36 protein-coding genes, 1 pseudogene and 1 riboswitch (1 of these 38 running past the window's edge) are annotated in these 40,526 nt (G+C 51.0%); of the genes and pseudogenes, 16 read left to right on the forward strand and 21 right to left on the reverse strand.

What is annotated here, in order from left to right:
• Positions 1–522: the 5' portion of a pirin family protein gene (locus ACO0LL_RS22475; RefSeq protein ID WP_422953048.1), read on the reverse strand. 180 nt of this gene lie to the left of the window's left edge; the window shows 522 of its 702 coding nt (coding positions 1–522); its start codon is at positions 520–522; the stop codon falls past the left edge of the window.
• Positions 523–641: 119 nt separating this feature from the next.
• Between ACO0LL_RS22475 and ACO0LL_RS22480 the strand changes: the two genes are divergently transcribed.
• Together ACO0LL_RS22480 and gluQRS are read left to right on the forward strand one after the other, a co-directional pair.
• Positions 642–1,559: a LysR family transcriptional regulator gene (locus ACO0LL_RS22480; RefSeq protein ID WP_422953049.1), complete on the forward strand. Its 918-nt coding sequence runs from the start codon at positions 642–644 to the stop codon at positions 1,557–1,559.
• Positions 1,560–1,568: 9 nt separating this feature from the next.
• Positions 1,569–2,471: a tRNA glutamyl-Q(34) synthetase GluQRS gene (gluQRS, locus tag ACO0LL_RS22485; RefSeq protein ID WP_422953050.1), complete on the forward strand. Its 903-nt coding sequence runs from the start codon at positions 1,569–1,571 to the stop codon at positions 2,469–2,471.
• 108 nt (positions 2,472–2,579) lie between these two features.
• Here gluQRS and ACO0LL_RS22490 read toward each other — a convergent pair whose 3' ends face one another.
• Together ACO0LL_RS22490 and ACO0LL_RS22495 are read right to left on the reverse strand one after the other, a co-directional pair.
• The gene (locus ACO0LL_RS22490) at positions 2,580–3,068 is read right to left on the reverse strand and encodes a hypothetical protein (protein WP_422953051.1); all 489 of its coding nucleotides are present in this window, start codon (positions 3,066–3,068) and stop codon (positions 2,580–2,582) included.
• A 182-nt stretch (positions 3,069–3,250) separates the two neighbouring features.
• Positions 3,251–3,919 (reverse strand): hypothetical protein, encoded by a 669-nt coding sequence (locus ACO0LL_RS22495; protein ID WP_422953052.1) that lies wholly within the window; start codon positions 3,917–3,919, stop codon positions 3,251–3,253.
• Positions 3,920–4,237: 318 nt separating this feature from the next.
• A riboswitch (cyclic di-GMP riboswitch) is annotated at positions 4,238–4,324 on the forward strand.
• Positions 4,325–4,547: 223 nt separating this feature from the next.
• On the opposite strand from ACO0LL_RS22495, the gene ACO0LL_RS22500 reads away from it, so the two are divergent.
• The gene (locus ACO0LL_RS22500) at positions 4,548–6,800 is read left to right on the forward strand and encodes a putative Ig domain-containing protein (RefSeq protein WP_422953053.1); all 2,253 of its coding nucleotides are present in this window, start codon (positions 4,548–4,550) and stop codon (positions 6,798–6,800) included.
• Positions 6,801–6,865: 65 nt separating this feature from the next.
• Here ACO0LL_RS22500 and ACO0LL_RS22505 read toward each other — a convergent pair whose 3' ends face one another.
• From ACO0LL_RS22505 to ACO0LL_RS22520, 4 genes are all read right to left on the reverse strand, one after another.
• Positions 6,866–8,287 (reverse strand): multicopper oxidase family protein, encoded by a 1,422-nt coding sequence (locus tag ACO0LL_RS22505; RefSeq protein ID WP_422953054.1) that lies wholly within the window; start codon positions 8,285–8,287, stop codon positions 6,866–6,868.
• Positions 8,288–8,579: 292 nt separating this feature from the next.
• Positions 8,580–9,989, reverse strand: coding sequence for a TolC family protein (locus ACO0LL_RS22510; RefSeq protein WP_422953055.1), 1,410 nt, complete (start codon positions 9,987–9,989; stop codon positions 8,580–8,582).
• 201 nt (positions 9,990–10,190) lie between these two features.
• Complete coding sequence (locus tag ACO0LL_RS22515; protein WP_422953056.1) at positions 10,191–10,565, reverse strand: hypothetical protein; 375 nt, start codon at positions 10,563–10,565, stop codon at positions 10,191–10,193.
• Positions 10,566–10,620: 55 nt separating this feature from the next.
• Positions 10,621–11,226, reverse strand: a complete 606-nt coding sequence (locus tag ACO0LL_RS22520) for a LysE/ArgO family amino acid transporter (protein ID WP_422953057.1) — start codon at positions 11,224–11,226, stop codon at positions 10,621–10,623.
• 192 nt (positions 11,227–11,418) lie between these two features.
• Between ACO0LL_RS22520 and ACO0LL_RS22525 the strand changes: the two genes are divergently transcribed.
• Positions 11,419–12,324 carry a LysR family transcriptional regulator ArgP gene (locus ACO0LL_RS22525; protein WP_422953058.1) on the forward strand — a complete coding sequence of 302 codons (906 nt, stop codon included), beginning with the start codon at positions 11,419–11,421 and terminating at the stop codon, positions 12,322–12,324.
• A gap of 68 nt (positions 12,325–12,392) precedes the next feature.
• Here the strand turns inward: ACO0LL_RS22525 and coaD are convergent, their stop codons facing one another.
• The 6 genes from coaD to ACO0LL_RS22555 all read right to left on the reverse strand — a co-directional run bounded on the left by coaD (position 12,393) and on the right by ACO0LL_RS22555 (position 18,608).
• On the reverse strand, positions 12,393–13,532 hold the full coding sequence (coaD, locus tag ACO0LL_RS22530; protein ID WP_422953059.1) for a pantetheine-phosphate adenylyltransferase: 1,140 nt from the start codon (positions 13,530–13,532) through the stop codon (positions 12,393–12,395).
• Positions 13,529–14,170 (reverse strand): dephospho-CoA kinase, encoded by a 642-nt coding sequence (coaE, locus tag ACO0LL_RS22535; RefSeq protein ID WP_422953060.1) that lies wholly within the window; start codon positions 14,168–14,170, stop codon positions 13,529–13,531. Before coaE ends, coaD begins: the two co-directional genes overlap by 4 nt.
• A gap of 135 nt (positions 14,171–14,305) precedes the next feature.
• Positions 14,306–15,715, reverse strand: a complete 1,410-nt coding sequence (locus ACO0LL_RS22540; protein ID WP_422953061.1) for a heavy metal sensor histidine kinase — start codon at positions 15,713–15,715, stop codon at positions 14,306–14,308.
• Positions 15,712–16,383 carry a heavy metal response regulator transcription factor gene (locus ACO0LL_RS22545; RefSeq protein ID WP_422953062.1) on the reverse strand — a complete coding sequence of 224 codons (672 nt, stop codon included), beginning with the start codon at positions 16,381–16,383 and terminating at the stop codon, positions 15,712–15,714. The genes ACO0LL_RS22540 and ACO0LL_RS22545 overlap by 4 nt, the downstream gene beginning before the upstream one ends.
• A 267-nt stretch (positions 16,384–16,650) precedes the next feature.
• Positions 16,651–18,048, reverse strand: coding sequence for a YncE family protein (locus tag ACO0LL_RS22550; protein WP_422953063.1), 1,398 nt, complete (start codon positions 18,046–18,048; stop codon positions 16,651–16,653).
• A gap of 89 nt (positions 18,049–18,137) precedes the next feature.
• Positions 18,138–18,608 (reverse strand): DUF305 domain-containing protein, encoded by a 471-nt coding sequence (locus ACO0LL_RS22555; protein ID WP_422953064.1) that lies wholly within the window; start codon positions 18,606–18,608, stop codon positions 18,138–18,140.
• A 318-nt stretch (positions 18,609–18,926) separates the two neighbouring features.
• On the opposite strand from ACO0LL_RS22555, the gene ACO0LL_RS22560 reads away from it, so the two are divergent.
• Complete coding sequence (locus tag ACO0LL_RS22560) at positions 18,927–21,341, forward strand: phosphocholine-specific phospholipase C (RefSeq protein WP_422953065.1); 2,415 nt, start codon at positions 18,927–18,929, stop codon at positions 21,339–21,341.
• A gap of 61 nt (positions 21,342–21,402) precedes the next feature.
• Here ACO0LL_RS22560 and ACO0LL_RS22565 read toward each other — a convergent pair whose 3' ends face one another.
• Positions 21,403–22,428, reverse strand: a complete 1,026-nt coding sequence (locus ACO0LL_RS22565) for an FkbM family methyltransferase (RefSeq protein WP_422953066.1) — start codon at positions 22,426–22,428, stop codon at positions 21,403–21,405.
• A gap of 445 nt (positions 22,429–22,873) precedes the next feature.
• On the opposite strand from ACO0LL_RS22565, the gene groES reads away from it, so the two are divergent.
• The 4 genes from groES to ACO0LL_RS22585 all read left to right on the forward strand — a co-directional run bounded on the left by groES (position 22,874) and on the right by ACO0LL_RS22585 (position 27,929).
• Positions 22,874–23,164: a co-chaperone GroES gene (gene groES, locus ACO0LL_RS22570; RefSeq protein WP_110257032.1), complete on the forward strand. Its 291-nt coding sequence runs from the start codon at positions 22,874–22,876 to the stop codon at positions 23,162–23,164.
• Between the two features lie 41 nt (positions 23,165–23,205).
• Entirely contained in the window at positions 23,206–24,858 is a 1,653-nt protein-coding gene (gene groL / locus ACO0LL_RS22575; RefSeq protein WP_186947447.1) for a chaperonin GroEL, read from the forward strand.
• A 358-nt stretch (positions 24,859–25,216) separates the two neighbouring features.
• Positions 25,217–27,199, forward strand: a complete 1,983-nt coding sequence (locus ACO0LL_RS22580; RefSeq protein ID WP_422953067.1) for an OPT family oligopeptide transporter — start codon at positions 25,217–25,219, stop codon at positions 27,197–27,199.
• Positions 27,200–27,479: 280 nt separating this feature from the next.
• On the forward strand, positions 27,480–27,929 hold the full coding sequence (locus ACO0LL_RS22585; RefSeq protein WP_422953068.1) for a nuclear transport factor 2 family protein: 450 nt from the start codon (positions 27,480–27,482) through the stop codon (positions 27,927–27,929).
• Between the two features lie 124 nt (positions 27,930–28,053).
• On the opposite strand, the gene ACO0LL_RS22590 is transcribed toward ACO0LL_RS22585, so the two are convergent.
• Positions 28,054–28,944: a LysR substrate-binding domain-containing protein gene (locus tag ACO0LL_RS22590; RefSeq protein WP_422953069.1), complete on the reverse strand. Its 891-nt coding sequence runs from the start codon at positions 28,942–28,944 to the stop codon at positions 28,054–28,056.
• Between the two features lie 110 nt (positions 28,945–29,054).
• On the opposite strand from ACO0LL_RS22590, the gene ACO0LL_RS22595 reads away from it, so the two are divergent.
• The 6 genes from ACO0LL_RS22595 to ACO0LL_RS22620 all read left to right on the forward strand — a co-directional run bounded on the left by ACO0LL_RS22595 (position 29,055) and on the right by ACO0LL_RS22620 (position 34,740).
• Positions 29,055–29,753: an NADPH-dependent F420 reductase gene (locus ACO0LL_RS22595; RefSeq protein ID WP_422953070.1), complete on the forward strand. Its 699-nt coding sequence runs from the start codon at positions 29,055–29,057 to the stop codon at positions 29,751–29,753.
• A 131-nt stretch (positions 29,754–29,884) separates the two neighbouring features.
• Entirely contained in the window at positions 29,885–30,520 is a 636-nt protein-coding gene (locus ACO0LL_RS22600; protein ID WP_422953071.1) for a hypothetical protein, read from the forward strand.
• Between the two features lie 617 nt (positions 30,521–31,137).
• Positions 31,138–32,061: an NADP-dependent oxidoreductase gene (locus ACO0LL_RS22605; protein WP_422953072.1), complete on the forward strand. Its 924-nt coding sequence runs from the start codon at positions 31,138–31,140 to the stop codon at positions 32,059–32,061.
• Positions 32,062–32,125: 64 nt separating this feature from the next.
• Complete coding sequence (locus tag ACO0LL_RS22610) at positions 32,126–32,614, forward strand: ester cyclase (protein ID WP_422953073.1); 489 nt, start codon at positions 32,126–32,128, stop codon at positions 32,612–32,614.
• A 17-nt stretch (positions 32,615–32,631) separates the two neighbouring features.
• Complete coding sequence (locus ACO0LL_RS22615; protein ID WP_422953074.1) at positions 32,632–33,609, forward strand: MBL fold metallo-hydrolase; 978 nt, start codon at positions 32,632–32,634, stop codon at positions 33,607–33,609.
• A gap of 216 nt (positions 33,610–33,825) precedes the next feature.
• A complete protein-coding gene (locus tag ACO0LL_RS22620; protein ID WP_422953075.1) occupies positions 33,826–34,740 on the forward strand; it encodes a LysR family transcriptional regulator in 915 nt (304 codons plus the stop codon).
• An 86-nt stretch (positions 34,741–34,826) separates the two neighbouring features.
• Here the strand turns inward: ACO0LL_RS22620 and ACO0LL_RS22625 are convergent, their stop codons facing one another.
• Entirely contained in the window at positions 34,827–35,468 is a 642-nt protein-coding gene (locus ACO0LL_RS22625; protein WP_422953076.1) for a tRNA-uridine aminocarboxypropyltransferase, read from the reverse strand.
• A gap of 113 nt (positions 35,469–35,581) precedes the next feature.
• Here ACO0LL_RS22625 and ACO0LL_RS22630 point away from each other — a divergent pair, with 113 nt between their 5' ends.
• Positions 35,582–36,913, forward strand: coding sequence for a hypothetical protein (locus ACO0LL_RS22630; RefSeq protein WP_422953077.1), 1,332 nt, complete (start codon positions 35,582–35,584; stop codon positions 36,911–36,913).
• A 50-nt stretch (positions 36,914–36,963) separates the two neighbouring features.
• On the opposite strand, the gene ACO0LL_RS22635 is transcribed toward ACO0LL_RS22630, so the two are convergent.
• The 5 genes and pseudogenes from ACO0LL_RS22635 to ACO0LL_RS22655 form a co-directional block, all read right to left on the reverse strand.
• The gene (locus ACO0LL_RS22635; protein WP_422953078.1) at positions 36,964–38,442 is read right to left on the reverse strand and encodes a radical SAM protein; all 1,479 of its coding nucleotides are present in this window, start codon (positions 38,440–38,442) and stop codon (positions 36,964–36,966) included.
• A gap of 1 nt (position 38,443) precedes the next feature.
• Entirely contained in the window at positions 38,444–39,370 is a 927-nt protein-coding gene (locus ACO0LL_RS22640; RefSeq protein ID WP_422953079.1) for a tetratricopeptide repeat protein, read from the reverse strand.
• Positions 39,354–40,127 (reverse strand): prolipoprotein diacylglyceryl transferase family protein, encoded by a 774-nt coding sequence (locus ACO0LL_RS22645; protein WP_422953080.1) that lies wholly within the window; start codon positions 40,125–40,127, stop codon positions 39,354–39,356. Before ACO0LL_RS22645 ends, ACO0LL_RS22640 begins: the two co-directional genes overlap by 17 nt.
• A gap of 57 nt (positions 40,128–40,184) precedes the next feature.
• The gene (locus ACO0LL_RS22650; protein WP_162042198.1) at positions 40,185–40,385 is read right to left on the reverse strand and encodes a hypothetical protein; all 201 of its coding nucleotides are present in this window, start codon (positions 40,383–40,385) and stop codon (positions 40,185–40,187) included.
• 22 nt (positions 40,386–40,407) lie between these two features.
• Positions 40,408–40,526: pseudogene (locus ACO0LL_RS22655) on the reverse strand (IS701 family transposase); the annotation flags it as partial.

Consider the following 40,526-nt stretch of genomic DNA (forward strand, 5'->3'; position numbering starts at 1 on the left):
TTGTTCTGCATCGAACAAGCCAATTTGCAGACGTGCGTTCTGGCGAATTTTGATGGAACCATCGGCACCATCACCAGAAACTACCAGACGCAAGCGGCCCTGTTTTTCTTCACGGCTGAATTCTTTTTCGCCGTAAAGAGGTTCGCCACCCAACTGGTCTGGCTGTATCCAGATTTGCAGCAAACGTGTGTGCTCGTTATTGGCCGGGTTGAATTCCGAATGGCGCACACCAGTACCTGCACTCATATACTGCACATTGCCTGGACGTATCGTACTGCCATTGCCCATGCTGTCTTTGTGCGCAATCGCACCTTCGAGGACATAAGTAATAATTTCCATGTTCTGGTGAGGATGCGTACCAAAACCCATGGCAGGAGCGATCCAGTCGTCATTAATCACACGCAATGGTCCAAAACCCATGTGCTCTGGATCATAATATTCTGCAAATGAAAAACTGTGATGTGATTTCAGCCAGCCGTGCTCGGCGTGGCCGCGATCTTGTGATGGTCTGAGCGTAATCATATAAGTCCCTTTCAAATTTCCTGAAGAATGTGTTCAGGCGATGTACACACTATATACATGCAAATTCTTTGACATAAGGGTAGAATTTCATACAACTCATTCAAATTATTTGAACAAGCATGAACCTGACCCTTGAAGCCCTGCAAATCCTCGACGCCATAGACCGCAAGGGCAGCTTTGCGGCAGCTGCGGCGGCCCTGGATAAAGTGCCCTCAGCCATCACCTACAGCATACGCAAGCTGGAAGAAGACCTGGATGTACTGCTCTATGACAGGCGTGGCCACAGGGCCAAGCTGACCATCGCGGGAGAGGAATTATTGCTGCAAGGCAGGCATTTGCTGAATGCCGCTCAGGAGCTGGAAAATCGCGTGAAACGTGCCGCCAGCGGCTGGGAGGCTGAGCTACGCATTGTCATTGATGGCATCATACAATTCGACGATATCATTCCCTTGATCAAGGAATTTGAACAACAGGCTTGTGGCACGCGCATTCGTATCAGCCAGGAGATATTGTCCGGCGTCTGGGAAACCATGGTGTCTGGCCGTGCTGACCTGGCCATAGGTGCCGCCTATTACGGGCCGGACGCCATACGCATGCAGGGTGAATTCCAGACCCGCTTGCTGGGCAGTGTGGAATGGGTGTTTGCAGTAGCACCGCAACACCCGCTGGCACAGGCTGCAGAACCGCTGACACCGGCGATTTTGCAGGCGCACAGGGCGATCGCCATCGGTGATACTGGCCTGACCCTGCCATCGATGACGGCTGGCTTGTTGAGCGGCCAGGACACCATGACCGTGCCCACCATGCATGCCAAGCTGGCAGCACAACTGGCAGGCCTGGGTTGCGGCCATTTGCCGCGCCGCCTTGCATTGCCCCATTTGCGCAGTGGTGCGCTGATAGAAAAGAAAACCAGCGCCCACCGCCCGCCAGAAGATAACCGCCTGGTCTGGCGCAATGCCAACAAGGGCAAGGCCTTGCTGTGGTTTTTACAGAAGTTGCAAGACCCTGTCGTGCAACGCATGTTGATAGGTAATTGAAGAACATCCATGCCAACAAAACAGATGATGCAAAAATACATAGGACGTTTCGCCCCTTCACCGACTGGCCCCTTGCATATGGGTTCGCTGGTCGCTGCCATGGCCAGCTATCTTGATGCAAAAGCCCATGATGGGCTATGGCTGCTGCGTATGGAAGACCTGGACTTTGACCGGAATGTCAAAGGCGCAGACCAGTACATTATTAACTCGCTGCAACGCTGCGGTATGCTCTGGGATGGCGACATCACCTGGCAAAGCCAGCGCCAGCATCTGTATGAAGCTGCCTTGCAAAAACTGGGCAATAATCTTTACCCCTGCGCATGCTCACGCAAGGAAATCGCTGATTCGCGCCTGCGCCTGGGTGACACAGCCAGTCAGATTTACCCGGGCACTTGCCGTCATGGTCTGGCAGATGGCAAGACAGCGCGTGCCTGGCGCTTGCGCGTACCAGATCAAATCTATCGCTTTGAAGACCGCATGGCTGGCATGCAGCAGCAAAACCTGGCGACCGAGGTGGGGGATTTTGTATTGAAACGTGCCGATGGTTTCTGGGCTTATCAACTAGCGGTGGTAGTCGATGATGCCGCGCAAGGCATCACGCATGCGGTGCGTGGCGCAGATTTGATAGATTCCACTGCACGGCAAATCTATCTGCAAGAATTACTGGACTTGCCCACACCGTATTATTTGCATGTGCCTGTCGTCACTAATGCAGATGGCGAAAAATTGTCCAAGCAAACCGGTGCGCTGGCTTTTGACCGTGGTGACAATGATGTGCTGCATGAAGCGCTGATACCGGCAGCACAATTTCTTGGACTGAACATGCCCTCATCAATCACTGACATTCCCACTTTCTGGTCAATGGCAATTCACATCTGGAAAGAAAAATTGCTCAGTATGGATAGAAGATAGACACAAGGGCTGCACTGCAGCCCTTGTTAATACCTATGACCTTTGATGTAAGCCAAAAATCGCCGGCCTTATTCACCGTTGAAATCTGGCAAGCAATTAATAGCCAAATTAATGTTCAGGATGTTCCCTGCCGCGCTCGTGTCCATGGCGCTCATGTTCATCGTAGCGCCTGTCGCGTCTGTCATCGCGCCAATACTCATCACGGCGATAGGCATCATGCCTGTAATTATGGTCACGATAATAACCATCACGGTAACGTGGCACTACCTGTGTGTTGTACCAGTTTTCCTGTACAAAATAGACCGGACGGCCGCAGGCATTATAGCTGTAGCAATAACGTCCCCAGTTGTTCCTGTGCACAGTTGGCACCACCAGATACACCGGAGGTTCAACAACGCGTACTCTTTCAATGATACGAGGTTCACGGTATATCACCTGTGGCTGGGGAAAGTTACCTACATCTACCTGACCATAAAATCCTGGCTGCCCAAATTGCACGGAAACACCGACATTCTGTGCCTGGGACTGCGCTGTCATGAACAAGGCTGCACAAGCAGCACCTGCCATCAATACTTTTTTGCATGTCATGGTTTTCATTGCGTACTCCTTTTTAATCACAGAAATACATCCTGCGCATATGCCTATAACGTCTGGCCTGCGCATCTGTTGACTTCTGTAGAAAATATTTTGCTTGAGCATGGGCAACAGGTCTGTGCGTTATCCAACACACAGACCTGTCATGACAAATGAAAACTTCTCAAAAAATATCGTAGTGCAACTTATTTTATAGGAAAATCGGCACCCCATTGCTGCGCTTTTTGATCAAGAATGGCGCGACGCTCTGCCGATATTTTCGTCGTTAGTTGGGCGAGTGTTGTACGGTGCGATGCACAGGCATACTTGGCATCGCGCTTGCCAAATTGACGCTTGAGCACGCATTCGAGCTGATTGGCACCAGCCACATCTTCATAAGCTGTTTCCAGTGATTCTGGTAAGACGTCCAGATATCGCAAGACCAGCTGCGCCGACATGCCGCGATAAGCCGGATCGCTCGCGCCAGCCTGATGTGTGTATTTGACGGCGTCTTTCAATGCGGCAAAGGCATCTGCATTTTTCTTGATGTTCGGGATACTGGGATTGGATGTTGTTTCACTCGTGCCATCTGCACTGCTCATGGTCATTGACCATCCTGATTTTTCAGTGATTTTTTCTTCCAGGCATGCGAGGCGGTTATTTGCCTCTGCCGCAACATAGGTTTGCGCCTCTACATTGCCCTCTGCAGCGAGTTTGCGGTTCTTAGCCAACCACTCCTTGAAATCTGCACGCAAAGGTTTTGCGGTAATCAAGTCGCAATCGTCCAGGCTGATTTTTGCAGCCTGCGAGTTTGCGCAAGTGAGTGCCAGACCAAGCAGAAAAATAGTGCGGGAAATTGTTGAAGAATGTTTCATGTGCATTTTGTTATGTTCAATTCAAATAAAAAAGGATACGAATCCTGGCCCGCGATGCTGCCATGACGGATTTAATAGTGGAAATGATTTTACAAATTAACACTTTTGTTGTATTCAAAAGCCAGCAAAACAACTATTTTCATTTTCCATTATCAAAGCGAAATCGAAGTTTGTTTTAGCTGCATGATTTCAACAATCCTTGACATTTTTCCGCTTTCATTTGGGCGGAAATATTCATATCCTGAATTCGTCATTTAGACGTTTGAAATAGATGTTTCAAATAAATGTTTCAAATAGATGATTCAAATTAGTTTCCAAAAAACTTGAGGGCAAACCCGTTGAAAGATGGGGACGCAAAGCCACCGGCCTACAGCGCATATGCGCCATGGCAGCGGGGTTACCGGTGATGTTGTCGTTGCAGTTGTTAACTGCCGCGCATGACTACCGAATCACCGCCCTCTGCTGATATCGGAGTGCACACGTGATTAATTCAAAAAGAACAGTTTCCAACTCATTTAGCTCATTCAGTTCAATCAGTTCACTTAGCTGCCTGAGTATTTTAATAAGCGCAAGCATACTTACAGCTTGCGGCGGTGACAGCCCCCAGGTCAGCAATGCTGTTGTCGCATTGCCACCCGCAGAAGTTGCTACAGGCACGACTACACTGGAAATCTCAGTACCAGTTCTGCCACCTGATGTGGCGGCGCTGAATACCCAACCAACATTTCATCTGGCCCCGGTATTGCTGGATGCACCTGCCGATATTGATGCGATTGATGGCAGCAGATCAGCCCGCATGCCTGCAGCGATGCAAGCCATACCACGCGAATGGCAAGGTGTACGTGGCCGTGGTTTAACAGTGTCGGCGATACGCGCTCTGCCCCGTCCACAATTCACACCGGCTCCTATCGCGACGGGCCAGGGTGATGTGTTGCCATCTGCTGGTACAGGGGTAGTATCTACTTTTACACCAGCACAAATACGCACCGCCTATGGCATGCCAACACTGCCAGCCAGCCTGAGCAGCCTCACTGCAGCGCAGGCTGCACAACTCGGCGCAGGCCAGACTATCTACATCGTCAATGCAAAACATGATCCCAATATCATGGCTGAACTGAATGCCTTCAATCAGAAATTTGGGCTGCCTGCATGTACCGTAAAAAGCATTGCCGCCAACGCAAGCTTGCCTTTGGCTGCGGCATCAAGCGCGGCAGGATGTGAATTCTCTGTCGTGTTCAGCACCAGTGCAGGTGGCATGAGCAGCACCACACCAGCTTATGATTCTGGCTGGGCAACCGAGATCGCACTTGATGTGCAATGGGCACATGCGACTGCACCACTGGCACGCATCATCCTTATTGAAGCGTCCGATTCTTCGATGAGTAATATGGTCGGTGGTATACGGCTGGCCAATGCCATGGGGCCGGGCGTGGTGTCCATGAGTTTTGGCTCATCCGAAGGCAGCTGGACTGCAGGTGTAGAAAGCACATTCACGACAGCAAAAATGACTTATCTTGCCGCATCCGGTGACAATGGCCCCGCTGTTGAATGGCCAGCAGTGTCACCGAATGTAGTAGCAGTGGGCGGCACCAGCCTGACTTATTCTGGTAGTAGCAGGACAGAAGTAGCCTGGGCAAATACCGGTGGTGGTGTCAGTGCTTATACGGCCACACCTGCCTATCAAAATACGACAGTACCAGGCATGGGCGCACCTGCCCGCAGGACAGTGGCTGATGTGTCCATGAATTCTGATCCAAACACTGGCCAGTATGTCGCCGTCATGACACCAGGCAGCAGCACAGTCAACTGGGTCAGTGCTGGTGGTACCAGCCTGGCGACACCGCAGTGGGCAGGCATCATCGCGGTCGCCAATGCGACTCTGGTGCAGGCTGGCAAAACAGTACTGGGTGCACCCCACGCCGTGCTGTATAACAAAATCTCCAGCGTACCAGGCAGTTATGCCAGTGTATTTGCTGACGTTGCCAAGGGCAGCAATGGCAGTTGTGCCGCTTGCACAGCCAAGACCGGGCATGATCAGTTGACTGGTTTGGGTACACCGAATGTCAGCAACTTGCTGAGCACACTCAGCGGCACTGTCATCACACCAGCACCAACGGTGGCATCTGCCAGTATCAGTGGCCAGACCGGCACGGCATTGAGCTTTACAGTGTCAGCAAGTTCCAGCAATCCCCTGACTTACAGTCTGAGTGGTAATCCATCGGGCATGACGATCAGCAGCGCTGGCAACGTCACCTGGGCCACACCTGTTGTGGGCACTTATACCGTGACCGTGAATGCGCTGGATGCAGCAACGGGCCAGAGTGGCAAGGGTACATATACTGTGACGATTACAGCGCCTGTGCCGCCTGCGGTGACTGCCAGCACCATCAATGGCGTGGCAGGCAGTGCCTTGTCGTTCAATGTAAACGCGACTTCAGCCAATGCACTGACTTACAGCCTGAGTGGCGCACCGTCCGGCATGAGTATCAGCCAGACAGGTGTCGTCAGCTGGACCAGCCCGCTGGTAGGCAAATATGTGGTCACTGTCATCGTCAAAGACAGCAAGACAGGATTAAGCAATCAGGCGGTATTCAACATCAGCATCGTCGCATCTGGCCTGAGCATCAATGCACCAGCCATGACGGGTGTGGCTGGCAAGGCTTTGACGGGCACCATCAGCATCTCGGCGCCTGGCGCAACGTCGCTATCTATCTCTATCAGTGGCGCGCCACTGGGTTTGAACTTTGCGATGAGCGGCATGAATATCACAACCAGTTGGAGCAGCCCCGTGACCGGCAACTACACCTTGAAAATCACCGCAACTGATAACACTGGCAGGAGTGCAACTGTGAATATGCCTGTGACCATTACGGCGAAATAAGAAAGTAAATGTAAGGTAAGATTGGGGAAATCAAGTTTACTGATTTCCCCATTTTTTTATGAAACTTAATGCCCGCTATGACCTTGCGGCTTGCGCACCTGTACTTCAAGCTCCGGCATGGCACGTGAGCCATGCTTCATGCCAGCATGCGTATCAACAGGCTGAGCCGGCTGGCGCGGTGCATCTGCCACCGGTCCGGCATATTCAAAAGCGACAGTTCCCTTGGGATGCCGGAACCAGCCAGGGTCTTTATAATCCCCCGGCTTCTGGTCTTTGCGCACCTTGACTACGCTGAACATGCCGCCCATTTCCAGCCCGCCAAACGGCCCCTCGCCTGTCATCATGGGCAGAGTATTGTCAGGCAAGGGCATTTCCATAGTGCCCATGTCGGCCATGCCCTTGTCCCCCATGGTCATGTAAGCGGGAATGAGTTTGTTGATTTTGTCTGCCACGTCCTTGTGATCAACACCTATCATCGACGGCACATTATGGCCCATGGCATTCATGGTGTGATGGCTCTTGTGGCAGTGGAAGGACCAGTCGCCTTCTTCGTCGGCGACAAACTCCACCTGGCGCATCTGGCCGACGGCAATATCCGTCGTTACCTCGGGCCAGCGTGCAGTTCTTGGTACCGGGCCGCCATCTGTGCCTGTCACGGTGAATTCATGGCCATGGATATGGATGGGGTGGTTGGTCATCGTCAGATTACCTACGCGTATCCTGACTCTGTCATTCTTGCGCACGTTCAGGGTATCAATGCCGGGGAAGACGCGGCTATTCCATGTCCACAAATTAAAGTCTGTCATGGTCATGATATTAGGTTTGAATGCACCTGGCTCTATGTCATAAGCACTGAGCAGAAATATAAAATCCCTGTCGACTTCATCAATCTGCGGATGCTTATTTTTTGGATGGGTAACCCATGAGCCCATCATGCCCATCGCCATCTGCGTCATTTCATCAGCATGTGGGTGATACATGAAGGTACCCGGGCGACGTGCGACAAATTCATAGACAAAGGTCTTGCCCGGCTGTATTGACGGCTGGGTCAGGCCGGATACGCCGTCCATGCCATTTGGCAGGCGCTGGCCATGCCAGTGTATGCTCGTATGTTCAGGCAAACGGTTGGTGACAAAGATGCGTACCCTGTCTCCCTCCACCACCTCTATCGTCGGGCCCGGACTTTGGCCGTTATAACCCCATAGATGCGCTTTCATGCCGGGTGCCATTTCGCGCACGACTGGCTCTGCCACGAGATGGAACTCCTTGACACCATTATTCATGCGCCATGGTAGCGTCCAGCCATTCAGGGTCACGACCGGATTGTATGGGCGACCGTTCTTGGGCTGCAGTGGCGGCATGGTATCCGGGCTAATTTGTGTGACTGCTTCTGGCAAGGCTGCCAATACCACCTTGCTGACGGTGCTTGCTGCGAGTGCCCCGCCGGCGATGCTCGCCAATTTAAAAAAATCTCTTCTTGTACTCATGTTATTTCCTTCGCAGATATAGAACTCATTTCATAAATAGGATGAGTGCGAACAAGACGATTTGGGATGCAGTGCAAGGCGTGACGCGTAGCTAAGGCTGGTGCCTTAGCAAGCGGCACAACGCAGCAATGCGCCCAAATCGTCAGTTCCCGAAGGGTTTGCCTCATAACGCGTGCTGGACTGCGTTGGACTCGTTGTCAATAGGCAAAGCTATTGACTGCCTCGTCCGCCTTGCCAGCCCACGTTATGAGACAAACGCATCTCAACCTATTTATGAATTGAGTTCTAGAGATCAATGCGCTGCTTCTGCCGTGGCAGTTGATTTAACGGGATTCAGATTACTTGCTGACGGGCGCCCCAGCAACTCAGCCTGCAAGGCTGCATCTGCCAGCCAGAATTGTTGTTCTGCATTGATGGCGGCCAACACACTATTGATTTGTTCGCGGCTGTCGGCCAGCAATTCAAATACGCTGATGAACATGCCGTTGTAGCGCAACTGGTTTTCTGCCGAGATGCGTTTGCGCAAAGGCAGTATCTCGTCGCGGTATTGCCGGGCGATATCGTACATGTTGCGATAGGCTGAGTAGCTGACACGCAAGTGTGAACCAGCATTGTTCACCGTCGCCTGCAGGCGATAACTGGCGGCCAGGGTATTCGCATTCATGGCCGTTCTCTGCGCATCACCCCAGTCAAATAGGGGCAACCTCAGGCTGACCTCAACACCACGTTTGATCTCACCATGTCCCGCTGCATCAAAATTGGTGTCGCGCCTGATACCCAGTTCGATATCGGTAAAGCTGCTAACCAGACTCAGACCCTGGCGTGCTGTGGCGGCATCAAGCTCCTGTTTTGCCAGTTGTATGTCAAGACGGTTTTTGCTCGCTTGGGGACCCAGGCTTTCTGCGGCCAACGGTGCTGCTGGCAAATCCGGCAGACGCTCAGGTAAATTCAGTGTTTTTTCCTGTTCATCATTCAGACCCAGCAAGCGCACCAATTCTTCACGGGTGGCGAGACTGGCATGCCGGGCAAAACTGAGCTGTGCCACCGCGTCAGCCTTGAAAGCCAGTTGGCGCGAAGCCTGCAAGTTATTGAAATTGCCCGCCTTGTGCATGCGCTCTGCCAGTATGGCGCTGGCATCGGCCGCTTCACCGACTTGTCTGGCATATTCCAGGCTCTGTTGTGCTGCGACTGCCTTGACCCAGGCAACACGCACCAGGCTGACGCTGTCTATGACATCCAGGCTCAACTGCGTCTGGCCCTGTGCCAGGCTATGCTGTGCCATGGTCTGCCTTTGCGGCAGGCTCAGTAAGTCCAGCAGGCCAAAACTCAGCAAACGGCCCAGTTCCAGTTCACCTGACTGGCGGTTGCGTTCAAACGTAAAAAGCGGATTGGTGATGCGGGCGCTTTGCGCTGCGCTTGCGCCTGCAGCCTGATGCTGCGCCAGCATGGCTTGCAAGGCTGGACTATTGAGCAAGGCCAGTTGTACAGCAGCGTCTTGCGACAAAGGTTGTGCCAACAAGCTTGCTGCCTGCTCCTGCATGTTTTTTTGTTGCTCAGGCTTGCTCGCCAGCGCCAGTTTGCCCTGGGTGTAAGCCGGATATTGCTGATTAAGTTTTTGCGTGCTCTGATCGATATCAAAACTGGCGCAGCCAGTCATCACCAGCAATGCCGGTAACAGATATCGGTAATGTATGTGCGACATGAAGTCCTCGCGGTAAAAAATGTGTTTCCGTCAAATGGGGGAAGTATTCGTAACTTGGGCTACCCACGCATGTTGGGCTGAGCTTGTAGGTTGGGCTACGGTTTACCAGCCCAACACTCGGCCTCAACAAACGTTAACCTTATTCAAACGCCCAGTGTTGGGCTGATAAGGCGCAGCCCAACCTACGAACAAACTAATTATTCAGACGAAAACAGCCTTAGGAGGACGTTCCAGCATACGCGCTGGCACAGATGCCGGTAACAGGACCGCCAATACCTGAGCATCATCATGCGCAGGTATAAATGCAGAAATTGAAGATGCAGGCATCAGGGCGATGCCCATACAACAGGGTGAAGAAGACTTGCAATGATCGCCGACCGTGCCTTTCACAGCTTCGGAGGGAGCGCCGCCAGCCTTGACAACTGGCTGGCAATGTTCATTGCCACTGGCAACAGCAATACCAGACTGGACAGGCATATCCATAGCGCAGCCTAGCTTACTGGCGACAGCAAAGCCCTGCAAGGGCAGCAGTACCAGTAACAGGCAAGCAATCAATAAACGCCAGGATTTTTTCATGCGCAGAAGTTATCACAATTCGGGCTTTTCAACAAACGTCCAGCTCAAAACCAGATCAACCCAGCATTAAATTAATCGCCAGCATCAGCATCACGATGCCGACCAGGCTATCCAGCACCCGCCATGCCACGGGTTTGGCAAACCAGGGAGCGAGCAGGCGCGCACCAAAGCCCAAAGCCGCAAACCAGATCGTCGCATTCAAGACGGCACCCACGGCAAACCAGTACTTGCCATTGCCTGGCTGCTGGCCACCTATGGCACCCAGCAACACCACCGTATCGAGATAGGTGTGGGGATTGAGCAAGGTCGCACCCAGCACTGCCAGTGTGGCCTTGCCAGCCGTCAGGCTCAGCTCCCCGGCTTCAGCGACCAGGCTTTGTTGGCTAGCTGCCGCCCGCAGAGAGCGCACGCCATACCAGATCAAAAACGCCGCCCCGCCCCAACGGGCTATCGTCAGCAAAACTGGCTGGCTATTGATCATGCCACCTATGCCCGCCACTCCGGCCAGTATCAGCAGCATTTCACACGCGATGCAGATCATCACCGTCAAAGCCACATGTTGTTTGCGCAAACCCATGCGCAAGACATGGGCATTCTGCGAACCGATAGCCATGATCAAACCTGCACTCATGCCCATGCCCTTGAGTATAAAAGCCAACATCATCTGTCTCCCGTTTGTCGATACAGGGAGTTTGGGCAAAAAAAGGTTTAATATGAAGTAAATTTAAAATATTTCCGATTTCATTAAATTTTCTTAACTTAATTAATTCTTTGAATTCTTTGTGGCTTTATGTCTCCGTGTTTAGTGGTTCTTCCTCAAAACCCCCAGACTTATGAATCTATCTAAAGAAACATGCAAACAAGATTAGACAGCCGCCAATGCGAAGCCTTCCTCAGTGTCATTGACCATGGCAGCCTGGAACAGGCTGCGCAGGCCCTGAACCTGACCAGCTCGGCCATTTCCCAGCGCATCAAGGCACTGGAAATGGAGCTGGGCAATACCCTGCTGGTGCGCAGCCGCCCCTGCCGCGCCACGGCAGCCGGACAAAAGCTGGTACAGCACTTGCGCCGGGTGGCAGAACTTGAACAGGATTTGCAAAGCGAATTTGCCGGCCAGCAAAGTGCAGCCATCAGCATTGCCCTGGGCGTCAATGCCGATAGTCTCGATAGCTGGTTACTGCCTGCCCTTGCAGGATTTTTGATCGCTGAAAATATCTTGCTTGAAGTGTTGATCGATGATCAGGATCACACCCATGACTTACTGGAAAGCGGCATGGTGCTCGGCTGTCTCTCTGCTGAACAAAATGCGATGCGGGGTTGCCAGGCGGTGTCGCTGGGGTTCATGCGTTACCATCCGGTTGCCAGCAAAGAATATTGCCAGCGCTGGTTCCCGCAAGGGATGACGCGAGAAGCAGCCAGACTGGCTCCGGTACTAACCTTCAATCGCAAGGACAAATTGCAAGCACAGATTTTGCTCGAACATTTTGGGCTACAGGAACATGCCTACCCCACACACTATGTACCAGCAACGACACCGTATAACCAGTCGATTTTACTGGGACTGGGCTGGGGTGTGATTCCTGATGTCATGCTGGAAAATCTGGATCAGGACAAGTTGATCAGGCTTATGCCGCATCATCCTGTGGATGTGGCCCTGTACTGGCACCACTGGAAAGTGCAGACGCCGCGACTGGCGCGCCTGACCAATACGCTGGTGAAACAAGCCAGGGCAAGCCTCACTCAATTGAGTAAGACTTAGTGGAGGAAGCCTGCCTTATATTTCTGACCACATGCCTGACTTGTCAGCTTTACTGCTGCTCATTTCAACTACTGCAATTGCGTTTTTTCCCGCTGCAGATTAAGCAAGGCCTGACTGGTATACAACTCGGCAAACCAGGCATCGGCAAATAATTTACCTGCCGCTGCCTGTACTTCAAAATGGCTCAATACACGCCCCCTGCCAGCCTGGTAAGTCGCATCATCAACTTCACTGTATTCCAGCCGCACGGCCGCGGCATAAACATCATAGGTATCTGCTGCCTGCCCCAGTATCGCCAGGTCGACACCCAGCATGGCGTCTTTCAAAGGATGATTGACGTTGGCGCTCTGGAAGTGATCTGTCACTCGTATCAGGTCAGCCACCGCTTGCGCATCTTGTGCATTTTTTGTATGCAGACCCGCGTCCAACCACAACCTGGCACTTTGCTCTTCATTCGACAAATCGGTGTGTTTGTCGCCATAGACAGCATCATGAAACCAGAAGGCTTTTTTCAATATTGCTACGTCGGTCTTGCTGGCACCCGTATTACTCGCCCAAGCCGATATCTCACTCAGGCCATGCACCAGGTGATCAAGATTATGATAAGTCCGGCGTGCTGCGCCATAGGCATCATCACCGGTCAGATAATCAAACCAGTGGTCCAGTTTGCTTGCCTCAACACCAGCACCCTCCCAAAGTTTTTGCCAGTCAGTGCGCAACCAGCTTTTGATCCAGGCGATATAAGCGGGCATAGGCATGAATTTTTTTACCGTCCAGTGCCAACCCACTGGCCCCTGCAAGGCCCGCACGAAACTGGAACTGACCGAGCCAAGATCACGCGGTGGCATGACAAAAAGAGTCTTGGCACCATCAAGCACATCGACATTGGTTTGCTGTATCAGGTTTTCATAATCAAAGTCTGAAGTATTGCGTATGCCGCGCACCAGATACTCTATGCCGTGGCGCTTGGCGGCACGGGCCGTGTAATCACCCTTGACGATAACCACACTGACATTATGCCAGCCGCATTCAGCCACGCTGCGCTCGATAATGTCCTTGCGTTCGATCGCATCAAACTGCGGCTTCTTTACCGGGTTTTCAGAAATAAAAACCACCACTTCATCTGCCAAAGCGCGAGCCTCTTGTATCACCCATAAATGACCATTGGTGATCGGGTCCAGAGTGCCAGAGAATGCGATTTTTTTCATTGTGTGCTCCAGTGCGACATAAAAGTAAGGTGTTGCTGCAAGACTGCCTGTTCCAGCTCCATGATGCTGCCCTGATTGATGATCTCGGCATCGGCGTATTCCCGGTACTGATCCAATGTGGCCTGCATATTGAAAACCTGCCTGATATCAGTTTCAGTCCAGTCAGGGTTACGCTGACGCACGCGTCGCAGCCGAATTTGGACGTCAGCATGCACCAGCAAAGCGCTATCGTACATGAAGCCGCCAGGTTCATCAGGCAAGAGCGCGGTTTCCCAGATCACATACGGTGCAGTTTGCTGCACAGTCCATTGCCGTATTGCTGCCAGCACATGAGGTTTCAACAGGTACAGCAAGCGACGGTTGGCATGTGCATCATGCGTCAGCATCGTGCGCAAGCTGCCACGCCGCAAACAGCCATCTTCTGTCAACAGTTGCGGCAACTCCTGTGCAATTTGCTTCATTACAGGATGTTGCGGGTCTTGATGTATTGCTCTGGCAAGCAGATCAGTATCAATAACAGGCACGCCCAGTTGCTGGAAACTCCGGGCTGCACATGACTTGCCGCTGCCCATGGGCCCGGTCAGCAAGACCATGCGAACGGGTAAATGTTTGGCAGAAATGTCAGTCGGAGCTTGCATGTGAGCTGCTTTCAATATTTGGTTAATCAACCAATATTTGAAGCTTAATCCAGCAAAGCCCAAAATACAAGAAATTTTGGTTGTTCGACCAAAATTAAATATTAAAAAAATTCAATGCTGGATGAACCGCCTGTTTTATCCCGGGAAAAACAAATCCAAAGCAATAGCCTGTTCATTCTTGTTATAACTGACAATGACATGTCCGCCATGCAAATCGACGATAGCCTTGACGATGGACAAGCCCAGGCCATTTGATTCCGTATGGCTGTTGCGGGCGCTGTCGCCGCGGTAGAAGCGGTCAAACATTTTGTCCAGTTGCGGCTGCGCAATGGCAGCACATTGATTGACGATGCTGATCCTTGCCCCTTCGCTGCTGGCGATGGCTTTCACCTGTATCACCGTCCCGGCTTGCCCATGGCGTATGGCGTTAATGAACAGATTACTGAGTGCCCTCTGCAACATCAGGGGATTGGCATGGATAATGCCATCAATGCCACCAACATCAACAGCAAAATGCATGTCGCGCTCTTGTGCCAGGATGTCGAAATAATCAATCAGCTTACCCATCTCTGCTGCCATTGATAGCGGCTCTTTTTCGAGCACAAAACCTGCATGATCGATATGAGCGAGAAACAGGATGTTTTCGATGATGCGCGCCAGCCGGGCATATTCTTCGAGATTGGATTCAAGCAGGCTTTCATACTCCTCCAGCTCCCTGGCCTGCGCGAGTGCCACCTGGGTCTGTCCCATCAGAATATTGACGGGTGTGCGCAATTCATGCGCCAGGTCTGATGAGAATTGTGAAAGTTGCCGGAAGCCTGCTTCCAGTCTGTCCAGCATGTTATTGCAGGCGAGGGCCAGCTTGCGCAAGTCTGGCGGCATGTCTGTTGCTGACAGGCGTAAGGACAGGTTTTTAGGACTGATCTGCGCGGCCTGACGGCTCATGGTCGCGACAGGCAAGAGGCCGCGTCGCAAGATCAGGTAACTCAACACGCTGGTCAGTAACACCGTCAATGCAACTGCGGCAATCACACGCAGGAGGTAAGTTGATAGCACAGCAGATTCTTGCGTCATCACATAGGCGGCGATGATTTCTACCTTGTCTTTATGATTGCCAACTTCTGCGAGGGCTGCGACCCAGCGTACCCGTACACCATCATCGCGCTTACCGTCTTGCAAGGCCCCCAGCGTTAATGGCACGCCGAGATCGACCGGCTTCATCGCTGGCGGTGACATAGCCCCGGGATTGACGTTGATGAAAGGCGCATCACCAAGCCTGCGAAAAATACGCACATCCTGTTCATTGCCGAGCATGCTTTCAAACAAAGTGGGGTGTGCCTCCATCTGCTGGATATTGTAGAGATCACGGAACAGGGTGCGGAAGTGCTCTACCCTGCCTATCAGGGTATAGTCGGCACGCTGCTCCAGAGCCTGCCTGGCCGAGGTATATAAATACATGCCCAGACTGCTCATGATGACAAAAACCAGCACAGAAAACAGTGTGGTCGCGCGCCGGGTCAGGCTCCATGTATGCCAGAAATTCATGGATTTTCCGCAAACATATAACCCACGCCACGCACGGTATGGATGAGTTTTTTCTCAAACGGCGCATCCAGCTTGGCACGCAGGCGTTTGACGGCAACATCAACGACATTGGTATCACTGTCAAAATTCATGTCCCATACCTGGGATGCGATGATAGTGCGCGACAATGCCTCGCCCTGGTGCTTGATCAGCAGATGCAGCAACATGAACTCTTTACTGGTCAGTACGATGGGTAAATTTTGACGGGTAACTTTATGACGCACGGTATCAAGCTGCAGGTCGGCGACCTGATAGATGTCGGCATCACGCCTGACTCCACGGCGCAACAAAGTGCGGATGCGCAGCACCAGCTCAGTAAATGAAAAAGGTTTGACCAGGTAATCATCTGCGCCTAGTTGTAGGCCGCGTATCCGGTCATCGACATGGTCGCGCGCAGTCAGGAAAATCACAGGCATGTCCTGCTTGCTGCGCAGCGATTGCATCACTGTCCAGCCATCCAGGCCGGGCATCATGACATCGAGGATGAGCAGTTCATAGCTTTGCTCCATGGCGAGATGCAGGCCATCAATGCCATTCCTGGCAAGATCAACGGCATAACCTGATTCGCGCAAACCCTTCTTCAGGTAGTCGCCGGTTTTCTGATCATCTTCTATGACTAGTATGGTCATCCGTGTTCCATATTGATTTGACCTGGGTTACCAATTTTAGCATCAGTCCAGCAGGTGCCACGCTGAGTAAAGCTTGCGGCTTATCAGGCATGGATACCCGCCTGCGCGGGTATGACGACGAAAGATTTTGCATATTTCGCAGTTCCTGACAAGCAAAATCACGGCAATTTTAATGCGCAACAAAGAAGCTTAAACTCGTCATACCCGCGCAGGCGGGTATCCAGGAGGCATGCCGTATTCCCATTGAAAACAGCGGCACATCAAGCATCAAGGCATACTCACCAGGGCTGCCTGCCCTGCATTCAAAGTGCTATTACCTTCCATGATAATCAGTCGCTGCGCCGGAATACCTGCATCAGTCTTCACCGCCTCCCTGACTGGGCCTATCATGGTCGAATTGGTCGCCCCTTTGACATCGGTTTTCAAGCGCCCGAGCACTGTACCCTGCCCTTCCAGATAAACCGTATACACTGTTTCTGGCTTGAGCTTGAACAAGGCCACTTCCAGCGCATCCACTATACCCAGATTACGCAACACGACAAAGCCCCTGCCCTCACTACTCACGGGTTTTAAACCTATGTTCACCGGTTCATTATTGCTGCGCGGGACCAGATTCGCGGCACCATTGGTACCATCGGCACTCTCTACCACGTTAGACACATACACCAGCGCCTGCGGGGCCTGGCCACCAGCCATGTGGGCAATGACTTTATTGCTGGCGGTATCGATGACATCAACGCCATCACCGTTCTCCAGCCCGACATAGATGCGGCTGTGATCGTCCGACGCCCAGATACCATGTGGCAGGGCTCCGGTTGCAATGCTGGCCAGCAGTCTGGGCTCTTTGTCTGTCGTGAATACCTTGACGACATTCTCACCGCCTATGGTTACATAGGCCAGGGTCTTGCCATTAATGTTGGCAAAAGCCAGGTGATTGGAAATAAAGCCGGTATCAAACACGCCGGTCACTTCCAGCGTTTTTGTGTCGATGCGGGTGACCTTGCCGACGTCTTTGTGTGTCATCCACACTTCACTAAGGTCTGGCGTAAATTGCAAAAATGGTGAGAACGGGCTGACCACCTTAATACGCTTGATGACTTCATGCGTAGCCACATCAATCACATCGACCATGGGCGTGAAGCTCGATACCACAAACGCCAGCTTGCCAGCAGGATGGAATTGCACCATGCCTGGGCCCAGGTCAGTCTGTATGCGCCGCGTCTCCTTGAAAGTGACCGGGTCTATGACTGAAATATAGTCTTCACCACGCACGACCACCCAGACTTCTTTGCCATCCGCCGTAAAAAAACCTTCATGCGGCGAACGGCCCACATAAGTCGTACCCTTGACCTTGTTGGTGGCCGTATCAATAAATACTACCGAGTTGGAACCATTGGATATCGCCAGCAAGGTTTTATGGTCTGGCGAAAACCCCATGCCATGCACATTGATCTGCCCCTTGTACAAGGGCGACAAAACATCAGGACGCGGATTACCGAGCCTGATTTGCCCGACCAGGGTATTGCTGGCGGGGTTGAATACCGAGATGGTATTGCTGTTCTGGTCTGCCGTGTACACCCGGTCACGCGTCGAAGGCAGGGCCCAGGCTGTATGTGCAATGAAAGTACTTGCCGCAATCAATGCGAACGCTGATTTGTTTTTCATGATGATTTTTTTAAATGAGAGGAATAACCCAGGTTTTAAACTCTGGCGGGGTGACGACTGAGTCACAACTGAATAAGAACTGAGTGACACTATTTGCCAGCAGCCTGAGGATGCTGCTGCAACCAGAGTTGCATGAGTTTGATTTCGTTTTGCTGCTCAGCGATGATGCCCAGCGCCAGGTTCCTGACGGCCGGGTCCTTGGTATACAGTAAAACCGCCTTGGCCATATCCACGGCACCCTGATGATGGGGAATCATCATGCTCATGAAGTCATGCTCACTCTGACCATTCATGGGCGCACACTTCATGCCTTCATCCATAAGCTGCATGGCATCATCCATCAGCGCAGCAAAGGGCTTCGCTGTGGTTGCCATGAAAGCTGGCTTGCTACCCTCAGTTTTATCACTGGCGCAATCAACCACCGCAGCACCATGGTGATGCTCATGTGCCATAGCAGGCTTGAGGAGCAAGGCCAGGTTGATCAACACAGCAGCGCATACAAACATGAGCGGGCGACCTGCTCCCCGGCTGAAACTGAAACTAAAACTATCAACGACCATCTTGTTACTCCCAGAAATTTTCATCTTCCATAAAACACAGGCTGCAGATGCATGTGTGACGATGGACAGTATGGAAGCACTATCAGGACAACGAGATGACGCAAACATGACAATTTTGTCAGAATGCAGCGAGCGCAAAACCAGGCTGATCAGCCTGCATGGCATTTCCTGGCGTCCCCGACCATAGGCTCAAAAAACCCCCATCCTGGCTCCAGGCATTTCTTTCAATTTCGTCATGTCACTGACATATTTGAAATATATTATCGCCGCCAATGTAATGCTGAGCCCCGCTTCATTTCACAAAAAAAAGGAGACGCCATGATTTCTGACAGCCGGAGACGGTTTTTGCAATTTTCTGCTGCGACAGCAGGTTCCGGCCTGTTACCCGGTCTGATACAGGAAGCACTCGCCGTACCGGCGAACAATCTCACTGGCACGCTGGCCGATGTTGGCCATGTCATCATCTTCATGCAGGAAAACCGCTCTTTCGATCATTACTTTGGAACCCTGGCCGGGGTACGCGGCTTTGATGATCCACGCGCCATCAGCCTGCCGAACGGCGCACCAGTATGGCAACAGCCCAACCCGGCGGGCGGCAGTGTGCTGCCTTTTCATTTCGATGTCAGGAACACCAGCGCACTGTCGGTTGGCACCAATCATTCGTGGAAAGGTTCGCAGCAAACCTGGCAGGCCTGGGATGCCTGGGTCAGGCAAAAGACGGTGCAAACCATGGGCTATTTCGACCGTGGTGACCTGCCGTTTTATTATGCGCTGGCCGATGCATTCACGATTTGTGATGCCTATCATTGCTCGGTGTTTGGTGCCACTGACCCCAACCGCTTGTATTCGCTCAGCGGTACCAACCAGGGCTGGCTGGGCAGCATGGGCAATCTGTACAACATTGATGCCAGGGGTTATTACAATGCAGAACCTGCCAATGACGACATCTCCAGCGCAACGACAGCCATCGCCCCCACATGGCAGACCTATGCAGAAGTGCTGGAAGCGAATCAGGTCAGCTGGAAGGTCTATCAGGAATGGGATAACTACGGCGACAACTACCTTGCCTATTTCAAAAATTTTCGTGTCAATGCTGACGGCAGCCGCTTGAACAGCAATTCGCCCCTGTATCAAAAAGCCCGTATATTGGCGCCAGGTGCCAGCGTGGGTGGTAGCAAAGGCGATGGTCTGGTCAGCGCCTTTGCCGATGATGTACGCAACCGCCGCTTGCCCCAGGTGTCATGGATATGTGCGCCCAATGACTATACCGAGCATGCACCCAACTCTCCAAATGCCGGTGAAAATCTGACGGCAAGACTATTGGCTGCCCTGGTGGCAGAACCCGAAGTCTGGGCCAAAACTGTTTTCTTGCTGATGTATGATGAAAACGATGGTTTCTTTGACCATGTCCCGCCAGATATTCCTCCGGTAACGACTGCCATGGGACGATCAACCCTGGCAGATAACGGCTATTATGAAAAGTCCGGCAATGAACCAGTAGGCCTGGGGCCGCGCGTACCCATGCTGGTGATTTCGCCATGGAGCAAAGGCGGCAAAGTCTGCTCTCAGTTATTTGATCACACCTCAAAGTTACGCTTTCTTGAAGAGTGGCTGGTCAATGGTCTGGGTAAAAACCGGGCTGCAGTCAGTTGTAACCAGATATCGCCATGGCGGCGCACTGTCTGCGGTGACCTGACGTCGGCATTTGACTTCAAGTCGCCTGACCAGAACTGGCCTGCCACCGTCCCTAAAACTGCCGCCTATGTGCCGGTTAATGGCAAGCCTTATCCGGTACCTCCAGTCAACCAGATCCAGCCGCAGCAAGAGTCTTATCAGGCGCTGCAGGGCCCACGCCCAGCCTGTCGCCTGTCGTATGAGCTGGCAGTACAAACCCGCCAGAATGCCAGCAAACAGCTTGAAGTCAGCTTCACCAACACTGGTACTACGGGCGCCGCCTTCATCGTGTACTCCAGAGCCCGCACAGATGGTCCATGGTATTACACAGTCGAAGCTGGCAAGCAGATACAGAAAGAAGTCTGGAACTGGAGCGGTGACAGTTATCACCTCGCAGTCTATGGGCCCAATGGCTTCATGCGCGAATGCCGGGGCAGCAGCACCGCCACAAACAGGCCTGAAGTGCAGACTATGCATGACACTGTCAACGGCAAGCTCGTGCTGACCCTGTCCAATACAGACAGTAGCCAGACTTGCACGCTGATCATCAGCGACAATGCCTATGGCAGCTTGTCAAGCATGCACACCCTGGTAGCCGGACAAAGTTTGCGGCTCGACTATAGCCTGAGCAACAGTTTTGGCTGGTATGACTTCAGTGTGAGTAGCAGCAACGACGCTCAATTCCTGCACAGGCTGGCTGGCCATATCGAAGCAACGGCAAATAATAATTTTAACAGCCGTTGCGACCCCCGCATAGGCGGGAAACGCAGCACAGCCCGCCTCAGCAGCAGCACACCACAGATAGCAAGAGGCAGCAACATCACGGTCACCTACGAGGTACCACAGGCACAGCTCAGCACAAAAAACTGGATAGGTGTATACGCCGCCGGTGTGGTACCAGGCACGGCCAATTCATTGGCCTGGCAATATGCCAGCAGCATGCAGGGCAATCTCACGCTCAATACAGCTAACCTGACCACCGGCAACTACATGCTTTGGTATTTATATAATGATGCTTATACAGCCCTGACCGCACCGCTGGCATTAACGATAGTGTAATGCCGGGGATGCCTGTCATTGAAATGTTGAGAATGGCAGGGATGGGATGCCTGCTTGCAAACTATCTTGGGGTTGCAAAAATATCGATGTGATCCACACCTGAGCTGACGAATGCATCCATGACTTTGTCGTGATCAGCACCGCAATGCTGGAGTGAACCATCCAAAGCAATCACGCTGATGTCATAAGCCAGAGTATCAAGGAACTTCAGATATTCGCGCCCATCGACACCACTGATAGCCGGCATTGCAGTAGGTGAAAACTCACTGATGATCAAAGGTTTGCAACGCTCCAGCAGATTACGCGCACCGAATAAAGCATTGTATTCGGCGCCTTCAATATCAATCTTGATGAAATCGACACCACCATCAAGACCTCTGTAGTCGTCCAGCTTCATGGCGGCGACAGTCCGGCTAGCCCGCAACAATGTCATGTCATCACTCAAGGTCGAAGTAGTGCCGTTGCTGTATGAAGTATTCAACGATAACAAGCCACAAGATCTGCCTGCAGCAAATTGCAACACAGAAATTTGCGCGTATGAATTCAATTTCTTGCTTGCCTCCAGTAATTTGCAATTCTCGGCATTGGGCTCGACTGCAAACACTTTGCCAGAATCACCAACAAGACTTGCCGCCAATAAAGAAAAGTATCCAATATTTGCGCCTATATCAAGAACCCGCATTCCAGGCTTGACGTATTGCTTAAAAATGCTTGTTACATGCGGCTCGTACGAAGCGTTTGCCATATGTACACCAACGGCATGATCGTCCAGGTCCACATAAATCCTGAATCCTTCGATCTGTCGTTCAGCAATATTTTGGGCCTGTGAAACCAATAAATTCCTGTTCTGAAACTCCACGGACTGAACATATGACTTGACAACTTTATCTAGATCCACGCCACTCATGCCGGAATGTCCCCGGCATTCTTCGGGATTTGGATTTCTCCCCAGAATCAGGCGAAAGCAATAATAAATATCGGCAAGTGAAGCGACTTTGGGAAAATGGTTGTCCTGATAATAATTTTCCAATACCAGCACATCCTGCGTCAAAGTCTTTTGACCAAATAATTTTTTTAAAAAATTCATTGAAATACTTCTCAAAATCGAGCCTGCGCTCAATCTAATCATCAGGCAAAACCCGAATCAGGTTAATTAAACAATAATGCAAAGATGGAGCAATACATTATTAAAAATGAAATTACTTAACAGAACGACATAATCCATTCTTTAGATAACAGACAACTTACTCGACATTCCACAAAGTGCCGACTAAACAACTGAGATTCTTCTAAACAACTGAAATTCTTCTAAACAGAGTGAAGACATCCCGCTAATTGTTTGATTTTAAATATGTTTTTTAGTTCAATTTATCAAACTGCAACATTATTATTTTTTCAGGCCAAACTTTAGCCCTTGAAAAGCCATCCCCCCGCCCATATACTTAGCACTCGTTGAGAGAGAGTGCTAACGAGTCCCTCTCCAGCTAATTGAATTCCAATAGTAATTACTCGCAAAATTTAAAGGAGCTTGTATGAACCTTCGTCCCCTGCACGATCGCCTGATCGTGAAACGCCTGGATCAAGAAACAAAGACTGCATCCGGTATCGTTCTGCCTGACGCTGCTGCTGAAAAGCCAGATCAAGGTGAAGTACTGGCAGTTGGTCCTGGCAAATTGCTGGACAACGGTACAGTTCGCGCCCTGGACGTTAAAGTTGGCGACCGCGTTTTGTTCGGTAAATATTCTGGTCAGGCTGTCAAAGTTGACGGCAACGAAGTTCTGGTGATGCGTGAAGAAGATATCTTCGCGGTCGTACAGAAGTAATCGACATCCACGATATCAATTAAAGAATTCGGAGAATTAATATGGCAGCTAAACAAGTAATTTTTGGCGATGACGCACGTGCGAAGATCGTCAATGGCGTCAACATCCTGGCGAACGCAGTTAAAGTAACTCTGGGCCCTAAAGGCCGTAACGTCGTTCTGGAACGCTCTTTTGGCGCGCCTACAGTCACCAAAGACGGTGTTTCTGTAGCTAAAGAAATCGAACTGAAAGACAAGCTGGAAAACATGGGTGCACAACTGGTGAAAGAAGTGGCTTCCCGCACTTCTGACAACGCTGGTGACGGTACAACCACAGCGACAGTTCTGGCACAGGCCATCGTTCGCGAAGGTTTCAAATATGTAGCAGCTGGCTTCAACCCAACTGACTTGAAACGCGGTATCGACAAAGCGGTGACAGCCATCGTTGCTGAAATCAAAACTCTGTCCAAGCCTACAACAACCAACAAAGAAATCGCTCAAGTTGGTTCCATCTCTGCTAACTCCGATGCCAACATCGGCGATATCATTGCAAAAGCAATGGACAAAGTCGGCAAAGAAGGCGTGATCACTGTTGAAGACGGCAAATCCCTGGATAACGAACTCGACATCGTTGAAGGTATGCAGTTTGACCGTGGCTACCTGTCACCATACTTCATCAACAATCCAGAAAAACAATCCGTTATCCTGGAAAACCCGTTCATCCTGTTGTTCGACAAAAAAATCTCGAACATCCGTGATCTGCTGCCAGTATTGGAACAAGTTGCAAAATCCGGCCGCCCACTGTTGATCATCGCTGAAGATGTTGATGGCGAAGCGCTGGCAACTCTGGTTGTGAACAACATCCGTGGCATCCTGAAAACTGCAGCTGTTAAAGCTCCAGGCTTCGGTGACCGTCGCAAAGCCATGCTGGAAGACATCGCTATCCTGACCGGTGGTCAAGTGATTGCTGAAGAAGTTGGCCTGACACTGGAAAAAGCAACTCTGGCTGATCTGGGTCAAGCCAAACGCATCGAAATCGGTAAAGAAAACACGACAGTAATCGATGGCGCTGGCCAGGCTGTCGGTATCGAAGCACGCGTTAAACAAATCCGCGCGCAAATCGAAGAAGCAACTTCTGACTACGACCGTGAAAAACTGCAAGAACGCGTTGCCAAACTGGCAGGCGGCGTTGCTGTGATCAAGGTTGGTGCTGCAACTGAAGTTGAAATGAAAGAGAAAAAAGCACGCGTTGAAGATGCTCTGCATGCAACTCGCGCTGCCGTAGAAGAAGGCGTTGTTCCTGGCGGTGGCGTTGCCCTGCTGCGCGCACGTCAAGCTGCTGGCGACATCAAAGGCGACAATCCAGATCAAGAAGCAGGTATCAAACTGGTTCTGAAAGCAATCGAAGCACCTCTGCGTGAAATCGTTGCTAACGCCGGTGGCGAACCTAGCGTTGTTGTGAACGCCATCATCAATGGCAAAGGCAACTACGGTTTCAATGCTGCCAATGACACATACGGCGACATGATAGAAATGGGTATCCTGGATCCAGCTAAAGTAACTCGCTCTGCATTGCAAAATGCAGCGTCTGTTGCTGGCCTGATCCTGACTACTGACGCTCTGGTTGCTGAATTGTCTGAAGACAAAGCAGGCGGCATGGGTGGTGGTGATATGGGTGGCATGGGCGGTATGGGTGGTATGGGCGGCATGATGTAATAGCTGCTAGCTGCTCTCAATAATCTCACCGAGAGCCGCATTGCTCAAAACCCCGCAACGCAAGTTGCGGGGTTTTTTTATTGTTTATACAATTTACAATCCTGTGTGGAACAAATGCGCAATTCATGTGTGAATCTCCACTTTTTATGCCCGTTTTGTTATGAATCATCGCAAATAACACAAGACAACGAATTTTTGCACGGTCTGCTTGACAGAAAACATCTGCCGCTTGGATACTGCCGCACCTGAAAGAAAATTTTCATATTTCCGGCTCTGTGTTTCATATTTGCAATGATCTTGCGTATGCATCAACAAGCCGGGCATCATCATCAAGCAAGACAACCGCTTTGGAGAAAATATGGCGCTGCAACAATTAAGCGATGAGCAAATACGAACCTGGACCCGTGCCCAAAAGGACGAGTGGTGGTTCACCAATATTTACCGTGGCGATATGGCGCAGTTGACCATACGTTCGGCATTTACCGGTTTTTTGCTTGGCGGCATATTGTCTGCAACCGCTTTATATATCGGTGCCAAAACTGGTATCACGATAGGCGTGGGCCTGACATCCGTCATCCTGGCATTTGCGATTTTCAAGATACTTGCCAACCTGGGTATCGCCAAGGATTTCACCATCCTTGAAAACAACTGCACCCAATCCATCGCCACCGCGGCTGGCTACATGACCATGCCACTCAACACCGTGCTGTCAGCGTATATGCTGATCAGCGGCACCGTGGTCACCTGGTGGCACCTGGTAGTGTGGATGAGCGTTTGCTCCATATTGGGTGTGCTGGTTGCCTTCCCGATGAAGCGCCGCTTCATCAATGAAGACCAACTGCCCTTCCCAGAAGGCCGTGCCTGCGGCGTGGTGCTGGATGCGGTATATACCGGCGAAGCCGCCAGCGGCATGTACAAGGCGCGCCTGATGGCGTTTACCGCCATGTGGACAGCCATCTATCAGATGATCACCAGCGATGGCTGGATGAAACTGATCCAGTTCAAAATCCTGCGTATGGATAAATGGACCAGCATGACAGAAGCCTGGCATTTCCAGGAACGTGTCGATCATTACTATTACACCGCTGCCGTCAAATACGATCTGCTGATCCCGAAGATCCTCGGCACAGATTTCCGTGCACTGGGCCTGCGTTTCACCCTCGATGCTGCCATGCTGGGTGTCGGCGGCCTGATGGGCATACGCGTTGCCAGCAGTGTTTTGGTGGGTGCCATCATCAACTTCGTTTTCCTGGCGCCGTGGATGATACAACGCGGTGACATCATCGAACGCATCGCCCCTAGCGGCAAGGTCGTGCCTATTTCGCGCACTGAAATCGTCAATCAGTGGGGTCTGTGGTGGGCAGTATCCATGATGGTGGTGGCGTCCTTCATCAGCCTGGCGGCCAAGCCAGAACTGTTCACCAGCATCTTCAAGAAGGCAGACAAGACTAAAGTTGCCGACAAGGGCAGCAATATCCTCGATCATATCGAAGTGCCGCTGATCATTTCCTACATCGGCATCCCTATCTTCAGCATATTGGCTGCATGGACCACACATGCCTTCTTTGGCGTGCCATGGATCATGTCCATCATCACCCTGCCGCTGGTATTTATCCTGACCATCATCTGCGCCAATGCCATGGCGCTGACATCCTGGACACCGACCAGCACCCTGTCAAAAATCACCCAGTTCAGCATGGGTGCGATTGACAGCGCCAATCCGGCCAACAATCTGATCCCTGCCGGCATGACTGCCGAAGTGGCATCGAATGCATCCAACCTGCTGTCAGACATCAAACCTGGCTACATGCTGGGCGCAAAACCAAGGCAGCAGGCGATAGGCCATATCATCGGCATTTTCTCTGGCGCGCTGGCTTGCGTACCACTGTATTTCCTGCTGTTTTTGCCGCCTGATGCCAATGGTGTACGCTCCACTGCCACCATCGTGTCAGACAAGTTTGCCTTTCCCGGTGCCATGCAATGGAAAGGCGTGGCAGAACTGATTGCCAAAGGCTTCAGCAGCCTGCCATCTTCCGCCATTACCGCCATTATCGTGGCAGCAGTCGCCGCCAGCCTGATTGAAGGCGCACGCATCTTCACCAAGGGCCGCTTCCCGTTGTCCGCCGTCTCCATCGGTCTGGGCGTCATCCTGCCGCCAGAATCCTGCCTGGCAATGTGGATAGGCGCAGCAATATTCTGGTGGATGGGTAAGCGCAACAGCACACCTGGCAGCAAAGGCTATGATTTCTGGGTAGAAGGTTGCGAACCTATTTGCGCCGGCTTGATCTCTGGTGCTGCTTTGATCGGTATCGGCAACGCGATTATCAATGTGCTGATCTGATCCTGCATAGATGCGTATTATTACTACTGGCCCCGCTTTGCGGGGCTTTTTTGTAGCTGCGAATTTTGCCTGAATATAGCAACGTGAACGAATCGCGAACAAATATCAGGAACCAACATGAATATGCCGGGTCAAGGTAGATTGATGGTTTTGCTCAATCAAACGTCAGGCAAGCAGATACCTGCCAAGGTATCTGCAAATATGTCATTCTTTATGTCATTCTTTATGTCACCCCGTCTTTGATCTTTTAAAAGCCGCACTCAATCAGGAACCCAACGCCATGTCCATTGTGACCCTTTTCATCGCCGCTACCTTTTATGCTGGCCCTGGCAGCAATCAAACCACCGCAGATGCTGCGACCATTGCCGCCATCGAGGCCACCTGCTACGACTATATTGACGGCCAACTTGAAGCAGATCCCAAACGGGTAGCCAGGTCATTGCATCCCGATCTGGCCAAACGCGCAGTGATAGGAGACACGCCGGATGAGCGCCTGGGCCTGCGGCGCATGTCCAAAGAAGAACTGGTCAACCTGACCAAAGCAGGCGCGCTTAAAACCCCGAAGGCAGAATGGAGCCGTAGCTGCACCGTCCTTGATGTGACAGACAAAGCCGCCTCAGTACGCCTGGAAACTCCGTGGTTTGTCGATTACTTCCACATGGGTAAATTTGAAGACCGCTGGATTATTGTGAATGCGCTTTGGTATAGCAAGCCAAAGAAAAGCAATTAAACGACGATGGAATAAGGCTTTCAATAGAGGACTTGATAATTAAAACCATAGAAAAATAAGGCCAGGGCTACGTTCGGTAGGGTGCGCCATGCGCACCGTTTCTATTTTAATTACTCAACCACCTCTACATACCAAGCTCGCTAACTACTGTGTCAATAAAACTCTTCAACTTGGGAGTTTGCCTGCGGTCAGGATGGTAGATAAGATGCACGGGCCGCGATGGTGTTTCATAGTCAGGCAAAATTTTAACGAGACGGCCGGTGCGCAAATCTTCACGTGCAAGGTCCTCTGCGATGTAGGCCACGCCTATGCCATTCAAGGCCGCGACCAGCAATGCCTTGGCATCATTGAGTTGCAAGCGGTGCCTGACCTGTGCCTGGTATTTTTCTTCTCCGCGCATAAAGCGCCATTCGCTGGCAGTGGAGCCTGTGCTGGATGCATAAGCCAGGCACTCGTGTTTTTCCAGATCAAGGGGCGTGGCGGGTACTCCCCTTTCTTTGAGATAGTCTGGTGATGCGCAGGCGACCAGGCGAAACGGTGCAAGCTCGCGTGCAATGAAGCTGGAATCGCTCAAACGGCCTATACGAAACACTGCTTCAAATTCTTCTTCCACCAGATCAACATAGCGGTCACTCAGCACCAGATCAATTTCTACCTGCGGATACTGTCGCAAATAGCGGCCAATGACAGGCGTCAGCGCGTAAGTGCCAAACGACACCGGCGCATTGATACGCAAGCGCCCTTTCGGCGCCCCCTTCACCTCGTCGGCGAGCGAATCAGCCCAATCTGCATCGGCCAGCACCATCTTGCAACGATCGTAATAAGCCTTGCCAATATCGGTCAGGCTCTGTCGCCGGGTAGTCCGGTTGATCAGGCGCGTGCCCAGACGAGTTTCCAGCCAACTCACGTGCTTGGCTATCATTTGAGGCGACATGTCCAATGCGCTGGCGGCTGCAGCAAAGGACCCGGCATCCACCGTTTTGACAAAAGCCGCCATGCTTGCAAGCCTATCCATTCCACACTCCCAGTTGTTACACACATGCAAAGACCCTTATTTATGTGTGATTCTGAAAGGAATAATATCATTCTCTCTGCCCCAGGGCGGCTTAAACAAGGAAAGAAATCATGCGTAAAATCGGCATTATTGGATCGGGCAATATCGGTGGCACATTGACACGTTTATTCACCAAGGCAGGACACAATGTAGCGGTGGCCAACTCACGCGGCCCATCTTCCTTAGCTGATCTTGCAAATGAAACGGGCGCCCATCCGGTGACGGTCTCACAAGCAGTGCAGGATAGTGAGATCGTGGTCGTCACTATCCCCATGACAGCTGTCGCCAGCTTGCCCAAAGACCTGTTCCGCAACGCGCCTGCGGACTTGATTGTGATTGACACCAGCAACTATTATCCGCAGCAACGCGATGGCCTGATTGCAGAAGTCGAAGCAGGAATAACAGAAAGCGCCTGGGTTGAACAGCAGATCGGACGCCCGGTTATCAAAGTATTCAATAGCATATTGGCTGAACACTTGCTGAACAAAGGTACGTCTGATGAGCGCGCCGACCAGGTGGCGCTGGCAGTCGCTGGCGATGATATGAAAGCTAAAGCAAGCGTCATGCAGCTTGTCGAAGAAATTGGTTTTGCAGCAGTTGATGCTGGCACGATCGCGCAATCATGGCGCCAGCAACCTGGCTCACCGGGATATCTGAAGGATTACAACGCCGCCGGTGTTCGCAAGGCATTGACTGAAGCGCGGCAAGAACGGACTCCCGAATGGCGAGCTACTGTGAATAGTCCTGGCACTTTCGAATCACCAGCCTGATCCCTGACCGCACCGCCTTGATGATAGTTGAGACATCTCAGCATTCAAGCTATGCCCGACTCCAGCGCGGGCAGTTGTATGTCCGCACCCGAGTGATATCTGAGACACATTTATTTGTATTGGGAATTACCATGCACAACTTTGCAAAACTTGGACTTTTTGCCGCCGCCACTACCATTCTTACCATCCTCAGCATTTCTGTACATGCACAAACGCCTCCTGCGCCAACAGCCACAGATATCACGCCCGCCAGCATGAACATGTTGGGCCGCGAGGGTGACGCACTTGCCAGCCGTGTCGGCCTGTGGGATGTCGTTGAGACGGCCTGGTCGCGTCCCGGTGCGACACCAGAAATCATCCGCGGACAAGTTGCCGAAAGACGTATGGTCGGCTTATATTTGCAAGAGCTACTACATCCCTCTGCAGATGCAGTCGGCAAAGGCGTGAATCGCCTGGATTATCTTGGGTTCAACCGCGTGACGGGGCGCTGGGAATATCTGTCGATGGATGCCCGCGTGGCAGTCGGCCTTATGCCCGCCGGGAGCTTTGACAAGGACAATGTCGAGCGCATCCGCGTGCAATTCGACCCGTTTGTCGTTCCAGGCAGTGGCAATGTGGTCACAGGTCAATTGCTGAGAATGGAACAAGTCTATGAAAAATCTGGTCCAGATAACGAGGTCAAAAACCAGTACTTCATCCTGGCCGATGGCAGTGGCACGAAATGGCTCGCGCATCAGTACATTTATACCCGCCGCAACCTACAGTGACGTCATTCAATATTTAATGCAGGTCATGGATTTCAATGCAGTCGAAGCTGATCAATCAAAAAACCGTGTCCTCCGATAAAGGCGGAAGGTACGGCCTTACTCCAATACTACTCACGCTCAACTGACTGGCAAGCGTCGCAATGTAGTGGTGCGCTCTGCTAGTCAGCCAGCTTTTCTTGAATCCCAAAAGATACTTGATCCGGCAATTTATCTGCCAAAAAATGGCAATGCCTTACATTCGTCACTATAGATATTGCCAGTTTTGACTCCAGTCAATTTGACTGGACTCGCCGGAGCGCGCAGGCATTAGCCTGGCGAGAACCGCCTCCCCTGCCAGCAATTCTTGTGAAAGTACAAGTCAGCTATACCCTGCTCTTCATGACGGCATCCATGAATTTTTGAGCTTTACAGTCACTCCGAGCTGATGATTTTCAAAGTAAATGTATCCAGGAATGCGTGTATGTAGCGCATCACTCCTGTTCAGTCCGGGGCAATCAATGCCACATGCATTATCCATTTTTCAAATAATCATTTATACCTGATATCTATTGGACGAATATTCCTGAGGCCTCTATCATTTTCACATGATCTCCTCTCAATTTTTTCGAAAGACAAGCATGAAAGCACTAAACATTCGTCATTTTGGCCAGCTGTCTGATGTCAGGCTGGAAGATGTGCCACTCCCGGCCCCGGAATCCCATGAAGTCATCGTACGCATTAAAGCAGCGTCAGTGAATCCTCTGGACTTGAAGATACTGGCCGGCCAAAAGCAGGCGGCATTTCCAGTGAACTTCCCTTACACAATGGGAACTGACTTTGCCGGTGTTGTCGAAACGACCGGTGACGGCGTGACTGGCTTCAAGCATGGCGATCGCGTAGCAGGCCGCCTCAGTCCAAGCGCTGGCGGCGCCTTTGCAGAGTATGCTGCAGTGCCTGCCGATCTCTTATCCCACATCCCGGCTGGCGTCAGTAATGAGCAGGCCAGCGCCTTACCGACAGCCGCAGCGACGGCCAAACAGGCCCTGTTCAATGTGGGCAAATTATTGCCGGGACAACATGTGCTGATACACGCAGGAGCTGGCGGCGTCGGCAGTTTTGCCATTCAGCTTGCAAAACAGGCAGGCGCGTATGTCATCGCCACGGCGTCAGAACACAAGCTTGATCTCATACGCGAGCTCGGCGCAGATGTGGCAATTGACTATCACAACAGTGAACTGCTTGAGCATCTCGGAGGAATGCATCTGGTGTTGGACACCCGTGGCGGGGAAACGCTGGCACGCTCCTGGGCAACCGTCCGTCCTGGCGGAAGCATAGTATCCATCGTTGATAACACCATTAAACCACGTGACGAGATTCAGGCCGTGTTCACAGCGATAAAGCATGACGCATCCGTCTTGTCTGATCTGCTGAAAGACGTTGAAGCTAAACGCCTGAGGGTGCTAGTGGACTCGACTCATAATCTGGATGATGCACATGAAGCTCTTGAACGCTTAGCCGCAGGTCATTCTCGCGGCAAGGTCATCATATGCATCGGAAGCTAAAGCGCATCGAAAGCTAAAACACATCAAACGACAATAATTAATCCCTGAATCAGGAAAACATATCATGACTAAAATTTCTACCTTAACCGCCATAATAATTATGCTCGGCAGTACATTTGTCACGCACGTAGCAAGGGCGGACGATGACCGCGCTATTGTCGAGGCCTTCTACAGCAAATTACTGAGCGGAACAAGCAGTGCCGATCTGCCAGCCAGAATGGCCGAAGTGCTTGCCCCTGACTGGCAAAGCAGAGGGGACTATACGAGTGTGGCAAAGACACGTGATCAATTTTTAAAACAGCTGCAAGGCACAGGCAATATTCTTCCCAATCTTACCTGGAAGATAGAAGAAATTCTTCAAGTCGGTAATCGCTATGTCGTCCGTGGACATGCCAGTGCAACACCTGTTCTTTCCTTCCTGGGTGTGGAAGCGTCCAACCGTAGCTTCGACATCATGTCGATTGATATTCATACCGTCGAAAACCACAAGATCGTAAAGTCATATCATGTCGAAGACTGGCATGGAGCGACTGAGCAACTGAAAAACAAATAATCAACCAGAGGAATTTCGTGAAAAAAATCAAACTCGCTACCCTCCTCTTGCTGGCTGCATTGGCGTCAACTTTTGCCACTACAGTTACGCTCGCGGCAAATAATGACATATCAAAAGAAAAAATCGTCCGCCTCGCCAATATGACTGAAGTCAGTCCAGGTGTACATGTGATTGAAGACAGACAGCATATTTTTCTGGTGCCGAATGTCACTATCATCACCGGCAAAGACGCAGTCCTGGTAGTCGATACCGGGCTGGGTGCAGCAAGCGCACAACTTGTTTTACAAGAAGCGCGCAGGCTGGCGGGAGACAAAAAAATCTATCTGACTGTGACGCACTTCCATCCTGAACATGGTTTCGGGGCGCAAGTCTTTAAGGGCCAGGCAACGATAATCTACAACCGCGCCCAGCGTGATGAATTGCGTAAAAAGGGCCCAGTTTTCCGTACATTGTTTTCTGAAAAATTGGACGTCAGCGAAGCAATGAAAGATGTGAATTTCGTAGAACCAGATATTACCTACGAAAACGAAGCCTCGATTGACCTTGGCGGACGGGTAGTAAAACTCAATTACTACCAGGCGGCGCATACGCTTGGGGACCAGGTGATCTCGATTCCAGAACAGGGCGTCGTGATATTAGGCGATCTGCTGGAAACCAAATCCTTTCCCATCATGCCCTGGTTTCCTGATTTGCAGGATACAGATGTTGATCCGTTGAACTGGCGCGAGATTTTTCGAAAGATCGCTGCGACCAGGCCAAACATCGTCATTCCAGGACATGGCACGATAGGCACCGCGGCGGACCTGGAAGCTTCAGCGCAACACATGGATTTTGCTCGTGAAGAGGTTGCCAAGTCTTGTGCTGCAGGCAAGCAACTGCCTGACATCCAGAAAGAGCTGGCACCCGTCCTGGCAGCCCAACATCCCGATTGGGATCTGAAGGACTGGATAAGCATGGAAATTCAGGTGTACTACGAGCGCCTGTGCCGCAAATAAGGCTACTGGGAAAGAAATTCGATAATTAAGTGTAGTAAGTTTGCCTGACGCTGTCAGTGCTAAATTCGCTTTATTTGCTACACTTGTTAACAACAAAAAATTCCTAAAATATGTCTGATATATGTCTGATATATGTCTGATACATTGTGCCAGGAGAGCTTTGCCATGAGCTCGCAGCAAAATAACGGATGTCTGCCAAAATAGAAAAATTGATATATGGATTTCCACGGGATAGACCTTAATCTGCTGGCCGCCTTCGATGCCCTTGTCAACGAGCGCAATGTGACACGCGCTGCTGCGCATGTCGGTGTCAGCCAGCCTGCAATGAGTGCTGCGCTGTCCCGACTGCGCACGCTGTTCAATGATCAGTTATTCCTGCGCAGCGCGCATGGCCTGCTGCTGACACCAAAGGCAAGAGATCTCGCAGAACCTGTTTCACAGGCATTAAAGCAAATTGAAAAAGCGCTGCTACCCAAACCCCGCTTCGAACCAGCGAATGCATCAATTACATTCACGCTTGGCTTGTCTGAGTATCCTGCCTTTGTCTTATTACCCATCATTGTGAAAGCGATGGAGAATCACGGGAAGGGGATATCCCTGGCGGTGCATGGAATAGGCAGCCGCGACAGTGCGGTCGATTTACTGGATGCAGGAACGATTGACGTTGCAATTGGGGCACCGCCCAGTGTTGCTGAAAAGCGGATATTGACACAGACAATCATGCGTGACGAATTTATTACCATTGTCCGTCGAGACCATCCTGAAATGACAGATGACATGAATATGCAAACATTTCTCAAGCTAACTCATTTGTTGGTATCGCCAGAGGGTGACCGCTATGGCATGGTCGATCAAGCATTGGCACATCTGGGCAAGCGCCGCAAATTAGGGCTCACCTTGCCACAAATGTTTGCGGCACCTTCAGTCGTCGCAAAGACAGATATGGTCTCAACTGTACTGAAACGCATAGCCCAGCATTCCTGCGACTGGCGCAAGCTGGCTGCATTTCCGCCACCTGTCGCCATGCCGGAAATCAACTATGATTTGATGTGGCATAGTCGCAATGATACCCATCCGGCACAGCAATGGCTGCGCGAACAAATTGCACTGACTGCATCAACACTTCGATAATACCGATTGGATTTCGCGCACGTCGCTTAGAAACACATCCCTGCACGGCAATAGCCGGGATAAGCTGCTCAATCACTTTATGACAATCAAGCGGAATCAATTAATGCCGGGTTAATCCGGAACCCCATCTGCTGCCCGACAAACCCATCAAACGCCTCAATCAAGGGATGATATTTCCCCTCATCCTGCTCCAGTTGCATCAATGCATAACAAGCCGCCTCCAGTGTCGATAACTGATCTGGAGCATGGGCCTTGCGTATGCGGTAGTGCGAGGCTGGCATGTCTTGCAGGCTCAGGCGGGGTAGTTGTTGCAGCAGCGGGTTCAGGTATAGCATCTTGCGGCTTTTGCGCCAGGTTGCATCGATAATCACCAGACGTGTATTCGTCAATACATGGTCTTGCGCAACAAATTCTGCTGCTTCGTATTGCAGGTCTTGCGCGTCATTTTGCGTGGTTGCAGGATAAAGCAATACAGCCTGTTTGCCATCAGCTTGCAGCAGGTCAGTCAATAATTGTTGATCAAACTGCTCGCCTTCCACCATCCTTGAATCTTGCAGGCACAGGTCCAGCAGGCGTGCGCTACCCTTGGCATTGTTGACTTCCAGGGGATGTTGCAACAGTAATACTTCGGGTGCATTGGCAATGCTGCAAACCCAGTTGCATATGCAGGCTGTGGATGGGCGCAGGCATTGCGGGCAGGATTTTCTTTTGGGCTTGGGTTCTGACATGCCAACATTGTGAAGGATTGTTATTTAAGCGGCAAGCTTGAAATGGTTTCAGGCAAAGTCGTAAAGGTATCGTCTATCATGATCAGAACCTCTGACACTTTATTTCTAGTCTTATGAAACTCCCAACTATCCTTGCAGCAAGCCTGCTAGTGGCCACCAGCGCTTGTGGCGGTGGCGGCGGTGGCTCGACTGCAGCGACAACTACCGGCACCACGACTACAGGTACCACAACTGGTACTACAGGAACAACCACTGGCACAACCACGGGTACAGGCACGGGAACTACTACAGGCACAACGACTGGTACTGGAACCACGACGGGCACCACCACTGGCACAGGTACGGGTACTACGACCGGCACGGGTACGACTACAGGTACAGGCACGACAGTCGTCACGCTGGAGAAAAAAGCCGCTGCACTGGCAGCCAAGCTCGGCAAGCCTACGCGTTTTCTGGTGGGTCTGGGCAGTGCCGATCTGGCGGATGTACAAAAGCAAAACATTACACCAGACATCTATGACCAGTACCTGGTCGGTGTCGGTGCTGGTTCCTGGCCAACCTGGAACAGCCCTTCTGGTGCTTATGTGCAAATCGTTGCGCAAAATGCCGACAAGCTGGGTGCCATCCCCATGTTCACTTTGTACCAGATGGCCAGTAATGGTGACGGCAATCTCAGCGGCCTCACCAATACGACGTTTATGAAAGGCTATTGGGACAATGTACGTCTGATGTTCCAGCAAATCAAAACCTATGGTAAACCGGTGCTGGTCAATTTTGAGCCAGACTTCTGGGGTTATACGCAAAGGATATCCAATAACGCCGACCCGGCCACCGTGCCAGCTCAGGTCAACAATAATCCTGACTGCGCGAACCAGCCGAATAGCGTCGCCGGTATCAGCCAGTGCCTGATGCAAATGGCGAGAGCCATTGCGCCAAATGCGTATGTTGGCTTTCCCCCTGCCCTGTTTGAAGACCTGCACTCAACTGCCATGTCTTATATGCTGAAGCTGGGTGCCGACAAGGCAGATTTCATCGTCATGCAAACCCTGGACAGGGATGCCGGCTGTTTTGAAACCGTACCCCAAGTGTCTTACTGCTCACGCACAGGCACAGGCTGGTATTGGGATGAATCGAATCTGACTTCACCTAATTTCAAGGACCATTTTGCGCTGGCTAAAACCTATTATCAGGGCTTGCAATTGCCTGTCCTGTGGTGGCAAACCCCGCTGGGTGTGCCATCGACCCAGATAGGCGGCTCGTCAGGTAAATACCGCGACAACAAGGTGCGTTATTTCTTGACCCATGCATCGGAAATGGTCGCAGTTGGTGGCCTGGGTGCCGTGTTCAGCACGGGCGAAGTGAACCAGACTTCCATCAATACCGATGGTGGGCAGTTCAAGACTTATTCAACCAGCTATCTGGCCAAGCCTGCTGCCTTGCCATGATATAAGACATGCCAACGCATGCCAGCCTTGCTTACACAGGCTGGCATTACTCAGTTGATTTCTACCAGCGGGATGTGTTTCTGCTTCTTCCCTTCCGGCAGTCTATCCATGGTTTGCCTCGCAATGCTGCTGCGTATCTCTTTGAGCCTGCTGGCTTCCCTGTACAACAGGTTATAACTCTCAAACGGTATCATCTTCCCATCCGGCAGGGCGAAATGGATGCAAGACTTTTTCAATGCGCGTACGTCCAGGGAATAAGCGTCCATGAACTGCACGATCAACACGCGAAAAACATTGTCATATTTGAGGTTTTGCGGCGCCGAGATCAAGGGCAGACAACACATCAATTCAGACAGACAATTGGCCTGTGACTCTGGTGAATGATTGGTCGAGAAGAGTTTAAAAATCTGGTCTTTCATACCCTGCTTTAAATTCTCATCTCGCTCAAAGACGATGGTATTGCCACTGCCCTCCACTAAAGACTGCGGGTCAAGATAGCGAGTCAGTGGCACAGTTTTTTCTTCTGTCTTCAAGGCGTATGCCATCGCCAGCGTATCTGGATTACAAGGTACAGGTACGATATCCTTGAGACTGAACAGGCTGCATTGCTCGGTAATTTTTCTGCGTATTTCTGATACTGTCAATCGATGCAGGCGCGGGTCATAGTTCTCGACACGTCCTGCATCCTGTATCGGTTGCAAGGTCACGCCGCGTACGCATTTTTGGGTCAATCCAAAATTGATGATGTCGCCGATCTCATCATCATTCAAACCCTTTTTCAAGGTCACGACCAAAGTGGTAGATAGATTAACTGCATTCAGGTTTTCCAGCGCCTGCTGGCGTATGCGACGCAAGTCTGCACCGCGCAAGACCTTGTGCACTTCTGCCCGGAAAGAATCAAATTGCAGATAGACTTCAACACCCGGGGCATAACTCGCCAGGCGCTCAACAAAGGCCTTGTCCTGCGCGAGCACGATGCCATTGGTATTGACCATGACATGCTTGATAGGACGAGCCTTGGCAGCGTCCAGGATTTCCCAAAATTGCGGATGCAGCGTTGGCTCACCGCCTGACAATTGCATGACATCGGCCTCGCCTTCATTGGCAACTACCGTATCAAGCATCCTGATAATCTCAGCTAACGGCTTGTGCTGCTCGCGATGGGTACCGCTCTCGGCATAACAGACCGGGCAATTCAAATTACAGTTGTCGGTTATCTCTACGATGGACAGGCAGGAATGCTGCATGTGGTCAGGACACAAACCACAGTCATAGGGGCAGCCATATTCCATCTTGGTATTAAAGATTTGCGGCATTTCAGGATGCTTGACGAATACTTCGCGGCACAGCCTGTAGTATTCAACATCATCACTGACCAGCACGCGCTCAGTACCATGCGCGCTGCACCACTTGTCCATATAAACTTTATCATCCTTGAAAATGATTTTTGCTTCTACAGGATGCAGGCAGCTGGAACAGACCGAACTGGTGGTGTCGTAAAACAGATAAGGGCGGACTTTTCGGGACATATTATTTTTTACCCTTATAGTTAGTAGGATCGGGATATTCTTGTTCTGACTGGCGAACGGCCAAACGAAGTTCTTGTGCTATTGCCTTGGCTTCCTTGATCTGCTCCGAATTCAATGTGGCAGCAAATGCTGAGGCACGTTCTCTGTAATATTTGGGTAAAGGGCTGCGCGAGTTATCCAACAAATAAAGGAATGCTAAAGTTTTTGCATCTGAAAAATATTCATGACCAAACAAGCGCCATTTTCCCTTGGATGAAAACCCAGATTTCCCGCCGCAATGCAGGATAAATCTCGCAAACCAAAGATCAGAAATTCGTTCATTTCTTAAAACATATTTTCCGTCCAGATAGATGTTCTTCAAATCCTGGGCTGGATAATTCCAATTTTGCGAAAACGACGCTGCACATATTTTCTTTGCCGAATTTTCTATCAGCCTTATCCCTTCAGAATAAGAAAGTTCTATATCCCCTTGCTCCAGCTTAATCTGGTAGTCACTTTCGACAGGTGTCCCCTTAAGTAATAGCCATCCATAATAATACTCAGCATCTGGGTGTCCATCATCCGCGGCGCTTTTAATCAGAGCAATTCCCTTTTTTACGTCTTTTGGGAAATACCCAATATTCTTCAAATACTCTATACCAAGCTTGGTTTTGGCAGCAGGGTCATTTGCATTTGCTGCAATCACCAAATTATTATATTCAAGCTCGTACTTTCTCCTGCTTTCTTCTCTTGCAAGTTCCGCTTTCTTTGCAATCTTTTCTTTTTCCTGTACAGTTAATTCTCTAGGAACGCTGACTGGATTTGTATTATTCCTCGAGCCAGAGCTAGAGCTCGCCATCAAATAATGCACACAACCAGTCCCACCTATCAAGCTCAGCGCCACCATCAACATCGCAATAAGCGAATTTTTATTAAGGTTCGAGTCCAAATTTCTCTCCTGTATTCAATCTAAGCATCTGACGCACAAGCAAAGGCAGGTAAATCACAAGCGCAATGATGCACAAAATTTGTATGCCACTAAAATAAGAAAAATAATAGTAAGGTACAGGTTTAATGCCATCGACAAGCAAGCGCCAGAACAAATAACCAGCCAGGTACATTTTGAACATCAGGCCAGACTGGCTTTGCCAGGCCTGTCTGTATCGCCATAAATAGCTACCCCATGCCAGGACAAAAATCATGTCGTAAATCTGGGTGGGATGGCGCGCGATGCCATCACCAAAATCGATGCCCCATGGCAGACCCGTGGCATTGCCATAGGTGCCGTCGTTGAGCCCCGCCAGGAAACAGCCTATGCGGCCTATGACCGTCGCCACCATCAGGGGTAAAACAAAATTGTCGCCGGTTGATTGCGGTTGTTTGAGCAGGTACTTGGCAAACTCGACACCGATCAAACCACCCAGCAAACCACCGACGATGGATTGGCCTGACATCAATATTTGCAGATTATCTGTTGCTGCCGCCCACATGTGTGGGAACTCCATCCAGAAGGCCGCTTTATTGCCTATCGCAGCACCCAGTACACAGCCTATGATCACACCATAATGTCCGGGTGCCAGTATGCCTGCCTGTTGCTGATATGCGCGCTGACGGCGGTATAACTGCACGCCAATGGCAATTGCCAGCCATTCAAAAATGAAATGCAAAAGGTGGGCGGTACTTGCTGAAAATACGTAAAGTTTCATTGAATGCAGAACTGGAACGAAGCACGCAGAACGCTGCAGGCTGGGTAGATGAGTAATTTATTTGGACGCGATCTTACCAATTAATTTATACAGCAAAGCACAAATGAGCAAACCTGCAACGCCATAGGCGAGTGGAATGAGGCTGAAACTGATGACTGCAAAAAATATTCCAAACGCGCCGCAGGCACCAAAACCTACCATTGGGATAAGGCACAGGAGGATGAAGAATGCACGAACAAAGTTATTTAAATTGCGCATGACAAATAATATTTATTAGGACTTACGCAAAACGCATAGAAATAGAAGGATTTCTGAGTTGCTGACATAAGTAATGGTCCAAAAGGCCGTGTTTAATGCGATAAGCGGTTTGTTTGGTAGTTCTGGCAATGTCGGTGAGGC

The organism is Undibacterium sp. TC4M20W (assembly GCF_049340245.1).
Classification (GTDB): Bacteria; Pseudomonadota; Gammaproteobacteria; order Burkholderiales; family Burkholderiaceae_D; genus Undibacterium.

Coding starts and splice junctions, on each gene's coding strand:
- ACO0LL_RS22550 (WP_422953063.1), bottom strand. CDS start 18,048: ATGAAAAACAAATCAGCGTTCGCATTGATTGCGGCAAGTACTTTCATT.
- coaD (WP_422953059.1), bottom strand. CDS start 13,532: ATGAAAAAAATCGCATTCTCTGGCACTCTGGACCCGATCACCAATGGT.
- ACO0LL_RS22600 (WP_422953071.1), top strand. CDS start 29,885: ATGCACAACTTTGCAAAACTTGGACTTTTTGCCGCCGCCACTACCATT.
- ACO0LL_RS22605 (WP_422953072.1), top strand. CDS start 31,138: ATGAAAGCACTAAACATTCGTCATTTTGGCCAGCTGTCTGATGTCAGG.
- ACO0LL_RS22560 (WP_422953065.1), top strand. CDS start 18,927: ATGATTTCTGACAGCCGGAGACGGTTTTTGCAATTTTCTGCTGCGACA.
- ACO0LL_RS22545 (WP_422953062.1), bottom strand. CDS start 16,383: ATGACCATACTAGTCATAGAAGATGATCAGAAAACCGGCGACTACCTG.
- ACO0LL_RS22585 (WP_422953068.1), top strand. CDS start 27,480: ATGTCCATTGTGACCCTTTTCATCGCCGCTACCTTTTATGCTGGCCCT.
- ACO0LL_RS22595 (WP_422953070.1), top strand. CDS start 29,055: ATGCGTAAAATCGGCATTATTGGATCGGGCAATATCGGTGGCACATTG.
- ACO0LL_RS22590 (WP_422953069.1), bottom strand. CDS start 28,944: ATGGATAGGCTTGCAAGCATGGCGGCTTTTGTCAAAACGGTGGATGCC.
- ACO0LL_RS22480 (WP_422953049.1), top strand. CDS start 642: ATGAACCTGACCCTTGAAGCCCTGCAAATCCTCGACGCCATAGACCGC.
- ACO0LL_RS22520 (WP_422953057.1), bottom strand. CDS start 11,226: ATGTTGGCTTTTATACTCAAGGGCATGGGCATGAGTGCAGGTTTGATC.
- ACO0LL_RS22645 (WP_422953080.1), bottom strand. CDS start 40,127: ATGAAACTTTACGTATTTTCAGCAAGTACCGCCCACCTTTTGCATTTC.
- ACO0LL_RS22635 (WP_422953078.1), bottom strand. CDS start 38,442: ATGTCCCGAAAAGTCCGCCCTTATCTGTTTTACGACACCACCAGTTCG.
- ACO0LL_RS22625 (WP_422953076.1), bottom strand. CDS start 35,468: ATGTCAGAACCCAAGCCCAAAAGAAAATCCTGCCCGCAATGCCTGCGC.
- ACO0LL_RS22555 (WP_422953064.1), bottom strand. CDS start 18,608: ATGGTCGTTGATAGTTTTAGTTTCAGTTTCAGCCGGGGAGCAGGTCGC.
- groL (WP_186947447.1), top strand. CDS start 23,206: ATGGCAGCTAAACAAGTAATTTTTGGCGATGACGCACGTGCGAAGATC.
- gluQRS (WP_422953050.1), top strand. CDS start 1,569: ATGCCAACAAAACAGATGATGCAAAAATACATAGGACGTTTCGCCCCT.
- coaE (WP_422953060.1), bottom strand. CDS start 14,170: ATGCAAGCTCCGACTGACATTTCTGCCAAACATTTACCCGTTCGCATG.
- ACO0LL_RS22515 (WP_422953056.1), bottom strand. CDS start 10,565: ATGAAAAAATCCTGGCGTTTATTGATTGCTTGCCTGTTACTGGTACTG.
- ACO0LL_RS22495 (WP_422953052.1), bottom strand. CDS start 3,919: ATGAAACATTCTTCAACAATTTCCCGCACTATTTTTCTGCTTGGTCTG.
- ACO0LL_RS22510 (WP_422953055.1), bottom strand. CDS start 9,989: ATGTCGCACATACATTACCGATATCTGTTACCGGCATTGCTGGTGATG.
- ACO0LL_RS22650 (WP_162042198.1), bottom strand. CDS start 40,385: ATGCGCAATTTAAATAACTTTGTTCGTGCATTCTTCATCCTCCTGTGC.
- ACO0LL_RS22610 (WP_422953073.1), top strand. CDS start 32,126: ATGACTAAAATTTCTACCTTAACCGCCATAATAATTATGCTCGGCAGT.
- groES (WP_110257032.1), top strand. CDS start 22,874: ATGAACCTTCGTCCCCTGCACGATCGCCTGATCGTGAAACGCCTGGAT.
- ACO0LL_RS22630 (WP_422953077.1), top strand. CDS start 35,582: ATGAAACTCCCAACTATCCTTGCAGCAAGCCTGCTAGTGGCCACCAGC.
- ACO0LL_RS22565 (WP_422953066.1), bottom strand. CDS start 22,428: ATGAATTTTTTAAAAAAATTATTTGGTCAAAAGACTTTGACGCAGGAT.
- ACO0LL_RS22540 (WP_422953061.1), bottom strand. CDS start 15,715: ATGAATTTCTGGCATACATGGAGCCTGACCCGGCGCGCGACCACACTG.
- ACO0LL_RS22490 (WP_422953051.1), bottom strand. CDS start 3,068: ATGAAAACCATGACATGCAAAAAAGTATTGATGGCAGGTGCTGCTTGT.
- ACO0LL_RS22620 (WP_422953075.1), top strand. CDS start 33,826: ATGGATTTCCACGGGATAGACCTTAATCTGCTGGCCGCCTTCGATGCC.
- ACO0LL_RS22505 (WP_422953054.1), bottom strand. CDS start 8,287: ATGAGTACAAGAAGAGATTTTTTTAAATTGGCGAGCATCGCCGGCGGG.
- ACO0LL_RS22525 (WP_422953058.1), top strand. CDS start 11,419: ATGCAAACAAGATTAGACAGCCGCCAATGCGAAGCCTTCCTCAGTGTC.
- ACO0LL_RS22580 (WP_422953067.1), top strand. CDS start 25,217: ATGGCGCTGCAACAATTAAGCGATGAGCAAATACGAACCTGGACCCGT.